The 57,671-nt window shown below is 58.8% G+C and carries 47 protein-coding genes, 1 pseudogene and 1 riboswitch (1 of these 49 running past the window's edge); of the genes and pseudogenes, 18 read left to right on the top strand and 30 right to left on the bottom strand.

The window, feature by feature from the left end:
* The 5 genes from WA845_RS21515 to WA845_RS21495 all read left to right on the top strand — a co-directional run.
* Nucleotides 1–430 carry the 3' portion of an SDR family oxidoreductase gene (locus WA845_RS21515; RefSeq protein WP_045533303.1) on the top strand. 353 nt of this gene lie to the left of the window's left edge, so the window shows 430 of its 783 coding nt (coding positions 354–783); the start codon falls outside the window, past its left edge; it ends in the stop codon at nt 428–430.
* Between the two features lie 44 nt (nt 431–474).
* Nucleotides 475–2,394 carry a family 20 glycosylhydrolase gene (locus WA845_RS21510; protein ID WP_112553228.1) on the top strand — a complete coding sequence of 640 codons (1,920 nt, stop codon included), beginning with the start codon at nt 475–477 and terminating at the stop codon, nt 2,392–2,394.
* Between the two features lie 12 nt (nt 2,395–2,406).
* A complete protein-coding gene (locus WA845_RS21505) occupies nt 2,407–3,840 on the top strand; it encodes a M81 family metallopeptidase (protein WP_112553230.1) in 1,434 nt (477 codons plus the stop codon).
* 62 nt (nt 3,841–3,902) lie between these two features.
* Entirely contained in the window at nt 3,903–5,108 is a 1,206-nt protein-coding gene (locus tag WA845_RS21500; protein ID WP_112553232.1) for an MFS transporter, read from the top strand.
* A gap of 25 nt (nt 5,109–5,133) precedes the next feature.
* Nucleotides 5,134–5,874, top strand: coding sequence for a copper homeostasis protein CutC (locus tag WA845_RS21495; RefSeq protein ID WP_112553285.1), 741 nt, complete (start codon nt 5,134–5,136; stop codon nt 5,872–5,874).
* Here WA845_RS21495 and WA845_RS21490 read toward each other — a convergent pair.
* The 7 genes from WA845_RS21490 to WA845_RS21460 all read right to left on the bottom strand — a co-directional run bounded on the left by WA845_RS21490 (nt 5,840) and on the right by WA845_RS21460 (nt 15,520).
* Entirely contained in the window at nt 5,840–6,991 is a 1,152-nt protein-coding gene (locus tag WA845_RS21490; RefSeq protein ID WP_112553234.1) for a glycosyltransferase, read from the bottom strand. The genes WA845_RS21495 and WA845_RS21490 overlap by 35 nt on opposite strands.
* Nucleotides 6,988–8,235, bottom strand: a complete 1,248-nt coding sequence (locus tag WA845_RS21485; RefSeq protein WP_162719100.1) for a glycosyltransferase — start codon at nt 8,233–8,235, stop codon at nt 6,988–6,990. The genes WA845_RS21490 and WA845_RS21485 overlap by 4 nt, the downstream gene beginning before the upstream one ends.
* 41 nt (nt 8,236–8,276) lie before the next feature.
* A complete protein-coding gene (locus WA845_RS21480; RefSeq protein WP_107340335.1) occupies nt 8,277–9,485 on the bottom strand; it encodes a glycosyltransferase family protein in 1,209 nt (402 codons plus the stop codon).
* Nucleotides 9,486–9,557: 72 nt separating this feature from the next.
* Nucleotides 9,558–10,733 carry an ABC transporter permease gene (locus WA845_RS21475; RefSeq protein WP_035210256.1) on the bottom strand — a complete coding sequence of 392 codons (1,176 nt, stop codon included), beginning with the start codon at nt 10,731–10,733 and terminating at the stop codon, nt 9,558–9,560.
* Nucleotides 10,730–11,728 (bottom strand): ABC transporter permease, encoded by a 999-nt coding sequence (locus WA845_RS21470; protein ID WP_004443698.1) that lies wholly within the window; start codon nt 11,726–11,728, stop codon nt 10,730–10,732. The genes WA845_RS21475 and WA845_RS21470 overlap by 4 nt, the downstream gene beginning before the upstream one ends.
* Nucleotide 11,729: 1 nt before the next feature.
* Nucleotides 11,730–13,631: an ABC transporter substrate-binding protein gene (locus WA845_RS21465; RefSeq protein ID WP_337322570.1), complete on the bottom strand. Its 1,902-nt coding sequence runs from the start codon at nt 13,629–13,631 to the stop codon at nt 11,730–11,732.
* On the bottom strand, nt 13,628–15,520 hold the full coding sequence (locus WA845_RS21460) for an ABC transporter ATP-binding protein (protein WP_004443693.1): 1,893 nt from the start codon (nt 15,518–15,520) through the stop codon (nt 13,628–13,630). Before WA845_RS21460 ends, WA845_RS21465 begins: the two co-directional genes overlap by 4 nt.
* 210 nt (nt 15,521–15,730) lie before the next feature.
* Between WA845_RS21460 and WA845_RS21455 the strand changes: the two genes are divergently transcribed.
* The gene (locus WA845_RS21455) at nt 15,731–16,693 is read left to right on the top strand and encodes a glycosyltransferase (protein ID WP_162719101.1); all 963 of its coding nucleotides are present in this window, start codon (nt 15,731–15,733) and stop codon (nt 16,691–16,693) included.
* Here WA845_RS21455 and WA845_RS21450 read toward each other — a convergent pair.
* Entirely contained in the window at nt 16,685–17,428 is a 744-nt protein-coding gene (locus WA845_RS21450) for a polysaccharide deacetylase family protein (protein WP_037090271.1), read from the bottom strand. The two genes, WA845_RS21455 and WA845_RS21450, sit on opposite strands and share 9 nt — an antisense overlap.
* A complete protein-coding gene (locus WA845_RS21445) occupies nt 17,425–18,522 on the bottom strand; it encodes a glycosyltransferase family 4 protein (RefSeq protein ID WP_112553237.1) in 1,098 nt (365 codons plus the stop codon). Before WA845_RS21445 ends, WA845_RS21450 begins: the two co-directional genes overlap by 4 nt.
* Nucleotides 18,523–18,649: 127 nt before the next feature.
* Here WA845_RS21445 and WA845_RS21440 point away from each other — a divergent pair, with 127 nt between their 5' ends.
* Together WA845_RS21440 and WA845_RS21435 are read left to right on the top strand one after the other, a co-directional pair.
* The gene (locus WA845_RS21440) at nt 18,650–19,990 is read left to right on the top strand and encodes a nucleotide sugar dehydrogenase (RefSeq protein ID WP_162719102.1); all 1,341 of its coding nucleotides are present in this window, start codon (nt 18,650–18,652) and stop codon (nt 19,988–19,990) included.
* Nucleotides 19,991–20,003: 13 nt separating this feature from the next.
* Nucleotides 20,004–20,486 carry a class I SAM-dependent methyltransferase gene (locus WA845_RS21435; protein WP_022556902.1) on the top strand — a complete coding sequence of 161 codons (483 nt, stop codon included), beginning with the start codon at nt 20,004–20,006 and terminating at the stop codon, nt 20,484–20,486.
* Nucleotides 20,487–20,519: 33 nt separating this feature from the next.
* Here WA845_RS21435 and WA845_RS21430 read toward each other — a convergent pair whose 3' ends face one another.
* From WA845_RS21430 to WA845_RS21415, 4 genes are all read right to left on the bottom strand, one after another.
* Nucleotides 20,520–22,214: an adenylate/guanylate cyclase domain-containing protein gene (locus WA845_RS21430; RefSeq protein WP_337322569.1), complete on the bottom strand. Its 1,695-nt coding sequence runs from the start codon at nt 22,212–22,214 to the stop codon at nt 20,520–20,522.
* A 216-nt stretch (nt 22,215–22,430) separates the two neighbouring features.
* Nucleotides 22,431–23,291: an MBL fold metallo-hydrolase gene (locus tag WA845_RS21425; protein WP_004443679.1), complete on the bottom strand. Its 861-nt coding sequence runs from the start codon at nt 23,289–23,291 to the stop codon at nt 22,431–22,433.
* Nucleotides 23,292–23,481: 190 nt separating this feature from the next.
* Nucleotides 23,482–23,937, bottom strand: a complete 456-nt coding sequence (locus WA845_RS21420) for a cyclic nucleotide-binding domain-containing protein (protein WP_004443676.1) — start codon at nt 23,935–23,937, stop codon at nt 23,482–23,484.
* A 43-nt stretch (nt 23,938–23,980) separates the two neighbouring features.
* Entirely contained in the window at nt 23,981–26,698 is a 2,718-nt protein-coding gene (locus tag WA845_RS21415) for an ABC transporter transmembrane domain-containing protein (protein WP_112553239.1), read from the bottom strand.
* 344 nt (nt 26,699–27,042) lie between these two features.
* On the opposite strand from WA845_RS21415, the gene WA845_RS21410 reads away from it, so the two are divergent.
* On the top strand, nt 27,043–28,857 hold the full coding sequence (locus tag WA845_RS21410; protein ID WP_337322568.1) for an alpha/beta fold hydrolase: 1,815 nt from the start codon (nt 27,043–27,045) through the stop codon (nt 28,855–28,857).
* Here WA845_RS21410 and WA845_RS21405 read toward each other — a convergent pair.
* The 5 genes from WA845_RS21405 to WA845_RS21385 are packed head-to-tail and all read right to left on the bottom strand — an operon-like array spanning nt 28,825 to nt 34,613.
* The gene (locus tag WA845_RS21405) at nt 28,825–31,281 is read right to left on the bottom strand and encodes a glycosyl hydrolase 2 galactose-binding domain-containing protein (RefSeq protein ID WP_112553243.1); all 2,457 of its coding nucleotides are present in this window, start codon (nt 31,279–31,281) and stop codon (nt 28,825–28,827) included. The two genes, WA845_RS21410 and WA845_RS21405, sit on opposite strands and share 33 nt — an antisense overlap.
* Complete coding sequence (locus tag WA845_RS21400; protein ID WP_006699104.1) at nt 31,278–32,261, bottom strand: DUF1839 family protein; 984 nt, start codon at nt 32,259–32,261, stop codon at nt 31,278–31,280. The genes WA845_RS21405 and WA845_RS21400 overlap by 4 nt, the downstream gene beginning before the upstream one ends.
* A 6-nt stretch (nt 32,262–32,267) precedes the next feature.
* Nucleotides 32,268–33,176: an amino acid--[acyl-carrier-protein] ligase gene (locus WA845_RS21395; RefSeq protein WP_004443662.1), complete on the bottom strand. Its 909-nt coding sequence runs from the start codon at nt 33,174–33,176 to the stop codon at nt 32,268–32,270.
* A gap of 4 nt (nt 33,177–33,180) precedes the next feature.
* Entirely contained in the window at nt 33,181–34,362 is a 1,182-nt protein-coding gene (locus tag WA845_RS21390) for an acyl-CoA dehydrogenase family protein (RefSeq protein WP_337322567.1), read from the bottom strand.
* Nucleotides 34,362–34,613 (bottom strand): acyl carrier protein, encoded by a 252-nt coding sequence (locus tag WA845_RS21385; RefSeq protein ID WP_003504852.1) that lies wholly within the window; start codon nt 34,611–34,613, stop codon nt 34,362–34,364. Before WA845_RS21385 ends, WA845_RS21390 begins: the two co-directional genes overlap by 1 nt.
* A gap of 182 nt (nt 34,614–34,795) precedes the next feature.
* Nucleotides 34,796–34,907: riboswitch (TPP riboswitch) on the top strand.
* A 94-nt stretch (nt 34,908–35,001) separates the two neighbouring features.
* On the opposite strand from WA845_RS21385, the gene thiC reads away from it, so the two are divergent.
* From thiC to WA845_RS21355, 6 genes and pseudogenes are all read left to right on the top strand, one after another.
* Complete coding sequence (gene thiC / locus WA845_RS21380) at nt 35,002–36,825, top strand: phosphomethylpyrimidine synthase ThiC (protein WP_112553245.1); 1,824 nt, start codon at nt 35,002–35,004, stop codon at nt 36,823–36,825.
* A gap of 1 nt (nt 36,826) precedes the next feature.
* Nucleotides 36,827–37,829, top strand: a pseudogene (thiO, locus tag WA845_RS21375) (glycine oxidase ThiO).
* Nucleotides 37,798–37,995: a sulfur carrier protein ThiS gene (gene thiS, locus WA845_RS21370; RefSeq protein WP_004443639.1), complete on the top strand. Its 198-nt coding sequence runs from the start codon at nt 37,798–37,800 to the stop codon at nt 37,993–37,995. The pseudogene thiO and the gene thiS overlap by 32 nt, the downstream one beginning before the upstream one ends.
* Before the next feature lie 3 nt (nt 37,996–37,998).
* A complete protein-coding gene (locus WA845_RS21365; protein ID WP_337322566.1) occupies nt 37,999–38,772 on the top strand; it encodes a thiazole synthase in 774 nt (257 codons plus the stop codon).
* Between the two features lie 88 nt (nt 38,773–38,860).
* A complete protein-coding gene (locus WA845_RS21360) occupies nt 38,861–39,865 on the top strand; it encodes a P1 family peptidase (RefSeq protein ID WP_112553247.1) in 1,005 nt (334 codons plus the stop codon).
* A 3-nt stretch (nt 39,866–39,868) separates the two neighbouring features.
* A complete protein-coding gene (locus WA845_RS21355; protein WP_112553249.1) occupies nt 39,869–40,249 on the top strand; it encodes a winged helix-turn-helix domain-containing protein in 381 nt (126 codons plus the stop codon).
* Here the strand turns inward: WA845_RS21355 and modC are convergent.
* The 4 genes from modC to WA845_RS21335 all read right to left on the bottom strand — a co-directional run bounded on the left by modC (nt 40,233) and on the right by WA845_RS21335 (nt 44,444).
* Entirely contained in the window at nt 40,233–41,309 is a 1,077-nt protein-coding gene (gene modC, locus WA845_RS21350) for a molybdenum ABC transporter ATP-binding protein (protein ID WP_112553251.1), read from the bottom strand. The two genes, WA845_RS21355 and modC, sit on opposite strands and share 17 nt — an antisense overlap.
* Entirely contained in the window at nt 41,306–42,013 is a 708-nt protein-coding gene (gene modB / locus WA845_RS21345) for a molybdate ABC transporter permease subunit (protein ID WP_112553253.1), read from the bottom strand. The genes modC and modB overlap by 4 nt, the downstream gene beginning before the upstream one ends.
* A gap of 47 nt (nt 42,014–42,060) precedes the next feature.
* Nucleotides 42,061–42,852, bottom strand: a complete 792-nt coding sequence (gene modA, locus WA845_RS21340) for a molybdate ABC transporter substrate-binding protein (protein ID WP_112553255.1) — start codon at nt 42,850–42,852, stop codon at nt 42,061–42,063.
* Between the two features lie 308 nt (nt 42,853–43,160).
* Entirely contained in the window at nt 43,161–44,444 is a 1,284-nt protein-coding gene (locus tag WA845_RS21335) for an NAD(P)/FAD-dependent oxidoreductase (RefSeq protein ID WP_035210224.1), read from the bottom strand.
* 129 nt (nt 44,445–44,573) lie between these two features.
* On the opposite strand from WA845_RS21335, the gene WA845_RS21330 reads away from it, so the two are divergent.
* The gene (locus WA845_RS21330; protein ID WP_112553257.1) at nt 44,574–45,500 is read left to right on the top strand and encodes a LysR substrate-binding domain-containing protein; all 927 of its coding nucleotides are present in this window, start codon (nt 44,574–44,576) and stop codon (nt 45,498–45,500) included.
* A gap of 102 nt (nt 45,501–45,602) precedes the next feature.
* A complete protein-coding gene (locus tag WA845_RS21325) occupies nt 45,603–45,839 on the top strand; it encodes an Lrp/AsnC ligand binding domain-containing protein (RefSeq protein WP_003521320.1) in 237 nt (78 codons plus the stop codon).
* 281 nt (nt 45,840–46,120) lie between these two features.
* On the opposite strand, the gene WA845_RS21320 is transcribed toward WA845_RS21325, so the two are convergent.
* From WA845_RS21320 to epmA, 3 genes are all read right to left on the bottom strand, one after another.
* The gene (locus tag WA845_RS21320) at nt 46,121–46,312 is read right to left on the bottom strand and encodes a hypothetical protein (RefSeq protein WP_003492264.1); all 192 of its coding nucleotides are present in this window, start codon (nt 46,310–46,312) and stop codon (nt 46,121–46,123) included.
* Between the two features lie 378 nt (nt 46,313–46,690).
* A complete protein-coding gene (locus WA845_RS21315; RefSeq protein ID WP_112553259.1) occupies nt 46,691–47,755 on the bottom strand; it encodes a lysine-2,3-aminomutase-like protein in 1,065 nt (354 codons plus the stop codon).
* On the bottom strand, nt 47,752–48,816 hold the full coding sequence (gene epmA, locus WA845_RS21310) for an EF-P lysine aminoacylase EpmA (RefSeq protein WP_112553261.1): 1,065 nt from the start codon (nt 48,814–48,816) through the stop codon (nt 47,752–47,754). Before epmA ends, WA845_RS21315 begins: the two co-directional genes overlap by 4 nt.
* 250 nt (nt 48,817–49,066) lie before the next feature.
* Between epmA and efp the strand changes: the two genes are divergently transcribed.
* Nucleotides 49,067–49,636 (top strand): elongation factor P, encoded by a 570-nt coding sequence (gene efp, locus WA845_RS21305; RefSeq protein ID WP_004443607.1) that lies wholly within the window; start codon nt 49,067–49,069, stop codon nt 49,634–49,636.
* Between the two features lie 117 nt (nt 49,637–49,753).
* Here the strand turns inward: efp and WA845_RS21300 are convergent, their stop codons facing one another.
* From WA845_RS21300 to WA845_RS21280, 5 genes are all read right to left on the bottom strand, one after another.
* Nucleotides 49,754–51,199: an efflux transporter outer membrane subunit gene (locus WA845_RS21300; protein ID WP_022556884.1), complete on the bottom strand. Its 1,446-nt coding sequence runs from the start codon at nt 51,197–51,199 to the stop codon at nt 49,754–49,756.
* Between the two features lie 149 nt (nt 51,200–51,348).
* A complete protein-coding gene (locus tag WA845_RS21295; protein WP_004443603.1) occupies nt 51,349–54,438 on the bottom strand; it encodes an efflux RND transporter permease subunit in 3,090 nt (1,029 codons plus the stop codon).
* A 54-nt stretch (nt 54,439–54,492) separates the two neighbouring features.
* On the bottom strand, nt 54,493–55,695 hold the full coding sequence (locus tag WA845_RS21290) for an efflux RND transporter periplasmic adaptor subunit (RefSeq protein WP_006699119.1): 1,203 nt from the start codon (nt 55,693–55,695) through the stop codon (nt 54,493–54,495).
* Between the two features lie 198 nt (nt 55,696–55,893).
* A complete protein-coding gene (locus tag WA845_RS21285) occupies nt 55,894–56,553 on the bottom strand; it encodes a TetR/AcrR family transcriptional regulator (RefSeq protein ID WP_004443597.1) in 660 nt (219 codons plus the stop codon).
* Between the two features lie 2 nt (nt 56,554–56,555).
* Nucleotides 56,556–57,506, bottom strand: coding sequence for a phosphoribosylaminoimidazolesuccinocarboxamide synthase (locus tag WA845_RS21280; protein WP_006699121.1), 951 nt, complete (start codon nt 57,504–57,506; stop codon nt 56,556–56,558).
* Nucleotides 57,507–57,671: the final 165 nt, after the last annotated feature.

Raw genomic sequence — 57,671 nt, 5'->3', positions numbered from 1 at the left:
CTTTCGCGCTTTTGAAGACGCGCTGAAGCGGACACAGGGTTCCGTCGTCAATATTACGTCGGTCAACGGCATGTCGGTTTTTGGCCATCCCGCCTATAGCGCGGCGAAGGCCGGATTGATCCACCTGACGAAACTCATCGCCGTCGAATACGGGAAATTCGGTATCCGTTCCAACGCTGTCGCGCCGGGCACCGTGCGCACTCAGGCGTGGGAGGTGCGGGCCGCTGCCAATCCCCAGGTCTTCGAGGAGGCGAAGCGCTGGTATCCGCTGCAGCGCATCGTGAAACCCGAAGACGTGGCGAACGCGGTCGCCTTTCTGGCGGGACCGCAGGCGGCGGCCATCAGCGGCGTGTGCCTGCCGGTCGATTGCGGTCTCACGGCGGGGCAGGCGCCGCTGGCCCGCACTTTTTCGCAATCCGAACACTACTGACCGAGCCCTTTCATAGGGTCAAATGCGCAATAAAGGGGAGCATCATGGCGCTCGCAAACTATCGTCTCGAAAATTCATGGCATCCACTGGCGGAATCCGCATCCGGAGGCTTCACCTTCACGCTGATCAACCTTTCCCGAGAGCCGCTGAGGGATTTCCGTATCGTTTACACGTCGCTGACGCGGACGGTAGACAAGCCGGTTTGCGGCAATGCGGTTTATCTGCGCCGTAACGCCAATTTCCATGAATTCGCGCCGCCTGCCGGTTTCGTGCTGGAACCCGGCAAATCCTGGCGTTTCACCGTCGATGGGTTGCTGAGGCCCGCCCGGCATCGCACGGATGGTGCAAAATCCGCCTATATCAGCCTTGCCGACGGCACGCATCGCGCCGTTGATGTCGGGGACCTGATGTTGGACGGGCGTCACAGCGAGCCGGCGCCGGTGCTGCTTCCAGAAGGCAAGCTTGTTCTGCCTTTTGCCATCCAGCCCTGGCCTGCCGAAATCGATGCCGAACCCGGCGACGGCTTTCCCGTCGCGCTCTTCCCGTCGGAAGATGCCAAGGCCAATGAAGTCCTTGCGGTGGAAACCGTGCTTTCGCTGTTCCGCAGGCTATTTGCCGTCGGGCACGTGCCCTTCAGCCTCGCCCCTGTGCATGAGGGAAAGGCCCTGCACTTCAAACAGCATAGCGGACTGGAGGCGGAAGGTTATCGCCTTTCCTTTTCCTCTGACTTTGTTGTCGTGGAATACTCGGCCGCTGCCGGGCTGCAGTATGGCCTGACGGTTCTGGCGCAATTGCTGCATGGCGCGCGTCTCGATCCGAGGTTCCGTTTTCCCGCGTCCGGCACAATCAGCGATGGGCCGCGTTATAGCTGGCGGGGCTGCCACCTGGATGTCTCGCGGCAATTTTATCCGACACAGGATGTCGTGCGGCTCATCGATATTCTTGCATGGCTGCGCATGAACCGCTTCCACTGGCATCTGACGGATGATGAGGCGTGGCGTCTTGAAATCAAGGCTTATCCGTTATTGACCACGGTCGGCGCCACACGCGGCCCGGATGCGCCGCTTCTGCCGCAGCTTGGCAACGGCGCGGAACCGGTCTCGGGTTATTATACCCAGGACGATGTGCGCATGGTCGTTGCCCATGCGGCGGCGCTGAATGTGGAAATCGTGCCGGAAGTCGATATTCCCGGCCATAGTACGGCTGCCCTCGTCGCCTATCCGGAACTGACGGACGGGCAGGAAGCCCCTGACACCTATCGCTCCGTGCAGGGATATCCTAACAACGCGCTCAATCCCGCCATCGAACTCACTTACGAATTCCTCGGCAAGGTTTTCGATGAGATGGTGGAGCTGTTCCCGTCTCGGCTGATCCACATCGGCGGCGATGAGGTTGCGGACGGATCCTGGCTCGCCTCGCCACTCGCCAAGGAGCTGATGGAAAAGGAGGGACTGGATGGTACTTTCGGTATCCAGTCCTATTTTATGAAACGCATTCAGGCCATGTTGCACGAGCGCGGCCGTCAGCTGGCCGGCTGGGACGAGGTTTCGCACGGCGGCGGCGTCGACCCCTCGGGAACATTGCTGATGGCGTGGCAGAAGCCGGAGGTCGGCCTTGAACTCGCAAGGCAGGGTTACGATGTGGTGATGACCCCGGGGCAGGCCTATTATCTCGACATGGTTCAGGACGAAGCCTGGCAGGAGCCAGGTGCCAGCTGGGCCGGCACCGTTCCGCCTTCCCACACCTACTCTTATGAGGCGATCGGTGATTTTCCAGAGGAGTTGAAGGAGAGGATGAAGGGCGTTCAGGCCTGCATCTGGTCCGAACATTTCCTCAACCGCGCCTATTTCAACCATCTGGTCTTCCCGCGGCTACCGGCCATTGCCGAGGCGGCCTGGACACCGAAGGCGCAGAAGGACTGGTTGCGTTTTGCGGCCATCGTTCCCTTTAGTCCGGTGTATTGAGGGGAAGGTGACATGCGTATTGCCGTTGGTGGAATCCATACCGAGTGCAGCACCTACTCGCCGGTGTTGATGGGGCAGGAGGATTTTCGCGTCTTTCGCGGCGCGGAGTTGCTGGAGGCCGAATATTTCAACTTTCTCGGCGAAGGCGGAGCGGAGGTGCTGCCGCTTCTGCACGCCCGGGCGGTGCCGGGCGGTCCGGTGTCGCGCCCGGCCTACGACGCTTTCAAGCGGGAATTCCTCGAGCGCCTGAAAGCCTCATTGCCCTTGGACGGACTTTATCTCGCCATGCATGGCGCGATGAATGTTGAAGGCATGGACGATGCGGAGGGCGACTGGATTTCAAGCGCCCGCACCGTGGTCGGACCGGATGTCGTCATCTCCGCGAGCTACGACCTGCACGGCAATGTCAGCCAGACGATCATCGATCAACTCGACATATTTGCCGGCTATCGAACTGCGCCGCATATCGATGTGCGGGAGACGATGGTGCGCGCCTGGACGATGTTGACCAGGGCCCTGGAGACAGGGACAAGACCCGGTATCGCCTGGGCGAAAATCCCCGTTCTGCTGCCCGGCGAGAAGACTTCCACGGAAGACGAGCCGGCCAGGAGCCTTTATGCTTTCCTTCCTGATCATGACGCCCGCCCTGGCATCTGGGATGCGAATTTCATGATCGGCTACGTCTGGGCGGATGAACCGAGAGCGACCGCTTGCGCCGTGGTGACGGGAACGGATAAAGCGGCCGCACAGGCAATTGCGGCCGAGATCGCGCAATCCTACTGGGACGCCCGGCAGGATTTTCATTTCGGTCCCGTGACGGAGCCGCTCGCGAAAATTCTGGATATTGCGGAAACGACGACCACCCGGCCGATCATTCTGGCGGACTCGGGCGATAACCCCACTGGCGGCGGGGTGGGCGATCGCGCCGATGTTCTGGCGGCGCTCCTTGCGCGTGACTGGCAGGGTGCATTGGTGGGCGGCATTACCGACAGGCCTGCGGTCGAAGCCTGTTTTGCGGCGGGCGAAGGCGCGATCCTTTCCCTGAAGATCGGCGGAAGTCTTGATCCGAAGAGCCCGTCCGTCACCGTTGAAGCCGAGGTTGTGACACTGGATGATCCTGGTCCGGCGGATCAGCGACAGGCTGTGATCGTCATCGGCGGAATCACGGTCATTCTGGCCGCCCGTCGCCGGCCCTATCACATGATTTCGGATTTTACCCGTCTTGGCTTCGATCCGAAGGACGTGCGGCTTCTGGTGGTGAAATCCGGTTACCTGTCGCCGGAGCTTGCGCCGATCGCCAATCCCAACCTCATGGCGTTGACGGAGGGTGTAATCAATCAGGATATTGAAAATCTTCCCAATCGCCGTCGGGAGGGCGATTTTTATCCCTGGAAGCCGCACTTCGATTATATCCCGAATCCTGCCCTTTCGGTCCGCTGGCGATGACAGCGGTCCGGTAGCTTCAATCCAGCGATCCGGCTTTGCCGGATCATCTCAGGCGAACATCCATGCCGTCGGCTCTTTCCATCGTCATCAACAATCCGTCGATCCGCATCGGGGCGCTCGCCATCCTGTTCTTCGGATTTTCGAATGCGGCGACCGCGCCCTATCAGGCGGTGATCGGCATTCGCGAAATCGGGCTCAGCAACACCGTCTATTCGCTGCTGATGCTGTTTGCCGCCGTCATCAATGTCAGCGCCAGCGTGCTGATGGGCATCGTCGCTGACAGGCTGGGTGAATATCGCAAGCCAATGCTCTATATTGCGCTGTTCGGTGTCAGCGGCTACCTGCTGGTGTATCTCGCCGGTAATGCCACTGCCTTTGTGGCCTCCAAACTCGTGCTTTTGCCAATTTTCGGCGCGATGAATTCGCTGATCTTTGCGCATGTGCGTGCCGACGCCCGCAATCTTTCGACGGGCGAGATGATCGCGGTGAATTCCATCATGCGGGCGACGATCTCGCTTTCCTGGGTGCTGGTGCCGGGGCTTGTGGGGGTATTTCTGGTGAATTCCGGAAACATGCTGACCGCGTTCTTGTTCTCGGGCATATGCGCGCTCGTCTGTTTTCTGCTGGTGGCCTTCTGCCTGCCGCGCGCCGCCACGCCCGCCTCGGCCAGTACCGAAGCGCGTTTTGGCCTGCGCGCCTCGCTTGGTGAAATCGGATCGCGTCGGGTGCTGCTTCGGATCGTCGCCATCGCATTGATCTGCTCGATGCTGCATTTGAACGATTCCGTGCGTTCCCTCATCATTACCGGCCAAGCCAAGGGTACGGTGGCCGATATCGGCATCGTCGCCGGTATCGTCGCCGCGCTGGAAATCGTTTTCATCTTGCTGTGGGGCTGGATAGAAAAGAAGGTGCCCCAGACCCTGACGCTTGCCGCGGGCGCACTGCTTTACGCTGTTTACCTGATCCTGCAGGGGCTCGCATCGGCGCCGTGGCATATCTATGCCCAGACCATCATCAGCGCACTGGGGGCGGCCGCGATCATCAGCATACCCATCACCTACCTGCAGGAACTGATCGCGGACCGGCCGGGCCTCGGCAGTTCGCTGATCGCCGTCAATATTTTTCTTGGAGCGGGTCTGGGCGCCCTGATTTTTGCCCTTGGCACGCTCGTCTCCAATTATTCGGGAACGTCGATCCTCGGGGCGATCGTCGGGATTGGCGGGGTTTATATGCTCTACGCCCTTGATGGGATCGGTCGCCGCAGGTAACCGCCATCGAATGAAAGAGGCTATGATGATTCTCGAGATTTGCGTGGACGATGTGGCCGGCCTGGAAGCCGCAGTGAGAGGCGGGGCGGACCGTATCGAACTTTGCGCAGCACTGTCCGGCGGCGGGGTCACTCCGTCTGTCGGCTTTATGCACCGCGCTGCGGCTTATGGGTTGCCCGTCAGCGTGATGATCAGGCCACGTGCCGGCGATTTCGTTTTCACGCGTGATGAAGCGGATGTGATGAAACGCGATATAGATGCCGCGCGCGCCGCGGGCCTTTCCGGCGTGGTGCTCGGTGCATCGCGCGAGGACGGCTCCCTCGATCTTCTGCTGCTCGAAGAGCTGCGTCGTCATGCCAACGGTCTGGATGTAACGCTTCACCGGGCTTTCGATGTCGTTCCCGCCATGGATGAAGCCCTCGAGGCCGCCGTTGCGCTGGGCTTTTCCAGAATTCTCACTTCCGGCGGCGCACGTTCAGCGCTGGAAGGGGTGGAGACTCTGGCCCGCTTGTCGGAGGTCGCTGCCGGGCGGATCGCCATCATGCCGGGTGCCGGCGTGCGTCCGCAAAGCGTGCAGACGCTGCTTGACCGGCTTCCAATCACCGAAATCCACGCATCCTGTTCCGCCGTTCCTCACTATGATCCGGAAAGCCGCGTGGCGAAGCTCGGTTTCACCGGGGCGGGGCGCAAAGTCACGGATGAGGCAGCGGTGCGTGAACTAAAGGCGATCCTTACCGCTCATCATAAAGCCGATGCAGCGTCCTAGCCGTCCCGGCGGCGCCATCGAGATTGAGGTGGACCGTACCGGGTGGCGGCAGGACGAGTGCCGCCTTGATCGCGTCGGCCATGGAGGCTGGCGAAATATCTTTCTCTTCCAGCACATGGGCAAGCCCAAGCCCGGCCAGCCGCTCCGCACGGGCGCTCTGTTCGGTTTCACCGCCGGCCGCGAAAGGGATGAGGAGCGAACGGCATTTTGCCTGAAGAATATCGCAGACGGTGTTGTAGCCGGCCTGTGATACCGAAAGGCGCGCGCCGGCGAGCAAGCTCGCGAAATCCTTGCGGAAGCGGAAAACGGAGATATTTTCCGGTGCCGCAGCCAATATCGCATCGAAATCCGCCTGTGGCATATTGGGACCGGTGACGAGACACCAGCTCTTGATACTGTCCAGCAGCGGCGCGGCCTCAAGGGCGGCCCGGACAAGGGCCGCACCGACAGCGCCGCCGCCGGCGGAGACCACAATATCGAATTTCTCGACCGGTTCCGGCGGTGGAAGCGGAGCCACCAGGCCGGTGTAGACAATACGCTGACGTATCTCGCTGGCGAGGGGAAAGGTATCTTCCAGCCGGGCGAAATCCGGGTCGCCGTGCACGAGCACGGCGTCGAAATGTTTCTTTACCAGCGAGACGGTTTCTTCATCCCGGCCCGGCTTGGTTTTTTCCTGCAAAATATCTCGCAGTGACGCCATGACGAGCGGGCGCGGTTCGCTATCCTCGATCTCATCGAGAAGCGGAAGCAGTTCGAACCGCACCTGCCTGCGGCCGAAGGGAAAAGCCTCGATGATGACGATATCGGGTTTGGCGCCATGATAGGCACCGATCAGCATATCGGTCCTGAGCCTCTTGAAGTCGTCATCCACCGGTTTGCCGGAACTGTCGACCAGGCCGGCAAAACTGCCATCGCTGACGGCAATCGGCGGCAATTCGACATGACGGATGCCTTCACCCGGAAATCCCGGGACAGGCGTTCCGCCCGTCACCAGAACCACGTTGAAGCCATCCGCCTGAAGGGCATTGGCGATGCGGCTGGCGCGGGCTATATGGCCGATGCCAAGAAGATGCTGGACATAAAAGAAAATACAGGGCCGCTTTTCCATCTCGGTCATGGTGTCTTTTCCCATTCGGTCTCGAAGAGCGTCTTCAGTTCGGCAATGCTGGTGCGATGATCGAAGGCGGTGCGCACGCGGTTTTCGGCGGCGTTGCCAAGACGCAGGCGCAATTGCGGATCGGTAATAGCCAAGCGCAGGGCATCTGCGAAGGCCGCGGGATTTTCCGGCTCTGTGAGCAGGCCGTTTTCACCACTGACGAAGAACTCCGGAATGCCCGATATGTTGGTGGAGATGCAGGTCATCGCCTGGCTCGCAGCCTCGACCAGCACGTTGGGAAGACCGTCGCGGTCGCCATCGCTGGTGATGCGGCAGGCAAGGGCAAAGAGGTCCGCTTGCCGGTAATTCTCCAGCACCTGCTTCTGGTCCATGGCTCCCGTCCAGACGACCCTGTCGGAGACGCCAAGTTCGTCCGCGAGTTTTTTCAGCGCAGCCAATTCGTCCCCGCCGCCGATATGGGTAAAGCGCCAATGGATATTGCGTGGCAGCGAGGCGAGCGCGCGCAACAGAATATCGATTCCCTTTTTCTTGACCGCACGGCCGACACTCAAAATCCTGACCGGATCCTCGGCATCTGAACCGTCTCTCGCCGGCCGCGGCGTGTCGAAATGCGGGAAACGCGTGAGATCGAGGCCATGATAACTCAGATGTACGTTCTGCCTCACCCCGGAAAGGGTCTGCAGATGCCGAAAGCCGCCGGCAGTGCAGGTCACGGCCCAGCGGGCGCTTTGCAGCTTGGCGGCAAGGTCACGATCACTGGAGGTCCAGATGTCCTTGGCGTGGGCCGAAATCGTCCAGGGCGTGCCCGTGATGAGATGGGTATAGGCCGCGACTGACGCGGGCGTATGGATGAAATGCACATGCAGCCACCCGGCATCCTCCGGCCATTCATGGGCCAGCACGGCCGCCTGACCGAAACGGCGAAAGCGGTTGCGGCTAAGATCATGGGGCAGGTCGCTGAGAAACTGGCGAAGCGCCTTGGTGAAGCCCGGCTTTTTGCGACATCCCCACAGGGCTTTCAGCACACGCAGAGGTTCCTCATGCAGATACTCCGGCAGGTAGGTGACGGGCGCGCTGATCTCATCATGAACGGGATGGCGTTTCTTGTCCGTTGGCCGGCGCATGGACATGAGTTCGAGCTTCAGCCCGGCCTTTTCAAGCCCCAGCAATTCCTGGGCGATAAAAGTCTCGGACAGGCGCGGATAGCCCTTGAGGAGCACCACGATTTTTTTTGCATCAGTCACGTTGCGCGCGTCTCTTCTGAACGTTGGTTGCCGAGGCCGGGTTACGCGCTGAGCGTGATCGGCGTCTTGTCGCCCTCGGGCGGCAGCCATTCGGCAATCCTGCGTGATATGTTTTCCAACCCGTCGAGCTTCAGCCCGCACGAATTGACGGATGGCGGCGCGCGGTGCGGCAGGGCTTTGAGGGCGGCCGCCATCTTGGCTGGGTTCTCGGCATCTTCCGGCAGGAGCATGTCGAAAAGACCCAGCTCCGATGCGCGGCTGGCGCGGATAAGCTGCTCCTCCCGCGGCACCGTGCGGGGCACGACGAGTGCGGGTTTGTCGAAAGACAATATTTCGCAGACAGTGTTATAGCCACCCATGGAGACCACGGCCTGCGCACCAGCGACGAGATCTTCCATGCGATTGTCGAATTCGATGATTTCGATGTGCGGTATATCGGCCACGCTGCTCATGAAGCGCTGGCGCTGATCCGCCGGCATATAAGGGCCGAGCACGACCAGCGCCTTGTGCGTCAGCTCCGGGTCATGTCGGTAGGCGTTGATGACGTCATCGATCAATTCACTGCCGTCGCCACCGCCGCCTGTGGTGACGAGAAGATAATCGCCTTCCGGCCGATGCGCCGCGGTCTCTGCCTGTGTCTTCGATCTCTGAAGAAAGCCCACGAAATCCATCTTGTCGCGCACCGTCTGCGGAACGTCGAGCCCTGTCAGCGGATCGTGGAAATCCGGCGGGCCATAGACCCAGACATGGTCATAGAACTGGCCGATCTTGGTCATGACGTTGTTGCGCTTCCACTCCGCCTCGAGCAGCTGCGGCGCATCCATGACATCACGCAGGCCGATGACGAGCTTGGTGCCCTGTCCCTTGAGATAAGCGAGTGTTTCCTCCACCTCGCCGCGAAGGCCCATGGGCTCCTTGTCGACGATGAAGATGTCAGGCTGGAAGCTTTCGGCGGTATGGTAGATGATGGACCGGCGCATCTTCAGCGTTTCCTGAAGATCGATATGCCTGTCCATCGAGGTGTATTCGCCATTGCGCAGCTTGATGACGCTCGGAATTTTCACGAAATCGACGCGGGCGCGATAATCGAAGGCACCGGCAATGGTAGCCCCTGAAATGATGAGGACGTTGAGACCGCGATAATCCTCCACCAGGGCATGCGCGATGGTGCGACACCGCCGCAGATGGCCGAGACCGAAGGAATCGTGGCTGTACATGAGAATACGCGCGTCGTTCAAACGGGAGCTCATGGGCCACACCTCTTTTTGCCTTTCACGATGAAGGCGGCTTCGGAAGGGCAGTTTATCAAGGTGTATTCCATTTTATCTGAAGGGGTCCGCAGCATCACGTAGTCCGTCACCGAAGAAATTAAAGGCCAGAATGACGAGAACGACAGGGATCGTCGGGATGAGAAGCCAGGGATATAGCGCAATGACGCTGACGCTGCGCGCCTCCGTGAGCAGAATTCCCCAACTTGTGATCGGGGGGCGCAGGCCGAGGCCCAGGAAGCTGAGCGCTGTTTCGCCAAGGATCATGCCCGGTATCGTCAGGGTTGCCGAGGCGATAAGATGGGACATGAAGCCCGGAATAAGATGTCGGCCAATGATACGCGGTGTGCCCGCTCCCATCAATTGCGCAGCCAAAACATAGTCTTCCTCGCGCAACGCCAGTAGCTTTGAACGCACGGCGCGCGCTAGCCCGGTCCAGTCCAGCATGCCGAGAATGATGGTGATGCCGAGATAAACGAGGATCGGACTCCAGGTCACCGGCATGATGGCCGCGAGCGCCAGCCATAGCGGAATGCTGGGAATGGATTGCAGGACCTCGATGATGCGCTGGACAATCAGGTCAAACGTGCCGCCGCGATATCCCGCCAGGCCACCGATCACAATCCCGAGAACGAAGCTCATGGCGACGCCGAGGAGGCCGATGGTCAGCGAAATGCGCGCGCCGTAGATGATACGGGACAGCACGTCACGCCCGAGGCGGTCGGTGCCGAGAAGGAACAGTTCACCGCCTTCTGCCGGGCAAACGAGATGGGTTCTGCCCTCGAACATGCCCCAGAAACGATAGGTGTCACCCTTGCAGAAGAAACGCAGCGGCTGGATATCGGTCGGCACGTCCCGGTAGACACGCCTCAGATTTTCCATGTCGAGCGTCATTTCACGGCCATACACGAAGGGGCCGACAAATTTCCCGTCATTGAAGAGGTGGATGGCCTGGGGCGGGGCGTATATGTGTTCGATATTGCGGGTGTGGAGATTATAGGGGGCGAGGAACTCGGAGATTAGAATCGAAAGGTAAAGCACCACCAGAAAGGCGCCGGACCACACCGCGATCTTGTGCTGGCGGAACTGCCACCACATGAGCTTCAACTGCGAGGCTTTGCTGAAGGCCGCCATGCCAGACGTGTTGGGTTCGATCAGCGACGGGTCGAAGGGCGCGGTCGAGACATAGTGCGGCAGGGCTTCGCCGGGATTCGGAATGGATGAAGTCATTTGACGTTACCACCTCCGAAGCGGATTCTCGGATCGAGTATGGCAAGGGCGATGTCCGACACCAGAACGCCGATCACCGTCAGGAACGCAAGGAACATCAGGAACGAACCCGCCAGATACATGTCCTGGCTTTGCAACGCCCGGATGAGCATGGGGCCGGTGGTCTCGAGCGACAGGACGACGGCAGTAATTTCCGCGCCCGATATGATGGCAGGCAGGATCGAGCCGATATCCGAGATGAAAAAATTCAGGGCCATGCGCAGCGGATATTTGGTCAATACCCTGAAAGGGTGCAGGCCCTTGGCGCGGGCGGTGACCACATATTGCTTCTGTAATTCATCCAGAAGATTGGCGCGCAGGCGGCGGATCATGCCGGCCGTGCCCGCCGTTCCGATAATGAGAACGGGAATCCAGATATGCTCAAGGATCGACTTGAACTTCGCCCAGCTCATCGCCTGGTTCAGATATTCCCGGTCCATCAGATGGCCTATGGAGATGCCGAACCATATGTTGGCGAAGTACATCAGAATCAATGCCAGCATGAAGTTGGGGATGGCGATGCCGAGCAGGCCGAGGAAGGTTAGCCCGTAATCGCCCCAGCTGTATTTATGCGTGGCGGAATAGATGCCGATTGGAAAAGCCAGCAGCCAGGTGACAATGATGGTGACGAAGGAAACCAGAACCGTCAGCCACAGGCGATCTCCCACCACGTCGCTCACGGGTAGCTGATATTCGAAGGAATAACCGAAATCGCCGACAAGCATGCCGGTCGCCCAGCGGAAATAGCGGATCGGGGCCGGCTGATCGAAGCCGTAACGGACGCGCAGTTCCTCGATTTCGGCAAGATTTGCCGTTTCACCCATGGCGCGCAGCTCAGCGACATAGCTTTCGAAATAATCGCCCGGGGGCAGTTCGATGATGGTGAAAACCAGCATCGAGATCAGGATGAGCGTCGGGATCATGACGAGGACGCGCTTCAGAATATACCGCAGCATATCAGGCGTCTCCGTCGTACCAGAAGCTATCCGGCATGTAGACGCCGAGATAGGAAGTGGGTTCATAACCGAAAAGCGCCTTTTCCGGCACGTTCCGCATGCGCTTGACATGGACGACGGGCTGCAGCGCGCCGTTGACGATGCCGATGGAAAATACCTGCTGCGTATAGACGCCAAGCATTTCCAGCCAGATTGCCTGACGTTCTTCCTCGGTGACGCTTCGACGCCATTTTTTCAGAAGATCAAGCAAATGGGCCGCTTCCGGCAGATCGGGCTCTTTGCCTTCACGGCCGCCGGATAGATAGTGAATCCCCCAGACCGGCCATTGCAACTGGTCGTCACCGGTGGGGGCAAGGCCGGAAGGCAGCATGTCGGCCGTTGGCACGCCATTGTCCATACCCATCCACACCGACATCAGTACTTCTCCGCCCATGGCGCGCTTGCGGAAAACATCGCGCTGGGTGGGGCGGACAGAAACGGCAATGCCGATATGTCGCCAGTGATCCGTCACCAGCTCCATCACGTCTGTTTCGAGCGTGCTTTCGCCTGTCGTCTCGACAATGATATAGGCGGGTCGACCATCAGGCAGGAGCCGAAGGCCGGCATTGTCGCGCTTGTCGAGACCCGCTTCATCGAGCAGCCTGTTGGCCGTTGCGCGATCGAAAGCGCTCCAGGCGTCCGCAAATTCCTGCCGGTAAAGCGGGCTTTCCGGCAGTACGGTATCTGCGCTTTCCTTCGCGAGCCCGTAAAAACAGACCATGTTGATTTCGTGCCGGTTGATCGCGAGCGAGAGCGCGCGGCGCACACGCACATCCTGGAAAGCACTGCGCCAGACCGGGTCGGCGCAATTGAGATTTGGCAGCAGCGCGATGCGCGAGCCCTGGGAGCGCTTGTAGAGATTAACTTTCAGGGGAAAGCGCTTTTCGGCATCCTTCAGGAAAGTGTAATCAGCGAAATCGAGGCCGAAATATTGCAGGTCGCTATCGCCCGACGCCGTCTTGGCCGAGATGATATCCGACGAGGTGACGTTGAGCAGGAAGCGGTCGAGATAGGGCAGTTGCAGGCCGTTTTCATCGACGCGGTGATAATAGGGGTTGCGTTCGAACACGAACTGTTCGGCCGACGGCGCGGTTGTGTTACGCCAGGCATCGAGCGTCGGCAGATCCGGATTTTCGGGGCGCACCTGCCGCGACATCTTGATATGCAGCCCGCTCCAGTCGTCTGTCTTGTTTTTCTTGATCAGCTTGGCGAGCTTCTCCGCCGTCTGATATTTGATGTGGAACTGTTTCATATAGGCAGCAGGCAAGAACAGCCGCGCCGGCGAGGCGGCCGCCAGTTTTGCCAGAAAATCCGGATTGGGGCCGTCCCAAGTGTATCGCACGGTCAGCCGGTCAACGACCTCGATCTGGGGCGGTTTGCCATTGACCAGAAGCTCGATCGGCGGACCACCCTTGTGGATTTCCTTATTGAGGGCAACATCTTCCCAGAAATAGCGGAAATCCTCTGACGTGAAATCACTGCCATCGGACCACTTATGGCCTTCGCGCAGCCTGAAGGTGAAGATGCGTTCTTCCTGCACGTCGTAGCTTTCCAGAATATCCGGATGAAGCTCGAATTTTTCGTCGTAACCGACAAGGCGGGCATAGCTGCTGATCGGCATCAGGCGAATGTCGCGCTGGCCGCCAATGAGCATACGTACCGATCCACCATGTTTCCCCGGCTCTCGGCCAAGTGCCTTCATGTCGATGACGCGCGGGTTTTTCGGCAGGCGCTCGGTGATGTCGGGCAATTCGCCCTTTTCGCGTTTTTCCTTGAAATAGGTGGGGTCGATATAGGAGGCCCGCGCATAAGCCGGCACAAAGACAGAGGCCAAGAGGGCAAGAGCGGTGCGACGCGTGATCAAGGGCGAAGCTCCCGCATGTCGGCATTGCCGTTCGCAAGTACGAAATGGCCTTCCCCAAGATCGGCCGATACCATCTCACCATCCCCCTCGTCGCGGAACTGTTTGCCCCAGTCGAATTTGCCCGTCGCGCTGATCTTGCCGATGGTGCGGAAATCGAGCGGACGGTCGAGATCGGGGAAAGGCACGGCGGCCAGCAGGGATTTCGTATAGGGATGCACCGGAGCGCGCATCAGGATTTCCCGTGGCGCCAGCTCCACGATGCGGCCCTCGCACATGACCGCCACGCGATCGGCCATATAATCCACCACCGCAAGATTATGCGAGATGAAGAGGTAGGTAAGCCCGAGATCCTGCTGCAAATCTTTCAGCAGATTGAGAATTTGCGCCTGCACGGAAACATCGAGAGCGGAGACGGGTTCGTCGCAGATCAGCAGTTCCGGGCCAAGTGCGAGGGCTCTTGCAATGCCGATACGTTGTCTTTGCCCGCCCGAAAAACTGTGCGGATAACGGTTCAGCGCGCTTTCCCCAAGCCCGATGGCCCTGACGAGGTTGCGCACTTTTTCGGAGCGATATTTCGCATCACCCCGACCGTGGATTTCCAGCGGCTCGCTCAGGATGTTTCCCACGGTCATGCGCGGCGATAGCGAGGATATCGGGTCCTGAAAGACCATCTGTATCTTCGACCGGAGCTCTTTCAGGTCATCGTCCCGGGCGTTGAGGACATCGATATCGCCCTGCGGACGGTGGAAGGTGACGGAACCCTGATCCGGGCGAACGGCGCGCATGAGGATTTTGCTGACGGTTGTCTTGCCGCTGCCGCTTTCGCCGACCAGTCCCAAACATTCTCCACGACGGATCTCAAAGCTGACGCTGTTTACCGCTTTGGTTGCGCTGGCGTCACCTTTGCGGAACCAGCTCGATTTGCGCGTCGTGAACGTCTTGCTGATATTGTCCACGGTCAAAAGCGGACCAGGGGTTTTGTTGACCGTCGCGGTCTTCTTGCCCACCAGGCTTTCATGGTCGACGTTGATTTCGCGTAGCGCCTTCAGCCTCTCGCCCGGCTTCATGTCGAAATGCGGAACGGCTGCCATCAAACCCTTGAGATAAGGATGGGCTGGCGATTTGAAGATATCATCGACCGTGCCGGCTTCCATGATCTCGCCCTGATAGATCACGGCAACCTCATCTGCAATGTTCGCCACCACGCCGAGGTCATGGGTGATGAGCAGCATGCTCATATTCAGCCTGCTCTGCAGGTCACGCAGCAGCTTGAGGATTTGCGCCTGAATGGTCACATCAAGCGCTGTCGTGGGTTCGTCGGCGATCAGAAGCGCGGGACGACAGATCAGCGCCATGGCGATCATGGCGCGCTGGCGCATGCCGCCTGAAAGCTCGAAAGGATACATGTTCACGACCTTCTTCGGGTTCGAAAACCCGACGAGATCGAGTGTCTCATACATTTTTTCCGCACGTTCCGCCGGCGAAAGGATGCTGTGGATTCTGAGCGCCTCGTCAATCTGGTTGCCGATGGTGTGCAGCGGCGAAAAAGAGGTCATCGGCTCCTGAAAGATCAGCCCGATGCGGTTGCCACGGATAGCGCGGATTTCGCGGCCGTCTTTGGGCAATTGCAAAAGATCGACGGGACCGCCCGCAGTGTTTTCCGGATCGGTGAACAGCACGCGGCCATTCACACGAGCGGTCTTGGGATGGATGCCCATGATCGTCTGGCCAATGACGGATTTTCCGGAGCCGGATTCACCGACCAATGCGGTTACTTTTCCCGGAAGAATGCGGAGGCTCGCCCCCCTGACTGCATCGATCGTTCCACCCATGAGAGAAAACGAGACCTGCAGATTTTCGATACGGAGCAAATCTGCGCCTGCGCTCATGCCAAAGGGTTCCTTGCCGCCTCTTTATCGTTGCCTTGTGACAATTGCTCGGGAGGGCTTAAAGCAACGTTATCGCAGGGTTTGTTGTCTGTCTATCCTTCTGAAACATCGAATTCTTTAGCAAATTTGAAGCCGGCTTCCGAAATGCTGCGACTTGCCCCACCGCGCTTGTTTCGTAATATGCTGACGGGAGCTTTCGAACGAGGATCCATGTCCGACAAGAAATATTACGACGCCAAGCTGAACGATGCGCGTCAGTTGCAGAATAACGGCCAATATGCTGAGGCGAACGCGCTTCTCTTATCGCTGGTTGCAGCAAAGGACGGGCATCTGATGGGAGAGCAGACGGTGCTCGGCCTGCCGCGCCGGCTGCATGCCGCGCGGCTGCGTCTTGCCAAGGCCGAAGGCGATATGGTCGCGAAGATCGGTTATCAGTATACGCTGGTGCCACCCCCGCAGGTGCTGGAAAAATATGCGCGATTTTCCGTGGAAGAACGCCGCACAATAAACCTCAAAAGCCGGGAGGATGTGCCGAGGCTCATTCATCAGATATGGATTGGCGAGAAATCGCCGCCCATGTCGGTCGAGGCCTGGGCTGCCCATGCGCTAAAGCACGGCTACGATTATCGCCTTTGGCGGGAAGCCGATCTTGAGCGGGAAGGGGTTTTTGCGAATAGCGTCTTTAACAGGATGCTGAGCGAGGGCGACTATCCGGGTGCTGTTGACGTCGCCCGCTACATCCTGCTCGAGCGGTTCGGCGGCATCTATCTCGACTGCGACTGGTATCCGGCGCGCGACGACGTGAGTTTCGATTCATTCCTTCCCCTTGCGGGTCTCACGGCGTTTGATGAAAAAACGCCGCGGAATACCGGACAGGGAAGTATGCTTCTCGCTAATTCCTTCATTGCCGCTCCAGCTGCGCATCCGGTCTTTCGCAAGATGCTGGCCGCCTTTCCCGACATTCTCGAAGAAATGCCGCGCGCGCCGGCGTGGTGGTCCACCGGCCCGTTGATTTTCACCGTCATTGCCCGGCAGGGAAGCATCAGCCTTGCACCGGCAGCGTTTGTCGCGGCATCCGTTCCGGACCGAACGCCGTTTGATACGGTTGATGCGATCAGGCGGGATCTGGCCAAGGATGCCGGCGGGCTGCTGATCGCCTGGAAATCATGGTGAGATTGCTTCGACGAGGTCTTTAGAGGAGCACCAGCGTGCTGCGCGGTGCCGTGCGGTCACCTCGAAAAGCCGCCGGAGGAAATGCCAGACGGTGTCATCATGCACGAGATGATGGGTAAGGATGCCGATTGTGCCGCCTTCCTCGGTAGCGCGCAGGATGCGGGCCGCCGTCTCGGCAAACAGGACATCGTGGTCACGGCCGCCGCGGCTGCCATGCCAATCGATCACATCCACATGCGTATTCAGACATGGCGGCGCTGTGTCCTTCTCCGGACCGAAAACGGAGAGGGCCCGATATCCAAGCCCTGTCAGTTCCCTCACTATATGGGCGTCGATGCGGTTCCACGGGGGCACCAGCATGGGCACGACACGCGGTCCATGCAGATCGTAGAGTTTTTCCAGCCCGGACTGCAGCTCGTCGAGAACGAGGGGAAGTTCCCGGTGGAGGCCAAGCTCCTGTTTCTTTTGTCCATCGCCGGCATAATTGCTATGCGACCAGCCGTGAACCGCCACCTGGGCAATGTCCGAGGCATCCAGATGCTGCGCGAGCCTGCGGGTCGTCGTTTCGGGAATGACCGCGAGGGTGACCGGAACCGAGAAACTTTCGCAAAGATCAAGCAGGGTATCGAGTGCCCCCGTCGGGTCCACTGCATCGTCGTCCCTGAGCCACAGATCGGCCGAAATGCCGCGACGTCCGCATTCGTCCAGTGCTGCGACGAGTTTTTCGAGACTCATGATCTTCGTGCCTTTGCTTGCATCAAAATATCGTTCAGCTTCGTTGCGGCATTTTCCAGAGACCGTTCATGCATGACGAACCGGCGGGCTGCTTTTGCCAGTTCCTGTCGCCGCCTGTCGTCGTAAAGCAGGGCCTTGATCGCATCGGCATAAGCGGCACTATCATTTTCAGGTGTCAGTAATCCGGTGGCGCCAGATTTTACGACTTCGGGAACGCCCGCCACTTTTTCGGCGATGACGGGCAGGCCGGCTGCCTGTGCTTCCAGATAGGCAAGGCCGTAGGCCTCGCCGTGACCCGGCCAGACATAAATGGCAGCTTTCGAGAGAAGCGCTGCGATCTCGTCTGCGGCTTTTTGCCCGTGCCAGACGAGGCGATTTTCAGGGAAGCCGCTGAACATGGCTTGCACCGCCTCGCGTTCCGGACCGTCGCCAACGATCTCAAGTGTCCAGTCTATGTCTTGTGGTAGCAGGGCGAGAGCGCTCGACAGGGCGCGATAGCTCTCGAGTTTGTCGCCCGCCCTCATCATGGCGACGGTGATGAGCCGTGTCCGTTTCGGCTGGGGAACAACCTTGAGAAAGGGCGCGGGGTCGATGAAAGGCGGAAGCATCGCCCATTGAAGCCCAGGAGAGGCCTGTGCGAGCCCTTCGCGATCCCGTTCGGTGAAGCAGATATTGACTGCGGCTTCGTTCAACGACGACAACAACCCGTCCTGCACTGCCTGCCAGCCCATGGCGTTGCGCTTTGGCGAATAGGATGCTTCGGCGGTGACGTAGGATATATTGAAACGGCTGGTCAGTTCCGGTCCGAGCAGGTCCGGAGCCTTGTAGTAAGGGTGATAACAAAACCACAGGTCCGGTGCGCCGTGCAACCGCCAGCGCTCCGCAATAGTCTCTACTTCACGTTCGGCCCGGTTGGCGAGGGACGACCGCTCGGGATCATCCGGCTGTCTCAGGAAGCTTCGCAGCTCGGACGCGACAAAAACCTCATGGCTACCCATTGCCATCGCCTGCATCAACAGGCGGGCCATCAACCGGTCGCCGGAAGGAACGGGGTGGTTGGGTGCTTTGAGCGGCGAATAAAAGGCGATCTTCATGCGGATGGTTTTGCGTTGGTCGTGCCTCTGGCGTCAACCGGAATTTGAAGACGCGGAGCCTTGACAGCCTCGCCATTCTTGCCCAACTGAAAGACATCTTTTGCACATGCGCGGAGCGTGACACGCTTTGACTTCTCCAGACATTTCCCAAGCCCTGCTTTCCAGCATCGAGAACAAGAGCGCCAAAGCGGGCGTGATCGGCCTCGGCTATGTGGGCCTGCCGCTTGCCATGACGATCGCCAGAGCTGGTTTCAAGGTTGTCGGTTTCGACATCGACCCCGGTAAAATTACTGCGATAGATGCGGGTCAGAGCTATATCGAGGCGGTTTCGGATGCCGTGCTCGCAGGAGCCAGGCAAAATGACGGCTTTGTTGCGACATGCGACTTCTCCAGATTGGCCGAGTGTGACGTGATCGCCATCTGCGTACCGACGCCGCTGACGAAGTATCGCGAGCCAGACCTTTCCTATGTCGAGAAGACCTGTCACGGCATTGCCGCGCATCTGCGCAAGGGGCAGCTTGTGGTGCTGGAATCCACCACCTATCCCGGCACTACCGATGGGATTGTGAAAACCATTCTGGAGAGCACCGGTCTCGTCTCAGGTATCGATTTCTTCATCGGCTTTTCCCCCGAGCGGGAAGATCCCGGCAACCGGGACTTTGAGACGTCGACCATTCCGAAGGTCGTTGCGGGTGACGGCGAGGCCGCTGGGCAGCTGATGGCGGCTTTTTACGGATCGGTGGTCAAGAAAATCGTTCCGGTCTCGACCAATGCGACGGCGGAGGCCGTGAAGATCACCGAAAATGTCTTCCGCGCTGTCAATATCGCGCTCGTCAACGAACTTAAGGTCGTCTACGAGGCCATGGGTATCGATATATGGGAAGTCATCGATGCGGCAAAAACCAAGCCGTTCGGTTTCATGCCATTTTATCCCGGCCCCGGTCTTGGCGGTCACTGCATACCGATCGACCCTTTCTATCTCACCTGGAAATCTCGCGAATATGAATTGCCAACGCGGTTCATCGAGCTTGCAGGTGAAATCAACACCGGCATGCCACGCCACGTCGTGGGGCGGGTTGCGGAAGCGCTCGACATCCATTCCGGCAAGGCGCTCAGCCGCTCGAATGTGCTGGTCGTCGGTCTCGCCTACAAGAAAAATGTGCCCGATATTCGTGAAAGCCCTTCATTGAAGCTCATCGAGCTTGTTCAGGAGCGCGGTGGCGAAGCGGCCTATTTTGATCCGCATGTAGCCGAAATCCCGAAGACACGGGAATACAGCCACCTGATGGGCATGAAGTCCGTCTCCTGGGACAGGCAGTCCATCAGCGCTTTCGATGCTGTTCTGGTTGCGACCGACCATGACAATGTGGACTATGCCGCCCTTGCCGAATGGGCTCCGCTGATCATCGACACGCGAAACGCCTTCGCGCGCCGGGGCATTTCCGCAAGACACATCATCAAGGCCTGATAACGGACGGATCATGAGCAGACTGGACAGTTTCATTCGCCGGTTGACCGCGCAGCGTGACATTCTCAATCATGTCGCCGCCAATCTTGATATGCCGCATGAGGGTGCGCTCATGGAAATCGGCCTTGGAAACGGGCGAACTTTCAATCATCTGCGGGAACTGTTTCCGGGGCGCAGGATCGTTGCGTTTGACAGGGCCATGGGCGCCCATGCCTCGTCCGTTCCGGCAGACGAAGACCTGGTGATCGGCGAGATATCGCAGACCGCTCCCGCATTCGTCGGTGCGGAAGCGGCAATGGTGCATGCCGATATCGGCACGGGCTATCCGGAAAAAGATGCGATCACATTGACATGGTTGCCCGATCTCGCCGCCGGCATGCTGGCGAAAGGCGGCGTCGCTGTCAGCGGTCTGCCTCTCGATCATCCCCTGCTGAAACCGTTGCCGGTTCCGGAGAGCGTGCCGACGGACCGTTATTTTCTCTATCGCAAGATATAAAAGATCGGTCCGACCCCAAACTTCCGGGTCCTGTCACAAATAGCGTTCGCTCTCTTCCTCCGAGAGTAGAAACACCTTCATTTGTGAGTTTCGACCGCGAATGGCGACCTGTTCGCTTCTGAGATCGGTAATATTCTGTCCCGCCTGTATGATGGCCGGTTCGGAGACCACGATTGCGGCGCCAAATTCCTTGGCTTTGGATTCAAGCCTGCTTGCCACGTTGACGGTATCGCCAATGGCCGTCAGCGTTTTGGCAGCCCCATATCCCATGACCCCGACGATGCTCGGACCTGCGTGAATGCCAACCACCACCTCAAGACGCACGGCGAATTGTTTCTCCAGCCCTTCGTTCAGGATCGCAATATCCCGCAATATGATTGCTGCCGCCTTCATGGCATTGCGACAGGCGTGCTGGCTGTCGTCGCCTAGTCCGAAAAGCGCCATGGCGCCGTCACCGATAAATTTGTCGAGATGGCCCCCCGCCTGTTCGACGGCCTGGCCGACGATGGTGAAATAGCGGTTCAGGAGAAAGACGACATCGTAGGGCAGCTTCGCTTCCGACAAAGTCGTGAAATTGCGCAGATCGCAGAAGAGAATGGCGATCTCCTCTTCCCGGCCCGGCCGGGCCGGCTGGGCGTCCGCCGGCAGGTCACTGTGCTGGGGCGGTGAAACCAGAAGGGAAACGCCGAGATCATGGGTGGGACGCAGCTGGCAGCCGAGCCGCACATCCGAATCGGCATGGATGCGTCTTAATGTGGTTTGCTCGATGTCTCCGGGTGGAGGGAGCGGCCCCTTGCTTTCCATGACTCTCACCCGGCAGGTCGAACATCGTCCTTTACCGCCGCATACGGAATAATGCGGGATGCCTGCCAGACGGCTGGCTTCCAGAATGCTGAGGCCCGCTGGCACGCGCGCCTGCGCACCATGTTCGTAGCGGATTTCGATGGCCGTCAACCGCTGTCGCCAGCTTCTTACACCGCGCATCGCGAAGACCAGCATCACCGCGCCGGCAAAAATCGCCTCTGTCGTCCCGGTGATAAACCGGATTCGTGTTTCCATCTCCCGCTGCAGCGGAAGTTCGTCTCTCTGAACGATTGTGTCGCCCAGTCCCGGAGGGAGCGCATATTTGCGGTCGACTTCCTCGAGCCAACGGCCGGCATCGCTGAAGCCCAGCAGCGCCAGAAGCGGCAGCATTACAGCTATGGTCATGAAGATGCCGGCGATTTTCGGGTACCAGTCGCGATAACGCAGCCAGAAATAGAGGCCGATACATCCGTGTATCCAGATGACGATCAGGGCGAGACTTTGCCACGCGCCTCCCATGGGATTGTTGATCCAGAGCCGGCGGACGACGGTATAATAACCGATGTCGATGCCGTAGAGCATGTGCGACACGCGGATATTCACGGCATGGCTCAGAATGAGGAAGGGGATCGACAGGCCGAAGATGACCTGAAGCGCTTCACGAAGCGGCATGCGCAACGTTCGACGCTGGTAAAGCGAGCGCAGGACCAGGCTGACATGCACCAGGACCGAGCCGTAGAAAAGCAGGCTGCTAACAGGGTTGAGCCAGATGAGGCTGAACCATTTTCGTGCCCGTTCGGCGGTGTCGATGGAAATGAGCGCAAGGGAATGATTGAAAAGATGCGAAAAGACAAAGGCAAATATAATCAGGCCGGATAAAATCCGGGCGCGTCTCAAACTGGTTTCCGAAAAGAAACGGATCATGCAAATCCCATCGTGAGGTCGTTCGGCCCAGAATCATCAGTCGGTCGATCGTCGCGTCTTTAGTGCATGACATCTCGTGGCAATATCGTGGAGCAAACGAGCGGCGATGGTCAATTATGCGTGTTTAAGTACCCGAAGCCACCAATGACTGGTGAGGCCTCTTCAGATTTCCGGTCAAATAGTCACGCGAAGTCAAAAACACCATGACGGCGGCTATCAGATTTCGATGACCTGACCGTCCATGGCTGCGAATGCGCCGCTGAACAGGGCTTTCGCCTGTTTTTCGATCATGTCCAGCTCTTCGTCGCTGCGGCTCGGGGCATGATGGATGAAACCGACATTTTTCGCATCGGCCAACTGGGCGAGGCGGATCGCCTGCTGCCAGGACGAATGGCCATAGCCGCGATAAAGGCCCATCTCGTCATCGGTAAACATGGCGTCATAAAGGAAAAGATCGGTATCCCGGATGAGATCAAGCACAGTTTCGTCGATGCCGCCGGGCTCGTGTTCGGTATCGGTGATGATGGCGAGGGACTTTCCCTCCCAGTCCAGCCGGTATCCGACGGCGTTGCCAGGATGGTTCAGCATGCCGGTTCGGATCGAGAGGCCCGGATGGACGTCTAGGGTATCACCGGGCATGAAATCCCGCGTGTCGATTTTTGCGCAGCAAATTTCCAGCGGCACGGGAAACCAGGGCGGGCTCATGAAGTCCTTGAGCATTTCCCGTGTCGTCATGGTGCCCGCGAGATGGCCCGACCAAATCGAGACGTCATTGCAGCTATTATAGAATGGCTTGAAATAGGGAAAACCGACAATGTGGTCGTAGTGGCAATGGGAGAAGAAAAGATCGACGTCGGTAACCCCCTCCGCCCGAAGCGCCATGCCCGCAGGATGAAGTCCCGACCCCGCATCGAACAAAAGGACATGGTCGCCGCATCGAACCTCGATGCAGATGGTATTCCCACCGTATTTTCGGAAGTTTTCACCTGAAACAGGAAGCGTTCCCCGCGCCCCCCAGATCTTCACCCGAAAATTTCTGTTACTTTCCCGACCCGCAGTGTCGGAATTGAACGCCATGACACACCCCAATAACAACGGAATCTTGCACGCTTTCCTCCCATGAAGCCCGTTGTCTCTATAGATCTTATTTCCCGCCCTTTTCGGGCGGATGCCTTTACCCCTTATTCAGTCAGCATTTCATTTATATTGCAATAGTACGACATTTATTTTTCCAATATCGACCGCCGGGGGAGCATAGAATTGCCGCTTATGTTCTGGCGTTTGTCCTGGCTTTGCTGAGTTCAGCCGTCGTCTGGGTGAGACGTTCGGCCAGAACGCGCATGACCTTGATAGTGATATCGGGGAAATCAGACATCAGCTTGAAGAATTGTTCCTTGCCGATCCGAAGAGCTTCCACATTGGTGGAGGCGCGGACGGTGGCGGTTCTGACGCTGTCGCAGAGAATTGCGATTTCCCCGACAATGGCGTTGCCGGTCATTTCCGCCACTTTCAAAGTGCCAGAGGGAGAATCGACGAGAACATCCACCTTTCCGGTCAGCAGCACATAGGCCGCGTCGCCGACGTCACCCTGCCGGAACAGCACGTCGCCGGCGTGATAGGAAACGCGGTCCGATGCGAATGCGAGCAGTTTCAACTTGGAGGGTTCCATTTCGGAAAAAAACGGCACCCTTTTCAGCATCTGAATTTCGTCTTTGAACAGCATTGCCTTACCCTGTTATTGTTCCACCTCGGTCACATTCTTGGAATTATGTCGCGACCATCTCCTTGAATGTACCGTTTTCCTCGACCAGAGTCTCGTAACTTCCGTCAGCGGTGATCAGCCCCTGATGAACAACGATGACCCTCTCGAACATGCGCGAGAGGTGCGCATTCGACAGAACCCATATGATCGAGGGGTTATTGTTGTTCTGTTTCAGGAGTGTGATGACCCTTTCAACAATTTCTTCCTGCTGTCTCGGGTCGAGGCCCGGAAGCGGGCGGTTGAAGACGTAAATGTCGGATTTCCGGATCAGCGCCCGTGCCAGATTAAGCTTCTGGCGCTGTAGCGGGCCTAGCCGCTTGCCGCCTGCACCCAGATTGAAATCCAGACCCACTGCCAGCACCCGTTCGTAAACGCCCTGCTTGCGCATGACGTCAGCAACGATGCGGGTGATGCGCCGGGAAGCATCGGTGTAGCGGTGGCTTACCTTGCCAAAGAGGATATTATCCAGAAGACTGGTGGCGCTCATGTATTTGGTCGGATCGTAGATTTCGATCACGTTTTTCAGACTGTCGGGCAGCTTCTCGTGGAACATGTGCCGGACCTCGACGATGCGGTTCATGATTTCCGGCGTCAGCAGGCCGAAACGCTGGCGGGGCTCGATATAGAAGAAGCTCAGCCGCAGCATCGCGCGTTTTTCGCTTTCATTGGCCTCGTCGAAATTCCGGCCCTGAAGGCGTTGCAGCATCTGCTGATAGACCGGAATATCGTCAGGCGTCATGAAGGTGAGCTGCTGGAAGAAGGGGTGATCCCCCGGCAGATCGGCGAAGATTTCCACGATGTTCTCGGCGATCGTGTAGCCCATTTCGAACAGGGTTTTGACCAGGCCGGTCTCGCGCATCAAAGAGCGGAAATAGTCGCTTTCGATGACCGTCCTGATTGACTGGGACGAGTCCCGCATGGTGCCGAAAAGCAGGTTTTCGCCGACCGTCGCCTCGCTATTGTAGCTCTCCAGCTCGAAAGGCGCGATCAGGCCGCTCAGATTTTCCTTTTCCAGCTCGGCGCGCAGGACATGTCGCAATTCAACGATCCGGGCGGCGAGATGCAGGTCTGTCAACGGGTCGATCGACGATCGCAGGGCGAATTCCAGAATATCCTGCGACAGTTCCACACTGTCGAGAACAGCTAGGATGGCCTGTATGAGATTTTCCGGTTTGCCGTCGCCTGCCGGACTCGAAGCATAATCGATCCATTCGCTGTTGATGTCGATCAGCGGATTGCCGGCCATCTTCGCTTCACGGATTTCCCATTTGCGATGGTCCAGCGCCGCGCCCTCATAGTTTTTCTCTGCAAGCGGCGCGTGTTTGAGACCGTATAGCAGGTTGTCCTTCAGGCTGGCATGGAAGAAATAGCTGTCCGAGGACACGTAGGAGATGCGCCGTCCCGTCAGCGATTCCGGCAATTCCAGAATGTCGACGTCGTTGATGCTGATCTTGCCTGAGCTCGGCCAGAGCGTGCGGCCTATCGCATCCGCCAGTGCCTCGCCTCCGGCACCACCGACGATGGCGATAACCTCACCCGGCTCGATCTTGAGGGATGCCTGTTCCAGAAGCCGGCTGCCGCTATCGTCTTCGAGCGTCAGATTGGCGACGACGAGCGGTGCGGCGATGGCTGCGACGGCACCGGGAGAAAGTTTCTGCACCTTCTCGTCGATCATGTTCGGCGCATCGAACTGTTCGAAGACCTGCTCGTACTTTACCTGCACATCCTGCCGGGCCTGATCCCAGTCGATCAGCTCCTTCAGCGGCCCTGGCAGTTCCTTATAGGCGTTGATGACGGCGACCAGCTGCCCCACATCGAGGCTGCCCTTCAGGGTCAGATATCCGCCCAGCGCATAAAAGAAGAAGGGGGTCAGCTGGGCAAGGAAGTTATTGATGAATTTGACCAGAAACTTCCACTGGTAGAGATCGTAGCGAATCTTGAAGATGTCGCCGAGGCGATGCGAAGCATCCGCACGCTCGTAATTGGACGTGTCATAGGCATGAATCGTGCCGATGCCGTCGACCATTTCACCGATACGTCCGGCGAGCTGGCGTGCACTCAGCTGCCGCTGACGGCCGAGTTCGATGAGGCGGCGGCGCATCTTGGGAATGATGCCGACCTGAATTGCCGCCATGAAGGCCGCGATCAGGCCGAGCCAGAAGTTCTGCACGAGAATGAAGAAGAGGGCGGAGAGCGCCTGGCCGCCGAGAAGGGCCGGCTGCACGAAGGCGTCGCCGGTAAAACCGCCGAGCGGCTCTACCTCGTCCTTCACCATGCTGGAGATTTCAGCGCCCTTCACCCGTTTGAAATGGCTGGGCGGAAACCTCAGGATCTTGTCGATAAGTTCGAAGCGAATACGCCGCAGAAGCCGTTCGCCAAGCCGGCCCTTGTAGGTATTGATGTAATATTTGAAGAGCCCATTGATGATAACAAGCGCAAGGAACGTCAGGCTGAGCGCCATCAGCATCGACATGCGGTTGAGCTCAAGCCCCGGGAACAGGGTCACGGTGCCCCAATAGGGGATATCGACCGTGAGATGCATGAAGAGCTGGGTTGCATTCGCTCCTTCGAAGCCGTCTCCCTGAATGGGGCCGTTGACGATCTGCTTGGGCAGGTCGAAGGCGAGGAAATAAGGGATCATGGACAGGGCGACGATCAGCAGGATGAAAAGCTGCTGCCGCTTGGTATGCGACCAGATGTAACGCGTAAGGCTTTGTTCCATATAAAACTTCTATGACCTGTCGGGGCGGGCCCGGCGTGTTGGTTTGCGCGGTGTCTAGATGATCCGGCGGCCGGGTGGCGCAACCTCCTCCTGCAGATAGGTATGTGACTCGCTATTTATCAGCATATTCAAGCGGTTTCGAGAAAAATAGCGGCTCAAACGCGACCTGTCGCCACGCGAAGCCATTCTGTCTGCATCGCATGCGTTTTTGTCGATCCAGACGACATGGTATTTTTAGGATTCTCTAATGTTATTGTTTTTATTGTAGAACAGGCATTAAGACACTTCGGTATAGTAATCCCGTAATGGTTGAGCCCGACGCTGGCGCAATGGTGGCAAGGTCTATGGCAATAGATATTTCAGAGCATACAAGCAGCAATTCTTCCCTCGATGCATTATTGCTTTCCGGCATTGCGGCGGACGGCACGATCGCCCGTCCGGTTTCCTTTGACGGGCTTGCGGGTATTTTTCATCCGGCACGCCAGGACTTGCGGCAGGAACACGCCGTTCTTTTTGTCAGTCCGTGGGGCATGGAGGAGCTTTGCAGCCGCAAGTTCCAAAGGGTTCTGGCCGAACGGCTTGCGGCTTGCGGCGTCGCCAGCCTGCGGTTTGACTATCTTGGCACCGGAGATGCACTTGATCCGGAAGATGCGAGCCGCGTGGCGGACTGGCTTTCCGATACGCGGGCGGCGCTGAACTATCTCAGGCGCCTCTCCGGATGCTCGGGCGTGGTCGTCATAGCCCAGGGCCTCGGTTGCCCGATCGCTGCCGAGGCGCTTGCCGGAGCCGCCAGCTCCATGGCGTTTCTGGCACCCGTCGTCTCAGGACGTGCCTATCTGCGCGAACTGGCGATGTGGTCTTCGATGATCGACGATGGACTTGGCCTGCGTGCCAGCCAACGCATGCCACAGGCAGGTGCAATCGCCGGCATGGCGATGCCAGCCGGTGTGGCCGATACCGTCAAGAAGATCAATCTTTCGAATCTCGATGCCGCTCCGGCTCGCCGCATTCTCGTTCTGTCGAGGCCGGGCCGCGTCACGGACGGTGATTTCGCCACACACCTCACCGCAATCGGCGGTGAGGTGGAGGAGGCCGAATTTTCGGGCTATGACGATCTCGTTTCCAGTCCCACGCTGTCGAAAATATCGGAAAATGTGGTGAGCCGGCTGGTGGGCTGGGTCTCTTCTCAGACACAGGCCTCAGGCTCCGCGGCCTGCCCGGCTGATTTCGTCATCAACGCGGCGCAGCGCGGTCAGGGTTTTTTCGAACAGCCGGTGCAGTTTGGTGAGGGCGGGCGACTTTTTGGCGTTTCCTGCACACCGCACGACCGGCGTGCGGTCTCCTCGGTTCTGCTGCTCGGGGCGGCCTATGACCGGCACGCGGGCTGGGGCAGGCTTTCGGTGCAGATCGCCCGGGCGCTTGCCCGGGAGGGCGTCGCTTCCCTCCGTTTCGATGCGGCCAACATTGCCGATAGTCCGCCGGTAAAAGGCGTGCCGGATCAGGTTCTTTACGATGCCGCGCAGAATGACGATGTGTCCGCCGCGCTCGATTTCCTCGAACGGGGCAGCAATGGTCCGTTCATCGCGGCGGGCCGATGTAGCGGCGCATACCTTGCCTTTAATGGCGCGCTTGTCGATGACAGGATTGAAGCGGTGGTTGCTGTCAACCCGGTTGTCTTCCACTGGCGGAAAGGCCGTTCGGTCGATGAGGCGTTGCACAAGCGGCCCCGCTCCTTTGGGGAATACAGTCAGCGCTTTCGTCAGGGCGCCACGTTCAAGCGTCTCATCAGCGGCGATGTGGATGTTGTCAGTGCCGGATTGAATATCGTCAAGGCGACGATGAAGAAGCTTTCGACAAAAACGGCGAGGCTGTTCCGCCGTGGCAGCGAGGAAGGACGGGCCGTATACCGCGCTTTCGATCTGCTGAAGGCAAAAGGGACTGCCGTCAATCTGCTTTACAGCGATAATGATGATGGTCTGGAGCATTTCCGCTATTATTTCGACGCCGAAGGGCAGGGGCTGTCCGCCTATCGAAATGTGTCGCTGACCATTATCCCCGATGGCGACCACAACCTCTCCACGCCTGAGGCGAAGAGAACCTATATGGAGACCGTGACGCGGGTGGCCCTAAAAGGAAAATCGTCGTCTGGACCCCAATGACACCACGTCACCGGAAGGAGGCGTCTGAGATCCTACGGTCTCCGGCACAAGGCCGATCTTTCTGCTCTCGTCGGGGGCAAGGTGGAACCAGTTTTCCGAAGCGCGGTAACCTTCTGCGGCAACATGGACGGACTGCGCCAGACGGTCGGTGCCGATCTCAAGCGACCAGATATCGTTGTTTTGGCTGATGGCGACCTGGAGGTTTGCCGCGTGCAGCGCCTTTTTCCGGCCGAGCGGAAAATGGAATGCATCAGCAATGACTTGTCCGGTCGCAACGTCGCGAAGCCGGGCCACCGTGACATCATGGGACGGCGGGCCGAAACGGTAAGTGTAGGTCGTATCGAAAAACGCCCCGAACAGATCAGTCGCGGCAATCGTCTGGCTCTGTCGCGATGACAGCGTGATCGATCGCTTGGCATGAACGACGGGCTGGGCGCCGTCGCGCAGGCAGGTGAGTTCGAGCATGCCCTCGAAGGTGTTGCCGGTCTCGTTGATCAGCTGAATGTCCAACCCGTTCGTGCCCTCGTCGAGCAGATTGACCTGGATGGGGCGAAACGCCCTTTTCAGCGCATGCCAGACGGATTTCGGCCTGCCGGTGGCATCGATGATACCCCAGCCTGCACCGGGAAGGAGGTCCTGCAGGGTCCAGACAAGAGCGCCCTGGCAGGATGAACCGCTGCGCCGCCATTCGGCGAAAGTCGCCTCCATGACTTCGGCCGTCGCGGCCCGGGACATGTCGAGATAAAGACCGCCGTCTTCTCGCCGCAGAACGTCCGGTTCGACATCGTAAAGCAGCTTCAGATAGTGATCGCGAACATCCTCGAAATCCCAGGCGCCGCCGCGATCGCGCGGTGCACGCGCTTTCCACCGTGGATCGTGCACGGCCACGCCGGGTAGATACCTGTCCAGCGTTTCCTGTTCGGGAACATTGGCGAAGGCCAGGCACTCGGCGGCAAAGCGCAGACCGGCGCGACGCGCATCTTCCAGCGGACGGCAATAGGCGCCGACGCCGTAATAATGGCCGACCCCGGTGTTCGGAAAAAAGGGCAATGCGCCGCCGGAGGGGGAATTGGCGACATAGGCCGCGTCCGGCCGCTTGTCGGCAAGAAGTTCCGGCAGAACCTCCTCGGTCAGCGTTCCCTTCCATATCTGTTCCGGAAGGCCGAGCATCGCGCCCTGCTGGTACATTTCACTGCCACCGCAAAAAATGGCGAGCGATGGAGAAAGCGCGGTGGCTTCAAGGAACTGCGAGATTTCCGTGACGATGTGCTGGCGCAGACTCTCGTCCCTTGCCGGATAATCGAAATTGGCGAGCATGGCGTCCTGCCAGACCATGATGCCGAGTTCGTCGCAAAGTGCGAAGAATTCCGGGGTCTCATAGGTCATGGTGCCGCCGATGCGGATCATGTTCATGCCCGCTTCCGCTGCTTTTCGAAGCCATGGCTCGTAGTCCGGCCTCATTCCCGGCAGGCGCACGATGTCCGCCGTCGTCCAGACCGCGCCACGGCAGAACACCGGTTGACCGTTCACCCTGAGGCTGAAACCTTTACCGTCTTCGCCGTGATCGATCTCGACCTGCCGGAAGCCCGTGCGTGCAAGGCGATGTTGCGTGCCGTCCAGCTCAAGAACGACGTCATGCAGAGTTGGCCTGCCATGCGTGTGTGGCCACCATTGCTCCACATCAGTTATGCGCAGTTCGCCGGAAAGTGTGCCGCCTTCGTCTAGAGAAAGATCGGCGCTGTAACCGGCGCAGCCAAGCTTTGCCGACTTTATCGGGCGGCTACCTTGTAGCGCGATGCTGACCGTTCCCGTTCCGGCCCCGTCCAGCGAAGATTGCAGCGTGCAGAGAATTCCGTTCTGCCGTATCAGGCTGATGGGTCGCCATGGGCCGGCGGGGTGTATTTCCGGGCACCATCCAGGCATATAACCCAGTGCAGTGGTGCGGATCAGCCGCAGCCCCTGCGTATTCATCATTTGCGGCCGCCAGCGAGCGCGGGGACCGGTTTTTTCAAGTCGGGGTGCCAGCGCTCTGAAGCAGATCGCGAGTTCATCCGCACCCGTTAGTTCCACAGGCACTTCCAGTCTTTCAAACATGCTTTGGCTTGCCGCGATCAGCTCACCGTTGAAGAAGATCTCCGCGATGGTGGAAAGACCGTCGAAGCGCAGGGTGGCACGCTCCCGGACATCGGAAATCATCGTCAGCCTGTACCAGGCGTCCCTGCCATTGAGGGGCGTCGGAGCGAGGCGGTCGAACTTTTCAGCGGCTTCCAAAGCCTGCGCCACGGTTCCGGGAACGGAGACATGGAGGCTTTCGAGCGAGGCGGGAATATCGGAGGGCGTTTCATAGGCATCGGCGGGCGTCAGCGCCAGCGTCCAGCCTTCGCTCAGCAATTCCTCGCTTTCACCCGGAAGATAGGTCCTCACGCGGCCTCGCTGGCATCAGACAGTTTTTTGCCAAGGCTTTGCATCAGACCATCCCATGCATCCGCGGCCGGATCGAGAACGGTGGCCAGCGCATCGAATTTGCGGCGGGTGACGGCGCGCGCAAGCTGGAACTGCACGGTCTTGGCAACCTCGGAGATTTTTAGCGCGTGGTTCTTTGCCTCAGAAAAACTATCCGCGTCCAACCATTCGAAGTGGCTTGCCGCCAGTTCGAAATTGGCACCTAGTTGGCGTAGCGTATTGAACGCGTATTTGTGGAAAAACCCGAAGGGCCGGTCTGCGACCTTTTCCACCTGTGCCGGAAACACCTTTGCAAAGGCCCGGACCGGGTTCGAGGAAGGTCGCCGGGAAAAATGAAACTTCAGGAGCCGTTCGGCGGTCTTGCGAACATGCGCCGGCGAAGGATTGCCGTCCGCGAATTTCGCAAATTCCGTATAGGGCAGGAAAGGCGGGTCGGTTTCAGCCAGATGATGCTGGAAAAGCCCGTCAAAGTCCTCGCCGGAGAGATGGAAGAAGCCGGCATTGTGGAAATAGTCGAGTTCCCGCTTTTCGAGATCGAGCCGGTTGATGGCGATCGTGGTCTTGCCGTGTTCCTTGCGGTAGCCCACCCCATGGGTATCGGGCATATAGAAACTGTCCATCTCGATCAGACAGATGCGGCCGCGTTCCAGCTGCGCCTCGATGTGGTTTTCCACCTTATCGAAGATCGCAAGCTCGGTGGCGCGAACGCCATAAAGGGCTTCGAGGTCTTCCAGCGGCACCTTGAAGAAGGTGAACTGGTCGCCTTCGAAGTCCTGCGTCAGGGTGAAACCGAACATGGCTTCCGGGGATAAGCCTTTCGAGGCCAGCACCTCGATCCATAAATCAATATAGCAATTGGTTTCCGGCCACATTCTTTCGGAAGAATGAAGCGGATGCTGCACATAGTTTTTGGGATCGAGACCGGGAAAAATCTGCTGCATGGATAATCAGCCCCAGAGTGTTTCCACGACTTTCGCAGGCCATTTCTTCACGTCGAGACCGTGATGGGCAAACAGTGCCAGCGCGATGCGTTCAAGGCCGAAACCGACGCAGGCGGTGTGGGCGACATCGCCATTATCGAGGTTCAGACCCCATTTCTGGCCGAAGGCGTCCTGATGGTAGTTAAAGCTCATGCAGGCTGTCGGGCTGGTCGTTGACGTGACCGGGATCAACAGTTCGAATTTCAGGTTCTGATCGCGCTGGTTGTTGGCGAGCATCTTGCCCGCGCGGCCGAAGAATGGATCGTTGGCGATATCGATGGTGACGTCGAGCCCGACCGCTTTCATCATCTCGACGCCGCGATCCATCCAGGTCTGGCGGAATTCGGTGACGTTGGCCTCGGTGCCCATGCAGACGTATTCGCGCATGCGGAATAGCTGCTGGCGGGCCGGATCCTTGGAGGGCTCGTGGCGGAAGCAATAGGACTGGATGTCATAGAGACCGCCGCCGGCAGGCAGCGCGCCACGCTTGGCGATCGTTGGATAAAGCGGGTAGCAGGCCGCTGGCGTTAGTACTATATCGGTGGCTTTCTGGTCCTTGGTCCAGTCGCCGCCCTCATCCATGGTCTTCAGCAGGCTGACATGGTCCAGTTCGCAGCCGCAAAAGGAATGGACCGTGCCGGCGAGCTGCGGGAAGCTCTTCATGTAACCGCTTTTTTCGAAATAGGCGCGGTTGATGCCGGGCGGGAAACGGATCGCTTCGGCGCCATCGGCGCCACCGGTGCGGTCGATCAGCCGCTCGAAGGCGGCAATCACGTCCTCGAACTGGCCGCTGCGTCCATAAAGACCGTCCACACCCGTTTCAATCAGCAGGCCTTCTTCGAACAGTCGATCGAGGAACGATGTTTGCATGTCCATGGTCTTATCCCAAAAGGCTCGTATCCTGCCTGTGAACCAGCAGGAGATTGGCGGAATTGCCGAGAATGCGGTCGTTGGAAATCATCAGGCGGGCGGAATGCGCGTCGCGCAGATGCCGGCCGAGGCTGTAGGGCGTGCCATTCTTGTAGCCCATGATGCCGCAGACCAGCATGGCGTGGTCGATGATCTCGAGAATGGTTTCCGAAGAGCAGATTTTCACATTGTTCATGGCAACGGCAAAGGCCATCGACATCAATTTTTCCGGATCGCTCTTGGTGTCCTCGTAGGCCTTGATGCCGGCTATGATGTTGGATTTCACCACCTGCAGCTTGGTGGAAACCTCGGCAAGGCGGATCGCGCCGGGAGGAGCCGTTCCGGGCGACTTGCGGGCCGCAGCTCTGACAAAAGATTGGGCGCGCAGCACCGCATCCGACGCGATACCATACCAGACGGCGCTCCACAGCAGATGCGAGCTTGCAAGCATGGATTGCGCAGCGATTTCTGCGAAAGGTTTTGGGAAAATCTGCGCCGCCGGCGCTTCGCCGCGGAACAGGAAGCCGTCCGAACAGGTGCCACGCATGCCGAGCGTATCCCAGACATGGGTCTTCTCAAGCGTATACTGGTTTTTCAGGAAGACGGTCATCACCTGATCGGCGGGCGCGGCATCCTTGTGGGCGCGCGACGTAATCAGGATCGCATCGGCGTTGCTGCCGTAAGAAATGACCGTGGCGTCCTTCTCCAGCCGGCAGCTATCACCTTCGACTTCGATTGCGCAGATGGAGTTACGCAGATTGCCGCCGATGCCGCCTTCGGTGGTGGCGGAACCTAGCAGAAGCTGGCCGCCGGCGACGCGGCGCATGAAGTCGGCGTGCCATGCGCTCGCCTCTCCATGTTCCACAAGGCTCGACAGTTTGATGTGGTGCATGGCGAAAATCATCGCCGTTGCCGAACAGGCCTGCCCAAGCCGGGCGCAGATATCGGCGATTTCCTGAAGGGAGGCACCTTCGCCGCCCAGCAGTGAGGGGACCTGTATGCCGAGCAGACGTTCCTGCCTCAGTGCATCAACGGCTTCCTGCGGAAAGCGGCCGGTGACATCCACCTCGTCCGCATATTTGGCGGCAATTACCGCGACACGGCGCGCGCGCGCGGACAGCGTTTCATCCTGCGGCGCGACGGTGACGTTCATCAGGCTGCCTCTTTACCATCGAGAATGAGTTTAACAGTGTCTTCAATGGCCTTGATGCTGGCGAAAGACTTGCGGTTCAGCAGATTGTCCGGGAATTCGATATCGAATGCTTCTTCGATGCCGAGCATCAATTGCACCGATGCAAAGGAAGAAAGGCCCGCCGCGTAAAGATCGGCTTCATCTGCAATCGTATCGACGGGGGTTGGAAGCTGGCCGAATTTTGCCAGTATTTCACGTATAGTCGCATTCATTCCGACGTATCTCCCATGAATTTCACATCAGGATGGTTTGTGCTTATGGTTACGTTGCAAACGATAATATTCGCCTAAACCGTTAGGTTAATTACAACTAACGGCAGCATGCGCCATTCCCGCACCTTTGCCAAGCATGGATCGCCGGTCTTGACAAAAGCCTAAGGGTGTTTTTTGCTGGGGCCATTCACCAGGGGTGTCCCGTCAAGGGGCTGAGATTCTGCTTTCATGCGCAGTGACCCGTTGAACCTGATCCAGTTCATACTGGCGTAGGGACGGTGCAAAGACCTGATGTCGGACGGCGCATGGCGCCGCGTTTCGGCACACAGGTATTTTCCATCATTCCGGCTCGAACTGGGTCTCCACTGTTAAACTTTGGAGCCTCAAGATGAATATCGCTGCCAAGACTATACCGCTCGTCGTTACAACCGGCCCGCATGCCGCCTCCACGAAAATCCATAGGCCGGGCGTTTTGCATCCGCATATCCGCGTACCGATGCGCGAGATCGCAGTGCACCCGACGGCGGGCGAGCCGCCGGTCACGGTTTATGATTCCTCAGGTCCCTATACCGACCCCAACCATCCGGTCCTGATCGAAAAGGGTCTGCCGCGTCTGCGTCATGACTGGATCATCGCGCGCGGTGATGTCGAGGCTTACGAGGGACGGCACGTCAAACCGGAAGATAATGGTTTCGCCACCGGTGAGCGCCTGACGCCTGAATTTGGCGTGCGTCACCAGCCTCTGAGAGCGACGGCGGGCAAGGCGGTGACGCAACTTGCCTATGCGCGGGCGGGCATTATCACGCCCGAAATGGAATTCATCGCCATTCGCGAAAATCTCGGGCGCGAGGCAGCGAAGGAGAAGCTCGCGCGTGACGGTGAGAGTTTCGGCGCGCATATTCCTGATTATGTCACGGCGGAATTTGTGCGTCAGGAAGTGGCGTCGGGCCGCGCCATCATTCCAGCCAATATCAACCACCCTGAACTTGAGCCGATGATCATCGGCCGCAATTTTCTCGTCAAGATCAATGCCAATATTGGCAATTCCGCCGTCACCTCCTCAATGGCGGAAGAGGTTGAGAAGATGGTCTGGGCCATCCGCTGGGGTGCGGATACCGTCATGGACCTTTCGACCGGCCGCAACATCCACAATATCCGCGAATGGATCATCCGTAATTCGCCGGTTCCGATCGGTACCGTGCCGCTTTATCAGGCGCTGGAGAAGGTGAACGGCATTGCCGAAGACCTCAATTGGGAAGTGTTCCGCGATACGCTGATCGAGCAGGCGGAGCAGGGTGTGGATTATTTCACCATCCATGCCGGCGTGCGGCTGCATTACATACCCCTCACCGTCAACCGCGTCACCGGCATCGTCTCACGCGGCGGCTCGATCATGGCCAAGTGGTGTCTGCATCACCACAAGGAAAGTTTCCTCTATGAGCATTTCGACGAGATTTGCGACATCTGCCGTGCTTACGACGTCTCCTTCTCGCTGGGCGATGGCCTGCGTCCCGGCTCGATCGCTGACGCCAATGATGCGGCGCAGTTTGCGGAGCTGGAAACGCTGGGTGAGTTGACGCAGATCGCCTGGGCAAAGGATTGCCAGGTGATGATCGAAGGCCCCGGCCACGTGCCGATGCACAAGATCAAGGAGAATATGGACAAGCAGTTGAAGACCTGCGGCGAAGCGCCCTTCTATACGCTTGGGCCGCTGACCACGGACATTGCGCCCGGTTACGACCACATCACGTCCGGCATTGGTGCTGCAATGATCGGCTGGTTCGGGACCGCCATGCTCTGCTACGTTACGCCGAAGGAACACCTCGGTCTGCCGGATCGTAATGACGTGAAGGTGGGTGTCATTACCTACAAGATCGCTGCCCACGCCGGCGATCTCGCCAAGGGGCATCCGGCCGCGCAGGTGCGTGACGACGCGTTGTCACGTGCAAGGTTCGAGTTCCGCTGGGAGGATCAGTTCAACCTGTCGCTCGATCCCGATACGGCTCGGTCCTTCCATGACGAGACGCTGCCGAAGGAGGCGCACAAGGTTGCGCATTTCTGCTCCATGTGCGGACCGAAATTCTGCTCGATGCGGATTTCCCACGATATCCGCGCCGAGGCGCAGAAGGAGGGGCTTGAGGCCATGGCCGCGCGCTTCAAGGAAGGCGGTGAGCTTTACATGCCGCTTCCGACGCCTGCGAATGCCGAATAAAATGCACGTCCTTGTCAAGGGAACGGGGGTTGCCGGTTTGACGGCGGCCTTCGAACTGGCGCGGAGGGGCGTCGTTGTCGAGGTTTCGGAGCGCAGTGGCGAGCCTTCTCGTGGAGCGTCGTTTTATGCCGGCGGCATGCTGGCTCCCTGGTGTGAGCGCGAAAATGCGGAGGAAGCGGTCCTGACGCTTGGCAAGGTGGCGCTTGACTGGTGGGATGAGGCAACTCCCGGCCTTGTGGTTCGCAATGGCACGCTGGTCGTTGCGCCAGTACGCGACAGGGCAGAGCTTACGCGTTTCGCATCGCGGACCACCGGTTATCGCTGGGTGGATGAGGGCGAGATCGCCGCTCTGGAGTCCGATCTTGCGGGTCGCTTCCGCTCCGGGCTTTATTTCCCGGGCGAGGGGCATCTCGATCCGCGTCTCGCGCTGAAATCGCTGCATGAGCGGCTTTCTACCATGGGTGTGCGGTTCCACATGGGCATCCCTGTCGATGAACGATTGTTCGACCGGGTGGTGGACTGCACCGGAGCTGCGGCAGTGGGAGAAATTTCCAACCTACGCGGCGTGCGTGGAGAGATGCTCTACCTCGCTACCTCGGAGCTATCCCTCTCCCGTCCCGTCCGGCTGTTGCATCCCCGCATTCCGCTTTACATCGTCCCGCGCGAGTCTGGACGCTTCATGGTGGGCGCCACGATGATCGAGACCGAGGATGCCGGGGCCATTTCCGTCCGTTCGATGATGGAGTTCCTGAATGCCGCCTATGCCGTGCATCCGGCGTTTGCGGAAGCTCGGATCATCGAATCCGGCACGGGTGTGCGTCCTGCTTATCCCGACAATCTCCCCAAGGTCATGCAGGACTGCCGGACCATTTTCATCAACGGCGCGCACCGGCACGGCTTTCTGCTTTCTCCGGCCATGGCGCGACAGGCGGCTGACATCATTCGCCAAACTCTCTCAAAAGGAACAGGATCATGAAACTTCTTGTCAATGGCGACGAGCTTGATCTCGCCGCCGAGACGCTGGCCGGCCTGCTTGCCAGCCTCGAATACGAAGGCGATTGGCTGGCGACGGCGGTGAATGGCGAACTGGTGCACTCGGAAGAGCGCGCCGATTATCAACTGAAGGATTTTGACCGCGTCGAAATTCTCTCGCCGATGCAGGGAGGCTGAGCCATGCTGATGCTTTATGGCCGTGAGGTCTCGTCCCGTCTTCTCCTTGGTACGGCGCGGTACCCATCCCCCGCCGTGCTCGCGGATGCGGTCCGGGCCAGCAACACGGATATTCTGACGATTTCGCTGCGCCGGGAAATGGCGGGCGGCAGGAAAGGCGGGCAGTTTTTCGAACTGATCCGCGAACTGGATCGAAACGTCCTGCCGAATACGGCTGGCTGCCACACCGCCAAGGAAGCTGTGCTAACGGCAAAGATGGCGCGCGAGGTGTTTCGCACCAACTGGATCAAGCTGGAGGTCATCGGCCATCACGATACGCTGCAGCCCGATGTCTTTGCGCTTGTGGAAGCCGCGAAAATCCTCTGCGACGATGGTTTTGAGGTCTTTCCCTATACGACCGACGATCTGGTCGTCGCCGAGAAGCTGCTGGAGGCGGGCTGCAAGGTTTTGATGCCGTGGTGCGCACCGATTGGTAGCGCCATGGGACCGCTCAATCTGGTGGCGCTGAAATCCATGCGGGCGCGTTTCCCCGACATACCTTTGATTGTTGATTCCGGTATCGGCCGCCCGTCGCATGCAGTCACCGTAATGGAGCTTGGATACGATGCCGTTCTGCTCAACACGGCGGTGGCGGGGGCGCGGGACCCGGCCGGCATGGCCGAAGCATTCGCTCGGGCGATAGAAGCCGGCCATCAGGCATATCTTTCCGGACCGCTGGAGCCGCGGGACATGGCCGTTCCCTCGACGCCCGTGATCGGGACTGCGGTTTTTTCCTGATCGCGGCTCGTCGCCGACATCAGGCGTGTCACGTTTTGCGTTGACAGTGCCTGATGGTGGCGGGATACCGGGAGAAAAGGGAAAAGGCATGGCGGCACTCACCAATCTTCTGACTGACATAGACGGCGTTTCGGTCGGCAATGTTACCGATCTTTCCCTCGGTTCCGGTGTTACGGCGATTGTTTTTGAAAAGCCCGCCATTGCCTCAGGTTCTGTTCTGGGCGGTGCGCCTGGCGGGCGTGACACGGGCCTGCTCGACCCGGCGATGACGGTTGAAACCGTGGATGCCTTCGTGCTGTCGGGCGGCTCGGCCTTTGGGCTTGATGCGGCAGGCGGCGTTCAGGCCGGGCTGCGCGAGATCGGCCGCGGCCTTCAGGTCGGTTCCACCCGCGTACCCATCGTGCCGCAGGCGATCCTCATGGATCTTCTGAATGGCGGCGACAAGGACTGGGGTTTGCATTCGCCCTATCGCGACATGGGATATGCGGCTTTCAAGGCGGCGCGTGCGGCGCCCTTCGAACTCGGGACGGTCGGTGCCGGGACGGGAGCAACGACCGCGACCTTCAAGGGAGGGCTGGGGTCGGCAAGTGCTGTCAGTTCCGGCGGATATAAAGTGGCGGCTATTGTCGCCGTCAATGCGCTTGGCTCGGCAACCCTCGGTGCGAGCCGCCATTTCTGGTCGGCTCCGTTTGAGGTGGCGGATGAGTTTGGCGGAAGCGGTTTTCCGCAACGGTTTGAGCCTGAAAATACCGCCTTGCGCTTCAAGGGGGTCAATCTCACGGCAACGACCATCGGTACGGTGGTGACGGATGCCGCACTTACGAAAGCGCAGGCACATCGCCTTTCCATCATGGCGCATGACGGGTTGGCCCGCGCCGTTCTGCCCGCCCATTTGCCGAGTGACGGTGACACCATGTTCGCGGCCGCGACGGGCGAGAAACCGCTTGAGGGCGGCGTTCATTTCGCCGAACTGTGCCATCTTGCCACCATTGTGATGGCGCGGGCCGTGGCGCGTGGCGTCTATGAGGCGACGGCCTTGCCGGTGGATGGAGCGCAAAAGGCCTATCGCGATCTTCATGGACGGAGCCTTTAACCGATGAGTGAGGCTCTTCCGCAACTGAAACCTGTCCTTCGCATAGATTTTCCGCCCGGAGAACGCCTCGGCCACGGCAAGATCGAATTGATGGAACTGATTGTCGAAACCGGCTCGATCTCCGCCGCCGGGCGGGCGATGGACATGTCATACCGCCGCGCGTGGCTGTTGGTGGATGCGCTGAACCATATGTTTCGACAACCGGTTATCGAATCGCAGCGCGGCGGCAAACAGGGCGGCGGGGCGGCGCTGACCGTCTTCGGCACCGAATTGCTGGCGCGTTATCGCGACATGCAAACGCGGATGAACGAGGCCTTACATCAGGATATCGACTGGCTGGAGGCCAACCGCAATCCTGACGCTGCTCTCAATAGGGATCGATAGCCGCTGACTTTATGATTGCATGCACCGGTTTTCCGGGTTCCAGCTGCAACCTTTCGCGAGAGAGGTCTGTGATGCGCGACTGGATGATGTCACCGCCGCAATCCACCTGAACCGTGACCATGGCGTCTTCGCTCACGGAAACGTTTGCGACACGGCCGTTGAGAATGTTGAGCGCGCTCAAGCCTTCAGGTTTTACGGTTGCAAGCATTACATCGCGTGCGGGTATGAGCACGCGCACCGGGCTGCCGCATATTCCGCTTTTTGCCGGAACGTGAAGCAGCATGGTTTTTAGCTTTACGGCGGCAAGCCCATGCCGCTCGTCGAAGCTTTCAATGCGCCCGGAAAGAATGCTGCCCGCCTCGCGCCTTTCGAGATGGGTGCTCAAATCGGGTCTTGCCAGCACCTCGGCGGCTTTTCCCTGCGTTTCCACCGTTCCGTCTTTCATAACAACGATGCGATCGGCCAGACGGGCGACCTCGTGGATCGAGTGGCTGACATAGACAACAGGGATTTTCGTCTCGTCCCGCAGCCGTTCGAGATAGGGAATGATCTCCGCTTTCCGCTGTTCGTCCAGCGAGGCGAGCGGCTCGTCCATCAGCAGCAATCTGGGTGAAGAAAGCAGGGCGCGGCCGATAGCCACACGTTGCTTTTCGCCGCCGGAAAGTTTGTTCGGGCGTCGGTGCAGAAGATGGCCAATGCCGAGCATGTCGACGATATGGTCCCCATCCGTGCCCGTCGTTTTATTCGCAGTGAACCACCTGCCATAGTTCAGGTTTTGGGCGACGCTGAGATGCGGGAAGAGCCGCGCTTCCTGAAAGACATAACCGAAATGGCGTTTGTGCGCCGGCAGAAACAGTCGTTTCTCGCTGTCGCTCAGCACTTTGCCATCAAGTGAAACTTGTCCATCATCCGGTCGCAGGAGGCCGGCGATGATGCGCATCACTGAGGTTTTGCCGGAGCCCGAGCGCCCGAAAAGCGCGGTCACTCCGCCTTCGGACATGAATGACGCGTCAAGTTCGAAGGCGCCAAGACGGTGGCGGATGGAAACCGAAAGCGTCATTCCATGCTCATCCGTTTGCCGATTACGCGGGCCAGCAATTCCGAGACGAGCAGAGCGAGCATGGAAATCGCAACCGAAACGATTGTAAGCCGCAGCGCACCGGCGTCGCCGCCCGGGACCTGCGTGAAGGTGTAGATGGCGGCGGACAATGTCTGCGTTTCGCCCGGAATGTTTGAAACGAAAGTGATGGTCGCGCCAAATTCGCCCATGGCCTTGGCGAAAGCGAGAATCATGCCGGCGATGATGCCGGGCAGGATCAGGGGCAGGGTAACGGTGAGGAACACCCAGAGCGGATTGGCCCCCAATGTTCCCGCCGCCTCTTCCAGCTTGCGATCCACCGCTTCGATGGAAAGGCGGATGGAGCGCACCATCAGCGGAAAGGCCATGACAGCGCATGCGAGAGCTGCCCCCGTCCACCGGAAGGAGAAGACGATGCCGAACCAGCTGTCGAGAAATTGTCCGATCGCGCCCCGGCGGCCGAAGAGAACGAGCAGCAGAAAACCGGTTACGACGGGCGGCAGGATAAGCGGCAGGTGGACGATGCCGTTGAGGAGAGACTTGCCCCAGAAGCGGCCGCGCGCCAACGCCAAGGCGATGAGAATGCCGAACGGCAGGCTGGCGAGCATGGCAACGGAGGACACCCACAGGCTGAGCCTGATCGCCATCCATTCTTCAGGGCTGAGTGTCCACCAATGCAACGCCATATCCCGTAACCGTCATCTCTTGCGGCCCCTGGGCCAGGCAAAGCAGTTTATTTCAAAACCGTAAAGCCTTGCTTTTCGAAGAAGGGCGTTGCCTTTTCGGACTTCAGGAAATCCAGATAGGCTTTTGCCGCCGGCGATTTTGCCTCCGAAAGAATGGCCACGGGATAGATGATCGGCGGATGGCTGTCTTCAGGGAACGTGCCGACGATCTTCACACCGGGATCGGCAGCCGCATCGGTTTGGTAGACGATGCCATAGGGCGCCTCTCCGCGCGAGACGAGCAGCAGGGCGGCACGCACGCTTTCCGCGCCGGCGACCTTTTGTTCGACCGACGACCAGACGCCGAGTTTTTCCAGCGCGGCCTTGCCGTATTTGCCGGCGGGTACGGAATCCACCGCGCCCATGGCCAGGCGGCTGTCACCTACCAGAGCCCCAAGATCAAAGCCCTGCTTGATCTCGACCGGCTTGGCCTTGTCGGCGGGAGCGACGAGAACGATGCGGTTGCCTAGAAGATTGGAGCGGCTGTCAGCGTTGATCAGCTTCTTTTCAGCGACATAATTCATCCATGCAAGGTCGGCGGAAATGAAGATATCCGCTGGTGCGCCCTGCTCGATCTGCTTGGCGAGCGCTGAACTTGCGGCATAAGAAGCCGCCGCTTCATTACCGCTTTCCTTCGCCCACTCGGCGTTGATGCCGTCCAGTGCGTTTTTCATGCTGGCTGCGGCCAACACCGTGACTTTTTCGGCGGCATGGGCCGGAACGGCTGCAAAGGAGGCCGCCAGCCAGAAGGACGTCACTGTGGCGATGGTTTTGAAGAAGCTGCGACGCAAAAGTCTCATGGTGTGATGCCCCGGTACGAGATATTCCTATGAATATATCGATAGGCCTATAGCGCATTCATTATATTTTCAAGGATATATCGAAGGATGACAAAATTCCCGGGGTTGGGGGGGCTTCCAACCTCAGTTCTCTGCTCGCCACAGGAATGCATTGGATGAGCGTCTGCGTCACGGGAGTGTCTTTTCAGACCGTAGATTTGGGCGGACTGAAACGCCGTGACAGCTGTGGGGGATGGCAAGCACACAAGAAACGGCAAAGGTCGTAATCAGATATCGGGCCCAATGTTTCTGCCGGACCGTAAGTCGGATCAAAAACGCTCGCCGGCGAAATGGGCTATCTGTGCACCTGCTTCGTAATAGGCTTCCTTCAGCGCCCTGAAGGGCTGCGCTTTTGGTTCCGTTAAAGGCAAAGGCAATTCCGCCTCGGTTATCTCACCGAGAACATGCTGTGCAATGACTTTGCCGAAGGCCGTGCCCGGTGCGATGCCGCGGCCATTATAGCCTGAAAAGCCGACGACATTTTCGGCGAATTTGTGAAAGCGGGGCACGGCATTGTCGGTCATACCGATCTGGCCATACCATTCACACTCGAACTCGGTATCCCCAAGCTGCGGAAAAAGCCGCTTCAACGACCGTTTCGCCCAGGCGCGGTGAATGGCGGCACCCGTGCCGCGCAGCGCCCCGACACTGCCGAAGACCAGCCGGCCAGCCTTGTCCATGCGGAAGGATGAGAGAATTTCCTTCGTGTCCCAGCAGCCCTCGCGGCCGGGGAGGATGCTTTTTTGCAGAACGTCGCCGAGAGGTCTGGTCGCGAAGTTGAAATAGGGCAGATAAATCTGTTCATCGCGAACGACCTGCCACGGTCCCGTGCTGTAGGCTTCGGTCGCCACCACGATCCATTTGGCGGTTACCGATCCGTTTGGCGTCTTCACGACCCATTGTCCACCGTTGCGTTCGGTGGCTACCACGGGGCTATCCGTATACAGCCGTGCGCCCGCCTTCTGCGCGGCGGCGGCGAGACCGCGAACATAGGCGAGCGGCTGAATTGTGCCTGCACGCGTATCCAGAAGTGCGCCGGAATAGGCTGTCGTGCCAGTGCGTCTGGCCGTTTCCTCTGCATCGAGAACACGAACAGGCGCGCCCCTTTCGGCCCATTGTTCGCAGCGTTCGCGGATTTCACGGAGCCCTTTTTCACCAACTGCGCAATGCAGCGTTCCGTTTTTTTCGATCTCGCAGGGAATTGCGTGTTTTTCCACCAGGTCTCGCACGAGAAGTGGCGCATTGCCCAGAAGGCCGAGAAGCCGCTCGCCGTAAGTTTCGCCCAGCACGCCAGGCAATTCTTTCGGCATGACCCACATGCCGCCATTGATAAGGCCGACATTGCGCCCCGCGCCGCCGAAGCCGATTTCCCTGGCTTCGAGCAGGACGACATTTATGTCCCGTTTGGCAAGGTGGAGCGCCGCAGATTGCCCGGTGAAACCGCCACCGACGATAACGACATCGGCAGCCACGGAGCCTTTTAACGCAGCGGTTGCGGGTGGCTGCGGCGCGGTCTTTTCCCAGAGGCCGTGCGAGCGGGGGTCATTATACATCGTTCCACCATGTCCGGGCGAGTTCATTTGGTTTTCGTATGAGTGACAAGCCCTTGTTTATAAGACTTTACAAGCCTCGCCGCCTGTTGAATATCGACATATCGTCAAGAGTACATTCCGTGAGGGAATATGGTTCTGCCGCCCCGCCGTTTTTTGCCGTCGCTTTCGCTACTCGCGGCATTCGAAGCCGCTTCGCGCACCGGCAGCGTTACCGCGGCTGCGCGGGAGCTCGGCCTGACCCAGGGTGCCGTCAGCCGGCAAATCCTGGCCCTCGAAGAACAGCTCGGGGCGGCGCTGTTCCTTCGCGAGCGACAGACGATCCGGTTGACAAGGGCAGGGGAGGGTTATGGCCGGGAAATACGCGAAGCCCTGCGGCGCATATCGACGGCTTCCCTCAATCTGCGCGCCAATCCGGATGGCGGCACGCTCAATCTCGGGGTGCTGCCAAGCTTCGGCACACGCTGGCTCGTGCCGCGCCTGCCCGCTTTTATCGCACGCCACCCGGGTATTTCCGTCAATCTTCTGACGCGGTCTTCGCTTTTCGATTTCAAGACCGATACGGTCGATGCGGCGATTCATTTCGGCTTGCCGCACTGGCCGGGTACCGAACTTGTTTTCCTGATGCACGAAAAGATCGTTGCCGTATGCAGCCCCGCTTTCAAAACGCGACACCGATTTTCTACGCCTGATGATCTGCTTCATGTGCCGCTACTCCACATGACAACCCGACCCGATGCCTGGGAGCAATGGTTTCGCAGTCACGGCGTGGTATTCGACAATGTCCACGGCATGCTTTTCGATCAGTTCACCACCATCACCGAAGCGGCGAGCGCCGGTCTCGGTGTGTCGCTCATTCCTGCTTTCATGATCGAAGAGGAGTTGCGAAGCGGCCGACTTGTCGCGGCCGTTGCCGGCGAGGCGGAAAGCGAGGAGGCGTATTATCTCGCCTGTATGCCGGATCGCGCCGGTTACGCACCGCTTGAAAGCTTTCGGCGCTGGATCGTTTCCGAGGCAGGAGGTGGAACCGGCGTCGAGGCCGGGGAGTTTTCCGCTTAAACCCTTGCGCGGTCTTGCAAGAACGATGCGGCTCAGCCAATAGTGCGCCGTGATGCGTGGCGCCAGAGCCGTGCCTTGAAAGTTTCAATACGGGAGATGTCCGTGAAGCCCATTTTTGTTCAGCTTCAATGCGAGCCCGGCAAGACCTATGATGTCGCCGACGCCATCTATAAAACCGAACTGGTTTCCGAACTTTATTCCACCAGCGGTGAATATGATCTTCTGCTGAAAATCTATCTTCCGCAGGAAGAGGATATCGGCAAATTCATCAATCAGAACATCGTCAATATTCCGGGCATCGTTCGTTCGCTGACAACGCTGACCTTTACGGCCTTCTGACATCAAACTTGAGAGTCTGCGACGGCCTCTCATTCTTCCCGTCCCGGGAGCCTGCCAGCTCAGCGCCTTGTCGGAACAAGGAAATGTGGGGGGGGGGGCTTAGGCGCGTTTGCGAATTTCGCAAAAACCTGCATAGGCAGACCTATTAAAGTGGAAGGCGGTGTCTTGCAGGCAGGACTGTCAGCCAAAGGAAAAGCGCGCCGCCGGCCCACAATGTCGGGTCCGATATGGGGCGCGCTTTCGTTTTGACGGTTTTGTAAGCGGGCGATGGCTTTCGCGCATCAGGCTACCGCGGCCAGGTTCCGATTACGCACGAGGTCGCGAATCGCGATCCGCACATCGTCCGCACTGTCGAACTTCTGCTCGTCCAGATCGTGAACGTGGAACTTCACCGCAATAAACTTCAGCCGGTCGTTGTCCGGGATGACGATGCCGACGGGCTCGCCGGCGAATTCAATAACTTGCTTCTGCATAGATAAACTCCCGCTGTGGCTACTTCTCACAGCATGTTGTCGAACTGATTTTCAGGAAATTGAGACTGTTAAGTCACATTCGACAGCAGCGGGAACACGTGGATTTAAATCCAGCATTCCAGGATTCAAGACCAAGGATTGCGTTGATGCGATTGTATTTTGACATGACACACTCCCTGTATTGGTGTTGATCCGGAATCAGGAGACTCGTTCTCCAGTTCCACACTGATAATCCAGACCAGCACTAAAATCAATGCTGATTGTTATAGGTAGAATATTTTTCTTTATGATGACAGGAGAGGGGCGGAATTGTGAAATTTTTGTTTCCGCTCGGGGCCGGCGTCAAAAGGCCCGGCGTAACGGGCTTTTTTAGCTTTTTTAATCGTGTCCGGAGGGCTGCGGCGGATAAATATGATCGTTTCCGTTGAAGTCAGATATTGAAAAACGGCCGTCCCGGGTCTTTTCGGCCGCATTTCCGCCAATGGGCGCCTTGCCGTGGCCGCCGGGTATGTCGAGAACATAGGTCGGCTGGCAGAGACCGGAGATGCGTCCGCGCAAGGCAGACACGATTCGCTGCCCTTCTTCTATCGACAGGCGGAAGTGGCTGGTGCCGGGCGCCAGATCGGGGTGGTGAAGATAATAGGGCTTGATGCGGATCTCGACGAATGCCCGCATCAGTTCGGCAAGAATCGCGGGATCGTCGTTGACACCTTTTAAAAGCACGGTCTGGCTGACCATGGCGATCCCCGCATCAATGAGGCGTGCCGAGGCTAGTCTTGAGGCGTCGCCGAGTTCCCGCGCGTGATTCGCATGCAGGGCAACATAAGTCGTCTTGCCGCTGGATTTCAGCGCGTCGATCATCGCTTCATCGATGCGATCGGGATCGACTACGGGCACGCGGGTGTGGAAGCGGACGATCTTCACATGCGATATGTCTTTCAGTCGTTGCATCAGATCGAAAAGTCGCCGCGGGGAGAGCACCAGTGGATCGCCGCCGGTGAGGATGACCTCCCAGATCGCCGGGTTCGCCTTTATATAGTCGAATGCGGCGTCCAGCTGCTGCGGGCTCATCATGCCATTACCCTGCGGCCCGACCATTTCACGGCGAAAACAGAAACGGCAATAAACGGGGCATATATGCACCGCCTTTAAAAGAACCCGGTCCGGATAACGGTGAACGATGCCATGCACGGGGCTATGGGCGTCATCGCCTATCGGATCCTCTCGCTCTTCGGCAAGATGGAGAAGCTCGGCCGCATCCGGCACAAACTGCCGGGCGATGGGATCGTTCGGATCGCCGAGGTCGATCAGTTCGGCAACCGCTGGCGTGATAGCCAGTGCGTAACGCTGCGTGACCGGCCGCAGGCTGTCGAGTGCGCCGGCTTCGATCAGCCCTGCTTCCAGCAGTGCCTCCGGTGTCTTGATGGTCTCAGAGCCTGTCATCGTCCGTATTCCACAACCGGGGCCCACATGACGAGATCGATGCGGGGTGCGCCTGTGGCCAGCATCACCAGCCGGTCGAAACCCAGAGCTATGCCGCTTGCCGGCGGCATGATGGCGAGCGCAGCCAGAAAATCCTCGTCCAGCGGATAAGTCTCGCCATAGACACGCTGCTTTTCCGCCATCTCCGTTTCAAAACGCCGCCTCTGCTCGGCAGCGTCGGTCAATTCACCGAAGGCATTGGCAAGTTCCACGCCGCAGGCATAAAGCTCGAAACGTTCCGCCACGCGCGCATCCCTCGGGGATCTGCGGGCGAGGGCTGCTTCGCTTGCCGGATATTCATCGAGAATTGTTGCGCGTCCGAAGCCAAGTTCCGGCTCGACCCGTTCGACGATGACACGGCTGAACATATCCGCCCAGGTATCATCCTCGGCCACCCGGATGCCGGCACTGGCGAGGCTTGCGGCAAGGTGCCGGCTGTCGGTCTCGCCGTCTCCGCTGATTGTGGCCAGAAGGTCGATTCCGGCATAGCGTTCGAAGGCCTCAGCGACACTCAGGCGTTCGGGCTCGAGAAAGGGATCAACGCTGCGCCCGCGATAGGAAAAATGTTTCGTACCCGTGGTTTCGGCCGCGAGAGCGAGAAGACTGGCGCTGTCCTTCATCAGGCTCTCATAGGTTTCGCCTGCGCGATACCATTCCAGCATGGTGAATTCGGGGTGGTGCAGCGGGCCCCGCTCCCGGTTCCTGTAGACATGGGCGAAACAGGAGATGCGTTTCTCACCCGCGGCAAGCAGCTTCTTGCAGGCGAATTCCGGAGACGTGTGAAGATAAAGCGGCACGGCGTCGCCGCCCGGCGTCACGCCTTCAGTGGCAAATGCGTGGAGATGTGCCTCGTTGCCTGGCGAGATCTGCAGGGTGGCGGTATCGACCTCCAGAAAATCGGCGCGGGCGAAATAGCCGCGAAAGGCCGACTGGACGGCGTTGCGGCCAAGCAGGAAGGCGCGACGGTCGGCATGGACGTCGGGCGTCCACCATGGCGACATTGTTTCGTTGCTTGCGCGCATCGTTCTTCGTTTCCGTCTTCTGCCCCGCCCCGGATTGCGGATAAACAGGCTGCAAAACACCTGGTTGCGTTATTTAAAGCGGTTCCGGGGCGAAAACCGCTAGGTACTCTTCCGCGAATTGCTGTAGAAGGCTGGCAATCCGTGCGGATTTAAGGTAGTTGCGCCCCAGAAAAAAGACAAAACGTCTGCCGGGGCTGGTGCTGCCGCGCAGTCCTTTACGACGCATTTCATCGAGTTACAAGGAAGTCATATGGTCAAGGTTATCGCCTCATCCGTCCGCAAGGGCAATGTTCTCGACGTGGACGGCAAGCTTTACGTCGTTCTCACCGCGCAGAACTTTCATCCCGGCAAGGGCACGCCGGTCACGCAGGTGGACATGCGCCGCATCGTCGATGGCGTGAAGGTCTCCGAGCGCTGGCGCACCACCGAGCAGGTCGAGCGTGCTTTTGTTGAAGACCTGAACTTCCAGTTTCTCTATGAAGATGGCGAAGGCTTCCACTTCATGAACCCTGAGAATTACGATCAGGTCGTGGTGGATGCGGAGACGATGGGTGACCAGAAGGCCTATCTTCAGGAAGGCATGACCTGCGTTCTTTCCATCCACGAAGGCAATCCGCTGGCTGTCGAACTGCCGCGCCACGTCACGCTTGAGATCACGGAAACCGAGCCGGTCGTAAAAGGCCAGACGGCGTCTTCTTCTTACAAGCCCGCCATTCTTTCCAACGGCATCCGCACCATGGTGCCGCCGCATATCGATGCCGGCATTCGCGTGGTCATCGCGACGGAAGACAATTCCTACGTCGAGCGCGCCAAGAACTGATCCTGGCGATCGAGTAGACAAAAGCACCGGTTCCCGGTGCTTTTTTTATTCCATGCCGCGAATAACAAAAAGCCCGCGTCGAGACGCGGGCTTTTTTTTGTCTTTTCGGGCTGTTGATTACATGCCCTTGGCCGCCGTAACGGTCGGGCCTGCCGGCTTCTTCGGCGCGGTCGTCTGGCCAAAGGCATAACCGCCGCCCAGCGCCACGTTCAGCGACACATAGTCCTGCGCGGTCTGCTGGATCGCCGTGGCAAGGCTTGCCTGTGCGGCGGAAACCTGACGCTGCGCATCGAGAACGTCGAGCAGCGAAGAGGCACCGTCGCGGTAGCTGGCGGTCGAGAGCTGCAACGCTTCCTGGTAGGAAGCGACCGTCTTGCGCAATGCGTCGGCGGTGCGCTGGTCGCGATTGACTGCGGCAAGGGCGTTTTCAACCTCTTCGACGGCGTTGAGGACCGTCTGCTTCCATGCGAGATATTCTTCGCGCGCCTGCGAGTTGGCGAGGTCGATATTGGCGCGGATGCTGCCGCCATCGAGGATCGGAAGAACAAGGCTCGGGCCGAAGGACCAGCTGTTTGCCGTACCTCTGTTGCCGCCGCTGACGAAGTTGTAGCTCGGGGTGATGGCGCCGCCGAGTTCAATGCTCGGATAAAGCTGCGATTCGGCAACGCCGATCTTTGCCACGGCTGCCGCAAGTTCACGCTCGGCGACACGGATATCCGGACGGTTGCGAATGAGATCTGCCGGAATGCCGGTGCGTGGCACACTGCGGGCCACGGGCTGACGCGCGCCCTTCTGCAACTCGGCGATCAGCGACGAAGCTGGCAGGCCGAGCAGCGTGGCGATGCGGTGCGCCGCCTTGCGGAAGTTGGTTTCGAGGCCCGGTATGTCGGACAGGGTGGAGTTGACCAGACCTTCGGACTGGACAACGTCAAGTCGCGAAGCCGCACCGGCTTCAAGCTGAAGCTTGGTCAGATCCAGTGTTTCACGGCGGGAAGCCAGGTTATGGCGGGCGATCGCCAGACGCTCCTGATAATAGCGTACGTCGATGTAAGCCGAGGCAACCGAGGAAATCAGCGTCAGGCGCTGAACGTCGACGCTTGAATAAGCCGCATCGAGCGATGCATTGGCGCTTTCCGTGGCGCGACGATAGCGGCCGAAGAGATCGAGCAGCCAGGAAACGCTGAGGCTGCCGGAAGAGACGTTGGTGACAGGAACGTCGCGGTAGCTGCCCTTCGTTTCGCTGGTCGTGTGGCTGCCATTGGCGGTCAGGCTGGGCAGGCCGCCTGCGCCGGCTGAAATCACGTTGGCTTCAGCCTGGTTGATACGCTCTATGGCCTGCATCACCGTCAGGTTCTGCTTCAGGCCGGTAGCAACGTAACCGTTCAGGCGGCTGTCATTGAAGGCTGTCCACCACGCAACGGTGCTGATGTCGCCGTTACTGGTTTTTCCGGCTTCCGCAAACTTTCCCGGCAATTGGATTTCCGGTGTCTTGTGGTCGGGTCCAACAACGCAGCCTGAGAGCAGCAGCATTGTCAGGGGAAGAGTAGCGCGAATAGACAGCATATAATTTTCCCAATTCTCTGGTTGGCTTACCGAGCGCGGCTTGGTGAAAAATGGGCTGCGCGGTCGATCTGCCGTAGAAACGTGCAATTGCCAAATCGGCAACATTTCTAGCAGCGTATTAACGGTTGGCACAGCCCATTTTTGTTTTGTTAACGCCTTGAAAGGCGACGAATGATGACGAAAAAGGACGGAACGAAGAAAATTCCGAGCAGTGTTGCAGAAAGCATACCACCCAACACGCCAATCCCGATTGCATTTTGGGCGGCTGAACCCGCACCGGTTGCGATTGCGAGAGGCACAACACCGAGGATGAAGGCCAGCGATGTCATGATGATCGGCCGCAGGCGCAGCTTCGCGGCCTCCAGTGTCGCTTCCATGAGACTCAGCCCGTGCTCCTGTCTCTCCTTGGCGAATTCGACGATCAGGATCGCATTCTTTGCCGCGAGGCCGATGGTCGTCAGCAGGCCCACCTTGAAGTAGACGTCGTTCGACTGGCCGAAGAAATGCGCCGCGGCCAAGGCGCCGAGGACACCCACCGGCACGGCCATGATAACCGAGAAGGGGATGGACCAGCTTTCATAAAGGGCGGCAAGGCAAAGGAACACGATCAGCACCGAGAGCGCATAGAGCATCGGCGCCTGTGAGCCGGAAAGGCGTTCCTGATAGGAGATGCCCTGCCACGCGACCGTGTAACCGCCCGGCAGGCTCGCCGTCAGCCGTTCCATCTCGTCCATGGCATCACCGGAGGCTACGCCGGCGCCGGCAGTGCCTTCGAGCGAGATGGCGCCCGTGCCGTTAAAGCGCGCCAGAGACGGAGGAGCGTTGATCCATTTCACCTCGCTGAAGGAGGAGAATGGCACCATCTCGCCGCTGGTGTTGCGGGCATACCAGAACTTGAGATCGTCCGGCTGCATGCGGTAAGGCGCGTCGCCCTGGACATAGACGGGCTTGAGTTCACCGTTGAGGGTGAAGTCATTGACGTCACGACCGGCGAAGATCGTCGACAGCATCAGATTGACAGAGGAAAGATCGACACCCATTGCCCCCATCTTCTCCTGATCGAGGATGATCTTCATCTGGGTTTCGTTGTCCTGGCTGTCGCTTCGAAGCGAGCTGATCTTCGGATTGCCGGTGGCAAGCGCAATCAGTTCCTTGGACGAAGCGGTCAGGGCATCGGTGCCGTTGCGGCCGCTATCCACGAGATACATCGAGAAGCCGCTCGATGTACCCATGCCCTGAATGGCCGGCGGCAGAAGCGGGAAGACCTGGGCATCGCGGAAACCGAAGAAGGTGCCCATGGCGCGCTGGACGATGGCGCCCGCGTGCTGGTCGGGAGCCGTTCGCTCGGCGAAATCCTTGAGTTTGGTGAAGACGATGGCGTTGTTCTGGCCCGAACCACTGAAGCTGAAGCCGAGAACGCCGAAAACCGATTCGACATTGGCGGCTTCCTTTTCGCGGAAGTAGTTTTCAACCTGCTTCACCACCTCATTGGTTCGCTCGATATTCGAACCGGTCGGCGTCTGGATGATGGTCAGGAGCACGCCCTGGTCTTCCTGCGGCAGGAACGAGCTGGGGAGCTTGCTGAAGAACCAGACGCAGCCACCGATGACGATTGCGAAGATGATCATGACGCGCAGGGGCCGCTTCAGCAGATAACCGATGGAGGACACGTAGCCGTCCGTCGTCTTGCCGAAGCCGCGGTTGAACCACGCGCCCGGCCCGCGCTGCTTCTTGTGATGGTCGATCGGCTTCAGCATGGTGGCGCAGAGCGCCGGCGTCAGCACGATGGCGACTACGGCCGAAAGCAGCATGGCCGAAACGATGGTGATCGAGAACTGGCGGTAGATGATGCCCGTCGATCCGCCGAAGAAGGCCATCGGAATGAACACGGCGGTGAGCACAAGCGCGATACCGATGATGGCTCCAGTGATCTCACCCATCGACTTCTCGGTGGCCTCGACGGGCGACAAACCCTCCTCCGACATGATTCGTTCGACGTTTTCGACAACGACGATGGCGTCATCAACGAGCAGACCGATGGCCAGAACCATGGCGAACATGGTGAGCGTATTGATGGAATACCCGGTGAGCGCAAGAACGCCGAAGGTGCCGAGAAGCACGACCGGCACGGCGATCATCGGAATAAAGGTGGCTCTGAGGTTCTGCAGGAACACCAGAAGCACGACGAAGACGAGGATGATCGCCTCGATCAGCGTATGCACCACTTTTTCGATCGACAGTTTCACGAACGGCGTCGTGTCATAGGGATATTCGATCGCGACGCCTTCAGGCAGCGAACCTTCGACGTTGGTCAGGGCAGCTTTTACACGCGCCGCCGTGTCGAGCGCGTTGGCACCCGTGGCAAGGTTGACGGCGAAACCGGCCGAAGGGCGGCCATTGGAGCGGGAATCGCCGCCATAGGTTTCCTGGCCGATTTCAATACGGGCAACATCGCTGAGGCGGACGGTTGCGCCATCCTTTTCGACTTTCAGGATGACCGATTCGAAGTCGGCGACAGTGGTGAGCTGGCTCTGCGCCGTCACCGTCACGTTGAGCTGCTGACCCTTGACGGCGGGAACGGCACCGAGCGAACCGACCGAAACCTGGGTGTTCTGGCTTTCGATGGCGCCGGTGACGTCTGCGGTGGTCAGCTGGTATTTGTTGAGCTTGAAGGGATCCAGCCAGATACGCATCGCATATTCGGAGCCGAAGACATTGATGCTGCCCACGCCTTCCAGGCGCTTGATCTGGTCTTCGACACGCGAAGAGAAGACGTCGCCGAGATCGGCCGAATTGCGCTTGCCGTCGGTGGAGATCAGTGCACCAACCATGAGGATGCTCGATGTCGAGCGGCTGACCTGGATACCCCGCTGCTGCACGGTATCGGGCAATTGCGACTGGACAAGCTGCAGCTTGTTCTGCACCTGAACCTGCGCGATGTCAGGCAGGATGCTGTTACCGAATGTCAGCGTCACTTCGGAACTGCCGGTCGAGGACGACGAGGTCATATAGGTGAGGTCATCAAGGCCGGTCATGCCGTCCTCGATGATGGTTGTCACCGATTTTTCCACGGTCTCGGCGCTGGCGCCATTGTAGGTCGCGCTGACGCGGACCGTTGTCGGTGCAATGTCGGGATATTGCGAAATGGAAAGAGTCCAGATCGCAAGGGCGCCGCCCAGCATGATGACGATGGCGATAACCCATGCAAAAACGGGGCGCCTGATGAAGAAATGGGCCATGGCAGTCCTTGCCTTACCTTTTACGAGCTTCGACCGGAGGTCTCGCGCTCATGCTTATTTCGAAGGCGCGGCGGCAGGCTGAGCCTGCTGCGGCACAACGACGATACCCCGATCGTCAATGGTCACTTCCACCGGCGCCACGGTTGCGCCGTCCGCGATCCACTGGAAGCCGTCGACAATGAGCTTGTCGCCATCCTTGACGTTTTCCGTCACCAGCCAGGCGTTGCCCGACTGCTGGCTGGAAGGGAAGGTGCGGGTTTCCACCTTGTTTTCCGCCGTCACGAATTTTGCCGTCAGCTCGCCATTGGCGTTGCGGCTCGCCGCGCGCTGCGGGATACGGAAGCCCTTTTCCTTGCCGATGGTGAGCGTGGCGCGAACATAGGTGCCGGGAAGCAGGAGATCGTCCGGATTATCGAAGAGGGCGCGGATGGAGAAGGTGCCTGTCGTTTCGCTCACCGCCATGTCAGACATGTCGATCTTGCCGTCATGCTTATATTCGGTGCCATCTTCCAGTGTCAGATGAATGCCGGTCTCTTTCGTGTCGCCACCAAGCTGACCGGACGATATCGCCTTTTTCAGACGCAGGAGATTGGTGCTGGATTCCATCAGGTCGATGTAAATCGGATCGATGCGACGAAGCGTCGTCAAAGCGGTCGTCTGGTTCGCGGTCACCACGTTGCCGATGCTGAAGGCCGTTGCGCTGGTAATGCCGTCGAAGGGTGCACGGACCTTCGTGAGATCGAGATTGATCTCCGCCGTTTCCAGCGCCGCCTTGGTCTGGGCCACATCGGCCTGCGCCTGCAGCAGCGTCACCTTGGCGTTTTCATATTCGATCTGGGTGGCACCGCTGTTAACCAGCCGTTCGTACCGGGCAAGGTTGGCTTCGGCGCTCGGGACACTCGCTTCCGCCTTCGCCACGTTTGCCTTGGCCTGCGCCACTTCCGCCAGATAGGTATTATCTTCGATCTGGTAGAGAACGTCGCCCTGCTTCACCTCGCTGCCTTCCTTGAAGGGAATTTCACGGATGATGCCGGTGACCCGCGGCCGGATTTCAGCCGTCTGGAACGCGCTGGCGCGGCCGGGCAGAACAGTGGTCAACGGATATTCGCTGGTCTTCATCAAAATGACGCTGACCGGAGACGGCGGACGCGCTGCGCCCTGGGCGGCGTTCTGGCTGCTTTCGCCGCCATCGCTGCAGCCCGCCAGAATCGCGGTCACACACAGAGAAGCAAGTAGGGGTAAAATACGTCGGCTCATTGTTCTTCCCTGCGTATCGATCGCATTCAACTATAAGCGCAATGTCGCTCGGCGGATGCGCATCCGGAGACAGATACGACAGGCGAAGGCCTTGGAAGGGACCCGATTCGCTTATTCTATCCGGACCGCATGCGCATAGAAGCGCAGGCTTTTGCGCTTCGCAAGCAACTGCGAGAAGGTGACGTAAATTGGGAATCGTCACTTAGCAAGCGGATTGCGCAATCCCGCATCGACTAAATCGACGAGTTGATCGCAACGTGTTGCCAAATTGCCGATATCTTCCCGCGCAATAAGGACGGGATGAATGACGCTGGTCAGCGCGTGGAGCACGGTTTCCGCCAGAGGAGAAACATCCGTGGCGGCATAGATTCCGGCTTCGATCCCATCCTGAATGATCTCGCCGAGCAGCTTCACGATGACGGACTTGTAATAGTCTCCGCACTTCATGTCCTGCTTGGCGGTCATCAGGATCATTTCGAAGACATAGGGGTTCTTATTGAGATCCTGGTGGTGTTGCTCCATCAGGTTGCGCGCCAGATGACGCAATCTGGAAAGCGGCGCATGGCTTTTGTCGAGCGGACAGATCTGGCGTTCGAAAGCGCCGATCTGTTCGAAACCAAGGGCGTCGACAAGGGCGTTCTTCGAGCTGAAATTCTTGAAGACATTGGCGGGAGACATGCCTAGCGCCGCGGCGATATCGGCAATCGCAACGGCATTGAAACCGCGCTCCCGGAAAAGCTCTTCCGCCTTGGCGAGAATGTCCCGCCGGGTTTCCTCGGCGGAACGGCGGGGCCGGCGTCTGACAGGACGGTCACCCTTCCTGTCGGCCTTTCTCGCCTGTTCGATCATTTTGTTCACAGTCAGACTCCGGGGAAGAACCGCTCCAGATTCCGGCGTACTCTTGCTAGCGGCGTCTCGCCGCTATCGTCGGGAACGAAGCTCTGTCCGGTGATGCGTTCGTAAGCATCAATATAGACCTTCGAGGTTTGCAAGACGAGGTCCTGCGGAATTTCAGGCACCTCGTCCTTGTAAGGGTCGCAGCGTTCGGCAACCCAGGCTCTGACAAAGTCCTTGTCGAAGCTTGCCGGCCGTGTGCCGTTGCGAAAGCTTTCCTCATAGCTGTCAGCCATCCAGTAGCGGCTGCTGTCCGGTGTGTGTATCTCGTCGGCCAGAATGATCGTCCCGTTTTCATCCGTTCCGAATTCGTATTTCGTGTCAACGAGAATGAGGCCCTGTCTGGCGGCAATCTCCTGCCCGCGCTTGAACAGTGCCAGCGCATAATGGGAAAGCACGTTCCATTGCTCCTGCGTCAGGAGTTTCTTCTCTACGATCTCTGAAGGCGTCAAAGGTTCATCATGGCCGCCATCAAAGGCTTTGCTGGTGGGTGTGATCACCGGTTCGGGCAGGACCTGGTTGTCCTTCATCCCATCCGGCAGGCTCATACCGTACATCTGCCGTTCGCCCTTCTTATAAAGGGTGAGGATCGAGGTGCCTGTCGTGCCGGCCAGATAACCGCGAACGACCACTTCGACCGGCAGTATTTCGAGCCGCTTGCCGATGACGACATTGGGGTCGGGATATTCGACCACATGATTGGGGCAGATGTCCTTCGTCAGCTCGAACCAGTAGCGGGCCGTCTGTGTCAGAACCTGCCCCTTATAAGGTATGCAGGTGAGGATACGATCAAAGGCGCTGAGACGATCGGTGGATATGATGATGCGATTGCCGTCGGGCAGGTCGTAATTTTCCCGCACCTTGCCACGGTAGTAATTCGGCAGCTCGGGAATGACGGCTTCATCGAGAATGCGCACGGGCTCTCCAATTCTTGTCTTTACAGGACGCCAAACGCCCTGATCGGTCTAAATTCCTGCTCGATCCTATTACATGTTTCCCGAAACAGGACCAGACGCCATGTTATCGGCCGACAAAGGCCGATATTTTAGCCGCTTCTGGAAACTATCATTCTAAAACAACGC

Source organism: Agrobacterium sp. CMT1, from assembly GCF_037203725.1.
GTDB classification, from domain to species: domain Bacteria; phylum Pseudomonadota; class Alphaproteobacteria; order Rhizobiales; family Rhizobiaceae; genus Agrobacterium; species Agrobacterium pusense.
This window is presented reverse-complemented; position numbering and strand designations above follow the sequence as displayed.

Excerpts from the sequence above, each read along its gene's own strand:
- WA845_RS21510 (WP_112553228.1), top strand. The coding sequence starts at position 475 with ATGGCGCTCGCAAACTATCGTCTCGAAAATTCATGGCATCCACTGGCG.
- WA845_RS21505 (WP_112553230.1), top strand. The coding sequence starts at position 2,407 with ATGCGTATTGCCGTTGGTGGAATCCATACCGAGTGCAGCACCTACTCG.
- WA845_RS21500 (WP_112553232.1), top strand. The coding sequence starts at position 3,903 with ATGCCGTCGGCTCTTTCCATCGTCATCAACAATCCGTCGATCCGCATC.
- WA845_RS21495 (WP_112553285.1), top strand. The coding sequence starts at position 5,134 with ATGATTCTCGAGATTTGCGTGGACGATGTGGCCGGCCTGGAAGCCGCA.
- WA845_RS21490 (WP_112553234.1), bottom strand. The coding sequence starts at position 6,991 with ATGACCGAGATGGAAAAGCGGCCCTGTATTTTCTTTTATGTCCAGCAT.
- WA845_RS21480 (WP_107340335.1), bottom strand. The coding sequence starts at position 9,485 with ATGAGCTCCCGTTTGAACGACGCGCGTATTCTCATGTACAGCCACGAT.
- WA845_RS21475 (WP_035210256.1), bottom strand. The coding sequence starts at position 10,733 with ATGACTTCATCCATTCCGAATCCCGGCGAAGCCCTGCCGCACTATGTC.
- WA845_RS21470 (WP_004443698.1), bottom strand. The coding sequence starts at position 11,728 with ATGCTGCGGTATATTCTGAAGCGCGTCCTCGTCATGATCCCGACGCTC.
- WA845_RS21460 (WP_004443693.1), bottom strand. The coding sequence starts at position 15,520 with ATGAGCGCAGGCGCAGATTTGCTCCGTATCGAAAATCTGCAGGTCTCG.
- WA845_RS21455 (WP_162719101.1), top strand. The coding sequence starts at position 15,731 with ATGTCCGACAAGAAATATTACGACGCCAAGCTGAACGATGCGCGTCAG.
- WA845_RS21450 (WP_037090271.1), bottom strand. The coding sequence starts at position 17,428 with ATGAGTCTCGAAAAACTCGTCGCAGCACTGGACGAATGCGGACGTCGC.
- WA845_RS21445 (WP_112553237.1), bottom strand. The coding sequence starts at position 18,522 with ATGAAGATCGCCTTTTATTCGCCGCTCAAAGCACCCAACCACCCCGTT.
- WA845_RS21435 (WP_022556902.1), top strand. The coding sequence starts at position 20,004 with ATGAGCAGACTGGACAGTTTCATTCGCCGGTTGACCGCGCAGCGTGAC.
- WA845_RS21430 (WP_337322569.1), bottom strand. The coding sequence starts at position 22,214 with ATGATCCGTTTCTTTTCGGAAACCAGTTTGAGACGCGCCCGGATTTTA.
- WA845_RS21425 (WP_004443679.1), bottom strand. The coding sequence starts at position 23,291 with ATGGCGTTCAATTCCGACACTGCGGGTCGGGAAAGTAACAGAAATTTT.
- WA845_RS21420 (WP_004443676.1), bottom strand. The coding sequence starts at position 23,937 with ATGCTGTTCAAAGACGAAATTCAGATGCTGAAAAGGGTGCCGTTTTTT.
- WA845_RS21415 (WP_112553239.1), bottom strand. The coding sequence starts at position 26,698 with ATGGAACAAAGCCTTACGCGTTACATCTGGTCGCATACCAAGCGGCAG.
- WA845_RS21410 (WP_337322568.1), top strand. The coding sequence starts at position 27,043 with ATGGCAATAGATATTTCAGAGCATACAAGCAGCAATTCTTCCCTCGAT.
- WA845_RS21400 (WP_006699104.1), bottom strand. The coding sequence starts at position 32,261 with ATGCAGCAGATTTTTCCCGGTCTCGATCCCAAAAACTATGTGCAGCAT.
- WA845_RS21395 (WP_004443662.1), bottom strand. The coding sequence starts at position 33,176 with ATGGACATGCAAACATCGTTCCTCGATCGACTGTTCGAAGAAGGCCTG.
- WA845_RS21390 (WP_337322567.1), bottom strand. The coding sequence starts at position 34,362 with ATGAACGTCACCGTCGCGCCGCAGGATGAAACGCTGTCCGCGCGCGCG.
- WA845_RS21385 (WP_003504852.1), bottom strand. The coding sequence starts at position 34,613 with ATGAATGCGACTATACGTGAAATACTGGCAAAATTCGGCCAGCTTCCA.
- thiC (WP_112553245.1), top strand. The coding sequence starts at position 35,002 with ATGAATATCGCTGCCAAGACTATACCGCTCGTCGTTACAACCGGCCCG.
- thiS (WP_004443639.1), top strand. The coding sequence starts at position 37,798 with ATGAAACTTCTTGTCAATGGCGACGAGCTTGATCTCGCCGCCGAGACG.
- WA845_RS21365 (WP_337322566.1), top strand. The coding sequence starts at position 37,999 with ATGCTGATGCTTTATGGCCGTGAGGTCTCGTCCCGTCTTCTCCTTGGT.
- WA845_RS21360 (WP_112553247.1), top strand. The coding sequence starts at position 38,861 with ATGGCGGCACTCACCAATCTTCTGACTGACATAGACGGCGTTTCGGTC.
- WA845_RS21355 (WP_112553249.1), top strand. The coding sequence starts at position 39,869 with ATGAGTGAGGCTCTTCCGCAACTGAAACCTGTCCTTCGCATAGATTTT.
- modC (WP_112553251.1), bottom strand. The coding sequence starts at position 41,309 with ATGACGCTTTCGGTTTCCATCCGCCACCGTCTTGGCGCCTTCGAACTT.
- modB (WP_112553253.1), bottom strand. The coding sequence starts at position 42,013 with ATGGCGTTGCATTGGTGGACACTCAGCCCTGAAGAATGGATGGCGATC.
- modA (WP_112553255.1), bottom strand. The coding sequence starts at position 42,852 with ATGAGACTTTTGCGTCGCAGCTTCTTCAAAACCATCGCCACAGTGACG.
- WA845_RS21335 (WP_035210224.1), bottom strand. The coding sequence starts at position 44,444 with ATGTATAATGACCCCCGCTCGCACGGCCTCTGGGAAAAGACCGCGCCG.
- WA845_RS21330 (WP_112553257.1), top strand. The coding sequence starts at position 44,574 with ATGGTTCTGCCGCCCCGCCGTTTTTTGCCGTCGCTTTCGCTACTCGCG.
- WA845_RS21320 (WP_003492264.1), bottom strand. The coding sequence starts at position 46,312 with ATGCAGAAGCAAGTTATTGAATTCGCCGGCGAGCCCGTCGGCATCGTC.
- WA845_RS21315 (WP_112553259.1), bottom strand. The coding sequence starts at position 47,755 with ATGACAGGCTCTGAGACCATCAAGACACCGGAGGCACTGCTGGAAGCA.
- epmA (WP_112553261.1), bottom strand. The coding sequence starts at position 48,816 with ATGCGCGCAAGCAACGAAACAATGTCGCCATGGTGGACGCCCGACGTC.
- efp (WP_004443607.1), top strand. The coding sequence starts at position 49,067 with ATGGTCAAGGTTATCGCCTCATCCGTCCGCAAGGGCAATGTTCTCGAC.
- WA845_RS21300 (WP_022556884.1), bottom strand. The coding sequence starts at position 51,199 with ATGCTGTCTATTCGCGCTACTCTTCCCCTGACAATGCTGCTGCTCTCA.
- WA845_RS21295 (WP_004443603.1), bottom strand. The coding sequence starts at position 54,438 with ATGGCCCATTTCTTCATCAGGCGCCCCGTTTTTGCATGGGTTATCGCC.
- WA845_RS21290 (WP_006699119.1), bottom strand. The coding sequence starts at position 55,695 with ATGAGCCGACGTATTTTACCCCTACTTGCTTCTCTGTGTGTGACCGCG.